We start from the raw sequence: 57,671 nt of genomic DNA on the forward strand, positions 1-57,671 counted from the left end.
ATAGCCTTCCTTTTGTGCTCTTTTGACAAAAGGGTCGTCTAAGTGTTCGCGCATCCAGTCTCGACTACTCTTGGATAACTTTTGGTTGGTAATGCGTGTCGCCATAACTCTCTAAATAATAAAAAACTGCTAATTCATGATTGTACGTGAAAAATACTGGCCTTGCAGTATTCATCTGTATCTAAATCCGATCTTTAAAGCGCTTTATCCGATATGTAAATAGATTATTTCAATAGAATATACAGCGTTTAAACCTGGCATTTGGTATACTAAGGCGTTTTTAAAATTAGGTTATTTTTATGGCGGCTTTATCCATTCAAGAACGCAAACGTTTGCGTCAAATCGGACATGCACTTAACCCAGTGGTTATGCTCGGCGGTCAAGGTTTGACTGAAAATGTCATTGAAGAAACAAACCGTGCTTTAAATGATCACGAACTCATTAAAGTTAAAATTGGCGGTGAAGATCGTGAAGCGCGTGTTGCTGCAATGAACGAAATTGCTCAAGTTACAGGTGCGGAATTGGTACAAACAATTGGTAAAATTGCGTTACTTTATAAAAAAGCAAGCAAACAGAATCCAAAATTGTCTAACCTTGTACGCTTTGCAAATATTTCTAACTAAGCTATATGGCCAGTTATGAACTAAATGCTTTTAATCGTCGTTTTCAATCTATTTCTTTGGTTGGAGCGATCGAGCAACAAGGCGCACATGGCTTACATGTCGGTTTTTGGTTGCGTGATCCAAATCAATTCATGCAGTGGCCTGAATTGGTTCATGGTAACCCACGCCAAGATTTTTTGTGGCAACACACTTGTTATGAAATTTTTATTGGCGTTCACGGTGAAGATTTTTATCGTGAGATTAATCTCTCCCCTTCACAAGCTTGGCAAGCATATCAATTTGAGGAATATCGTTATCCTGAAGATATGCCGCCGCAAGCCGCAACGGATATTGAACTTAATCAACTCAAACGTACACACTATGGTTTAAGTGTGAATTTAGATTTGAGCGAGTTTATGTTGAAGCACAAATTAAAATGGTCGGATATGTTTTTAAGTTTGAGTGCTGTGCTTAAAACCTCGCAAGGTGATCAACACTATGCGATGCAACACAGTAGCCCAGCGGCCGACTTTCACAATAAACGTGATTGGTTACATCAATTTTAAGCAGTCGTCTTATTCTTGAGTCAATAAAAAAGTGAGGTTATACCTCACTTTTTTATGTTCTAACTATTTAGTAACGAATTAGCTTTTAGCTTCGCTATCTGTATCAGATTTAGCGGCATCTTCTTTGGCTGGAACGACTTTATTCCACACTTCTAAAGTATGCTCTTTAGAACGCTTGAATGTTTCGTTCAGTTGATCTTTATGTTTAGAGGAAATTTGGCTTACGTCCTCTTTCAATTCTTTACCCAATTTCGATAAATCTTCAATCACTGTATTTAATTCAGATTTTACAAAGTCTTTGAGTTCAGTTAAATCTTTTGATGAGAAGTTGAGTTGCTTTTTAAGGCTCTCAAGACGCTGCATTAAATCTTCTTTTAAGTTTTTAACTTGCTCTTGTACATTTGCTTGCACTTCTTTGCTGTCTTCTTTTACCGTTTCAGCAGATTCTAATACTGCTGCTGTCACTTTTTGCTTGGTTTCTTTAGCAGTATCTTGCAAGTGTTCAACCTGTTGTGCAATAACTTCTTTCACAGGTGTTTTCGATTTCGCTGATTTTTGTTCTGTGGTCATGATCTTTGTTCCTATAGTTATTAGATGGGTGTGATAGCCTAATCCTATTCGGTCTAATTTAACTTTTGATTTGTCTGACAATCCTTATTTACTTACACTTTTCCTACACTCATGCAAATACAGATTTCCGGCTAAAATACAAGCTCTTTATCTTAAAACTTCATGGTAAATAAAATAGACTTCAATCTGCTTACTGCGTATAATACCGTGTTAAGTTCAAGCGAGCAGACATAGGAGGGTAGGTTTAAAACATGACCTTCCTTTTTTTTCGTCTACTCGCTTTTTTACAGCCTAAATTTCAGGAGCTTTGGTTTGAGCACTCCCGCCATTTTAGCCCTCGCAGATGGAACGATCTTTAAAGGTACGTCTATCGGTGCGTCGGGTAGTACGACTGGTGAAGTCGTTTTTAATACTGCCATGACTGGCTATCAAGAAATTTTGACTGACCCAAGTTATGCACAACAACTTGTTACCCTCACTTACCCACATATTGGTAATACCGGTTGCACTGATGAAGACACTGAGTCAGGTCGTATTCATAAAGTCTGGGCCAACGGTTTAATTATCCGCGACCTACCGTTATTGCATAGTAATTTCCGCGCCACTCAATCTTTAGGTGACTATCTCAAGCAACACAATGTGGTTGCGATTGCCGATATTGATACGCGTAAATTGACCCGAATTTTACGTGCCAAAGGCGCGCAAAATGGCTGCATTCTTGCCGGCGAAAATATTACAGAAGAACAAGCATTAGAAAAAGCACGTGCATTTGGCGGTCTAGACGGCTTAGATTTGGCAAAAGAGTGTTGTGATCCAACTGGTTTTGAATGGACAGAGGGCTCATGGGTTCTCGGTCAAGGCTTCTCTCAACCTGAACTTAAATTCCATGTGGTTGCATATGATTACGGTGTCAAAACCAACATCTTACGTATGCTCGCTGACCGCGGATGTCGACTGACTGTAGTCCCAGCTCAAACGCCTGCAGAAACAGTACTTGCCTTGAATCCAGACGGTATCTTCTTATCGAATGGTCCGGGCGATCCAGCTGCCTGTGACTATGCCATTGAAGCAATAAAAACCATTGTTGAAACTACGACTATTCCGTTATTTGGGATTTGCTTAGGTCACCAACTGCTTGCGCTTGCTTCAGGTGCCAAAACCATGAAAATGAGTCATGGTCATCATGGTGCGAATCACCCTGTACAAAACATCGAAGATGGTACAGTGATGATTACGTCGCAAAACCATGGCTTTGCGGTAGATGCAGAGACATTGCCAGCAACATTAAGAGTGACACATAAGTCATTATTTGATGGAACAAACCAAGGGATTCATCGTACAGACAAACCGGTATTCAGCTTCCAAGGTCATCCTGAAGCGAATCCAGGTCCACATGACTGTGCCCCATTGTTCGATCATTTCATCGAACTTATTGAAGCATCTAAGAAGTAATTAAGGAGCGATCATGGCTAAACGTACAGACATTAAAAGCATCTTAATTATTGGTGCAGGTCCGATTGTCATCGGTCAAGCATGTGAGTTCGATTACTCAGGTGCACAAGCATGTAAAGCCCTTCGTGAAGAAGGTTATCGCGTTATTTTGGTGAACTCAAATCCAGCCACCATTATGACCGACCCAAGCATGGCAGATGCCACGTATATCGAACCGATTACTTGGCAAACTGTTGCACAAATCATTGAAAAAGAACGTCCAGATGCGGTTTTACCGACCATGGGCGGTCAGACTGCACTGAACTGTGCGCTGGCATTAGATGAACACGGTATTTTAGCTAAATACAATGTTGAATTGATTGGTGCAAGTAAAGATGCCATTGAAATGGCTGAAGACCGTAAATTGTTTGATGATGCGATGCGTCGTATCGGTCTTGAATGCCCACGTGCGGCCGTTGCCAGCACCATGGAAGAAGCGTTTGAGATTCAAGCAACCCTTGGCTTCCCATCGATTATTCGCCCTTCATTTACCATGGGCGGTTCAGGTGGTGGTATCGCTTACAACCGCGACGAATTTATTGAAATTTGTGAACGTGGTTTTGACCTCTCTCCGACTCACCAACTGCTCATTGATGAATCATTGATTGGTTGGAAAGAATACGAGATGGAAGTGGTTCGTGACAAAAATGACAATTGTATTATTGTCTGTGCCATTGAAAACTTCGATCCAATGGGCGTTCACACAGGTGACTCCATCACGGTTGCACCTGCGCAAACCTTGACCGACAAAGAATATCAAATCATGCGTAATGCATCGATTGCCGTTCTGCGTGAAATTGGGGTAGAAACAGGTGGTTCGAACGTTCAATTCGGTATTAATCCGAAAGACGGTCGTATGGTGGTGATTGAGATGAACCCGCGTGTATCACGCTCATCTGCTTTGGCATCAAAAGCCACAGGTTTCCCGATTGCACGTATCGCAGCGAAATTGGCTGTCGGTTACACTCTTGATGAGTTGAAAAACGACATCACGGGCGGTGTAACACCGGCGTCATTTGAACCTGCAATTGACTATGTTGTGACCAAGATTCCTCGTTTTAACTTCGAGAAATTCCCACAAGCAGATGCAGTACTGACCACACAGATGAAATCTGTCGGTGAAGTGATGGCCATTGGTCGTAACTTCCAAGAGTCTTTACAAAAAGCGCTTCGTGGTCTGGAAGTTGGTGCTTGTGGCTTTGATGAACAAATTGCAGTCGGCACTGAAGGCGCGCGCGATAAGATTCTACAAGAACTGAAAGTACCCGGCCCTGAGCGTATTTGGTATATCGCAGATGCTTTTCGTCATGGCTTTAGCTTAGATGAAATCTTTACTGCAACCAACATCGACAAATGGTTCTTGATTCAAATTGAAGACATCATTAAAACCGAAGAACAAGTGAAGACGCTTGGTTTTGGTGATTTGAATGCCGATAACATCCGTTCGTTCAAACGCAAAGGTTTATCTGACCTGCGTATTGCACACTTGATGGGTATTTCACAAAAACAATTCCGTAAACATCGTTGGAACTTGGGTGTTTACCCAGTTTACAAACGCGTGGATACCTGTGCAGCTGAGTTTGAATCAGATACAGCGTACATGTATTCAACTTACGATGAAGAATGTGAAGCCAACCCATCGACCAAAGATAAAATTATGGTGATCGGTGGCGGGCCAAACCGTATTGGTCAAGGGATCGAGTTCGATTATTGCTGTGTACACGCAGCGCTTGCTATGCGTGAAGATGGTTATGAAACCATCATGGTCAACTGTAATCCTGAAACGGTTTCAACCGACTATGACACTTCAGATCGTTTGTATTTTGAGCCAATCACTTTAGAAGATGTGCTTGAAATTGTACGTATGGAAAAACCGAAAGGGATTATCGTACAGTACGGTGGCCAAACCCCATTGAAATTGGCACGCGCTTTAGAAGAAGCTGGTGCTCCAATTATTGGTACATCACCAGACGCGATTGACCGTGCAGAAGACCGCGAACGTTTTCAACAAATGATTCAACGTCTACAACTACGCCAACCGAAAAACAGCATTGTAAAATCTGCTGAAGAAGGTATGGCAGAAGCCTCTAAAGTCGGTTATCCGCTTGTGGTACGTCCATCTTATGTACTGGGTGGCCGTGCGATGGAAATTGTCTATAACGATGATGAGCTTAAACGCTATCTTCGTGATGCGGTTCAAGCGTCGAATGAAGCCCCTGTTCTGCTCGATCACTTCTTAGATGATGCCATTGAAGTTGATGTAGACTGCGTATCTGACGGTAAAGAAGTGGTGATTGGCGGCATTATGCAGCACATCGAACAAGCCGGTATTCACTCGGGTGACTCAGCCTGTTCAATCCCACCTTATTCTTTATCGAATGAGATTCAAGACGAAATGCGTCGTCAAACCGTTGCGATGGCCAAAGAGCTGGGTGTCATCGGTTTGATGAACGTACAGTTTGCGGTCAAAGGTGAAGACGTTTATATTTTAGAAGTGAATCCACGTGCATCACGTACTGTGCCATTCGTCTCTAAATGTATTGGTGAATCTTTAGCCAAAGTTGCAGCCCGCTGTATGGCCGGTCAATCTTTACAATCTCAAGGCTTTACCAAAGAGATTATTCCAAAGCACTTTGCCGTAAAAGAAGCTGTTTTTCCTTTTGCGAAATTCCCCGGTGTTGATCCTGTACTTGGGCCTGAGATGAAATCGACAGGTGAAGTCATGGGTGTGGGTACTTCATTTGGTGAAGCGTTCTATAAAGCGGTGTTAGGCTCGAATGATCGTTTACCGGGTAAACCAACCATCGGCGAAGTTAAACATGCCTTTATCTCTGTTCGTGATTCAGACAAACCACGTGTTGTAGGAATTGCCAAACAACTGGTTGATTTTGGCTTTAAAGTGATTGCGACTGGTGGTACTTTTGATGTCATCCATGAAGCAGGTATTGCCTGTGAACGGGTGAATAAAGTCACAGAAGGTCGTCCTAATATCGTCGACCGCTTGAAAAATGGCGAGATTCACCTCATTATCAATACCACTGAAGGTAAACAAGCGCAGCAGGATTCATTCTCAATCCGTCGCTCTGCACTTCAAGGTAAAGTGTATTACACCACCACCTTGAACGGTGCTGATGCGGTATGCCAAGCGTTGGCCATTAAATTACCAATGGATGTTTACCGTCTACAAGATTTAATCGCAGGTTAATAAATTTAACGATAAGTCCCGTCACTTTATCGGTGGCGGGATTTTTTTATTTATAAACCATTCATTTTTATACTGACTTAGGGGGACAACAATGCAACGTTATCCTATGACTCCCGAAGGCAAAGACGCCTTAGAGAAAGAATTATATCAATTAAAAAGTATTGATCGTCCACGTATTATCTCAGCGATTGCAGAAGCACGTGAACATGGGGATTTAAAAGAAAACGCGGAATATCATGCTGCTCGCGAGCAACAAGGTTTTTGTGAAGGCCGTATTCAAGATATTGAAGGCCGTTTGGGTGCGATGCAAGTGATCGACATTCATACACTTGAAAAAAATGGTCGTGTGGTGTTTGGCGTCACAGTTACCATTGAAAATCTTGATACTGAAGAAAAAAAGACCTATAAAATTGTAGGCGATGACGAAGCTGACTTTAAGATTAATAAAATCTCAGTTAACTCGCCAATTGCACGCGGTCTTTTGGGTAAGAGCGAAGGTGATGATGCAAAAATTACCACCCCACAAGGTGAAGTGGAATACGAAATTGTAAAAGTCGAATATCTTTAAAATGTAATCTTAAAGATGAGTGATTGATTTAAGACCCCTCTCTGGAGGGGTTTTTGATTTGCAACAAAATACTCTGAACGCTATATTGATTATAAATCACTCACCACTTAATAAAAAAATGTCTCAGAATCACTATTTATCTTTGACTGATCGCTTTATCAGTGCCCTGTATTGTGGCTTAGGCGGCATATTTTTGGGAATTACCGTCGCTATTTTTTGCTCTTATCAGGTCAGCACAAGCACTAGCTCGGTTAAAATTATCATTATCACGACACTACTTTGCGCGTTATTCGGTTTTTTAGCGCCCCATTTAGCTAAAAATAGCTTTCGTATCCTGTGGAATTTTTTCTCTGCTTAGTTGCTGCTGTATGCGCTTTAGCGATATTTAACGCTATAATTGACGCTCCTGCTCTTTTGTACGCTCAATTTATGCCCTCTCTGATTAATGCTCCAGTGAAGCACTGGTGTGAGTTCGAATTTATCTCGAAAACGGTAAAAAATCCGAATATTCATATTAAAGGTAATTATTCTTACTATTCAGCCTACTGGGATCAGGGTTTTGAGCGTTGTGTGGTGCGTTATTTACATGAAAAACCCGCAACACCAGAGAAACCGATTGATCAGCTACATATCGGAAATTTTGTCTGTTTTGGTGCAGAATGTGTGATTATGATGGGCGGCAATCAGTTGCATCGTAGCGATTGGATTTCCACTTTTCCGTTTGATACCCGAAGTTTTGTTGCTGCAGGTGATACCACTATTTCTGACGGATGTTGGATTGGTAGTCGCGCCATGATTATGCAAGGTGTAACCCTAGGTGAAGGTGCTGTGGTTGCAACAGGCGCTGTGGTCACCAAAGATGTGCCGCCTTATACTGTGGTCGGCGGTGTTCCTGCCAAAGTGATTAAATATCGCTTTTCTGAAATAGATATAGAAAAAATGCTTGCGCTAAAACTGTATGATTTAGAGGAGAAGCAGTTTTTAAAAATGCGTGAGCAGTTACAGACAGATGATGTTGAGTCCTTGGTTAAATATTTCAAAAAACAAAGTGATAAAGAATAGTTCTGCTCAATTTAATTAATATTTTTAAGCCTGCCCGCGCTATCATTTAATCTTATACTCGACAGACATATTGATTAGATAAATAGATTCTTAACTGAAGTTATTCAGCGGTTATCCAACAGATGAGAGATAAAATTTAAACCTAGTCAGCCACGCTTTTGAGCTATTTAATTAAATAAAAAAATATGCTTACAATTTCATCAGACTTTAGTTTTAAAGCCACTAATTTCAGGGCTAATTTGTGTTAAATTAAATCATCTTTTTGAGGGATTAAATAATTATCCTTATGAAATTACTAGGTTTTATTTTATTTTCAACTTTATTATAATTAACTAAAGAGTGCTTTAGTCAATAACAAATTATCATTTTCAAAATATTCATTGAAGAAGTAATTACAAGGAGAAATTTAGATGGCTTATCATAATATTTTAGTACCGGTTGATGGTTCAGAAACTGCTTATGCGGCAGTTGACAAAGCCGTTGAATTTGCAAAAGCATTTGGTAGTAAAATTACGGTGGTTCAAGTGCTATCGCTTGACCCATATATTGCCGCAGAATATATCTCTGCCAATCAGACCAATGATTTGATTGAACGTGCACGTACCGCAGTTTTGGAATCATTAAATGCGGCAAAAGCTAAATTTAATGAACACGGTATTGAAGTAGGAGCTCAATTACTTGAAGGGCAAGTGATTCATCGTGAAATTATGGAAGCAGCTGAAAAGACCCATGCTGATTTGATTATTATTGGTTCACATGGTCGTACTGGCTTTAAAAAGTTCTTTTTGGGCAGCGTAGCGCAAAGCTTACTCGGTGAATCAAGTGTACCGGTACTGGTTGTACGTCAAGCTTAATTCTGCATATTTTCCCATCTTTGACTAAAGGTGGGAAAACTTTAAGTGCATTTAAATCATCTCAAACTATGTTCCTATTCAGACAACCATTGATACTGTTTTAAGTTCACACGATCTGCATTAATCTGTACGCCTTCTGCCATCAATTTCAAACGCTGACTGTTGTCGCCTGCTTCATCAACCTGACTTCGACTCATTTTACCTTGTGCGTTAATGACTCTGTGCCAAGGAATTTCAGTCAGAGTATCTAAGTGCTTTAAAACATACCCAACCAAACGTGCATGTTTGGGCAAGCCGGCCAACTTGGCAATTTGTCCATAACTGGCCACTTTACCGTAGGGAATTAACGCCACCACCTGTAAGATTTGACAGGCCAGTTCATCGCTGGGTTTAGAAACATGCACGGCAGGCTTTTGCATTTAATTTCTCCTTAGCTTAAGTGGTTTAGTCTAAGTGGATGTACGTATTCGCTCAGGTCAATATAATCTATAAAAAACAGACGACTACCACTTACCAGACCGTATGCTACATCACCTTTAGTATTTAGCAAGATTAGAAATTGTCTGGACTTTCCAAGCGTTTCACTACATGGACTTTCTCAGGATTATGCATTACCGCAACGCCATCTTCAGATTTTTGATCAATCAAAGCCTCAGGATTATAGACCGTAATGGTTTCTTGACCGTTGACGTCCTCTCCCACAATATATTGAAAGCCTTTGCGGTTCATTTTATGACACATGCGTTGATACCAACCTTTAAAGCCTGTGGTTTGCTCATTTGGGTTGTAATAAAAAGCATTCATGACCGCAGGTAAACCCAGTCCACAGACCAAGCCGGACAGCAGCACCGAAATAAAAGTATAACCAATCAAAATACTGCTGTATTCACTCAGCTGCGGGATATTGGCCACGGCTAAAATCAATGCCAAAGAGATGCCACCGCGAACCCCGCCCCACGATAAAATCGCCAAACTACCGTTATAACTGCGATTGCGAAAATTAGGAAAAAATGCAAACGAGAGGTAATTGGCGGCAAAGCGTGATGCATGCAGAATAAGAAAAGCAAAAATACCGCCTAAAATTAAGCTGACACTTAAATCTAAAATAAACAGCTCTAGCCCAATCAAGGTAAATAGGAAAGAATTAATAATCCCTTCAACCGTGTGCCAAAAATGATTCACTTCACGAATTTCACGTTCTTGTAAAATCTCTTTCCATTTATTTCCGACCACCAAACCGCCAATCACACAGGCAATAGGTGCAGATGCATGCGCAAACAAAGCCACCAAATAAGAACCACAAGCCAATAGTGCGGTAGTCAGAATTAAGGATTCCATTTCATGCTTACCGCGCAGTAATCTTAAAATTCCCAAGCCAAAGCCCCAACCAATAATGATGGCCACCACAATTTCATACAGCAATGTTTCTAAGGTACCGATAATGGTGAAATGTTCACCTTGTAACACGTTCAGTAAAGTCATAAAGACCGCAATACACATGGCATCATTAAACAGTGATTCGCCTTCTAGCTTGACAATTAAATGATGCGGCGCACGCACTGAACTGAGTACCGATTTAATCCCGATGGGGTCAGTTGCGCCCAAGGCTGCGCCCAATAACAACAACACCAACAAATCGACATGCTTGCCAATCAGAAATTGATAACCATATAAAGTGACACCAAAAAACACCGCACATAACACCAAGGCAATACTGGCCAAGATACTAATTGGCTTCCAGTGACTTTTTAAATCAGAGACTTTAAATTTTAAAGCGGAGGACGTTAAGATAAAGCAGATTACGCCATTAATTAAAAAATCATAAAAATCAATGTGTCTTACCGCTTCTTCAATATTATGAATATTGATGGTAATAAACTGGTTGCCACTGAGTAAGCTTGCGCCCCATTGTAAAATAAAGACAAAAATGGCTGAAACAATGGGAACACCAATGGCCTGAGGAAAACCCAAAATACGCTTATTAAAAATAGTGGTGGCAATAGACAGTGCGAAGATAACGGTCAGGATCTGAAGAAAAAAGAAATTTCCCATGAATATTCCAATTTAAGCGGGTGCATAATAATCAAGCAGAGCCATCTCACTATTTTCCGCTAAAATAGCCCATTAGACAGCACTTACTCATTGCGTCAGTGTACCGATTTTTGATTCAGCCAACAAAATAGTTAAGTTTTTTTACATATTTGTGCTCAGAATTGAAAATCGATGCACGAAATCCGACTGCAAAGCCTGTGATGTATTTTAAAATACTGAAACAAGCTGATTTAGCATGTAGAACCTCTAAAACCTTTTTCGCTTCGTTATATAATTGAATATGTACTGACCCTATTGTGCGTCACACTCTCCCTTTTATTGTTAAGTTGAATTTATCCATGCATCAAACAGTTAAAACCCTCTTTCGACTTTTTTTTGCCATGCTGATTTTTCTTATTACTTTGGCGTTGTTTATAAGTCTGTATGCAAAAGGCAAAGAAATTATAAATGCTGAACAGGCGTTTCAACAGGCGAAAATCGTTTCGCTAAAATCGAATCCACAGCAACAATTGGTATTGCTATCAAATAATCAGGGTTCACAAAAGCTGATTTATATTCTACTGGCGCATAATGGCTATGTGGCCAAAGTGCGCTGCGAGCATTATTTAACCGATATTTGTACCGATGCCTATAACGACTCGCATACTCGTCAAATTCAAGACGTTGATTTATTAACAGTTAACCAGCATAGCTATATTCAAAAGGTAAACTATCAAGATAGTCTGACGCAACAGCAGCAACAATGGTCTTATGTCAAAGCACAAATTCGAGATTTTTATCAAGCGGATATTTTAACGCTGAAGTATATTGTGTTTAGCATATTGCTGTTTGCATTGGCAGCACTTTATGTGTGTATTCGAATTATTAAAAACTTTAAAACATTCTTAACACGTTAAAACGAAGATAAAAAAAGAGGATATTTCATCCTCTTTTTGGGCTTAGATGGCTTGATTAAAAGTATCGCAATCACTGATATTGCCTGATTTCAAACCGGTTTGAAACCATTGCATGCGCTGCTGACTGGTGCCATGGGTGAAACTATCCGGCACCACTTGTCCGGTGGCACGTTTTTGCAAATAATCGTCACCAATTTTTTGCGCAGCATCCATGGCTTCTTCAATATCACCTTGCTCTAAGAACTGGGTGCGTTGTTGGGTGCGATTGGCCCAAATTCCGGCAAAGCAATCGGCTTGTAATTCCTGACGTACAGACAGTTGATTGCTTTGTACTTCATTGGCTTGACTACGCGCTTTTTGCACTTGCTCAGAAATACCCAATAATGTTTGTAGATGATGTCCCACTTCATGCGCCACCACATAAGCCTGCGCAAAATCACCCGCTTGATCACGGCGTGCTAATTCTGTGGTATTTTTCTCACCTGAAATACCCATTTGCTGGTGCATCAATTTAAAGAAACTGGTATCGATATAAACTTTTTGATCCGTAGGACAATAAAAAGGCCCCATCGCAGATTGCGCTGTACCACAGCCTGAATTTACCACGCCACTAAACAGCACCAATTTAGGTGGCACATATTGACTGTTTAATTGCTGTTGAAAGACTTGTGTCCACGTATCCTCGGTATCCGCCAATACGGTCCCGACAAAATCCATCGCCTCTTGCTGTTCTGCGGTGGGATGATCTAACCCTTGAGTTTCTGCCACTTGCGATTGCGAGGTCACTTGTTTGGTGGCTTGATAAGCTTGCTGCGGATCAACACCAAAAAACTTCCATGCCACAAATGCCACCACCAAACCTAAAATACTAATACCACCTGCTTTAGCCCCACCGCCACCACGGCGATCCTCTACATTTGTACTAACACGACGTCCTTTCCAGCGCATAGGGATATTCCTCTTCTATCTTATTGATCTGTTGTTATCACTTTTTTAGACCGATTTTGATTTTGGCCAAAACTTTTTAATGATCTGAACCAATCCCAACACCAGTAAGCCCGCCACGAAACCTAAAACAAAGTTAATTAAAGTAGGAGTCAACGGTCCGATAATATTACCAATGCTGGGAATATGCTCAATATGATCCACCGATTCTGCGGTTAAATGGTGTAATAACGGTACAGCATGATTGATAATCCCGCCGCCGACCAAGAACATGGCAATGGTACCGACGATGGTTAATGTCTTCATCAATTTCGGTGCAAAAGCCAGTAAACCGCGGCCTAGGCTTTGTTTAAAATTAGAGGCTTGTTGCGTTAAATACAATCCTAAATCATCAATTTTCACAATCATCGCGACAAAACCATACACACCGACCGTCATGACCACGGCAATAATGGACAGCACCAAAACTTTACCAAGAAAAGTCGCGGTGGCCACCGTACCCAATGAAATCACCACAATTTCAGCCGATAAGATAAAGTCAGTCCGAATTGCACCTTTAATTTTATCTTTTTCAAATGCGGCCAAATCAGTTTCTATATGGGTTAATTCTGCCGCAGCTTCTTGTTCGTTGTGGGCTTTTTTATGCTGCAAACTGTGTAGTACTTTTTCCACACCTTCATAACAGAGAAATAAACCGCCCAGCATTAACAAAGGATTAATCAACCATGGAGCCACTAGACTAATCACCAAAGCCAACGGCACTAAAATTAATTTATTAATAAAAGAGCCTTTAGCCACGCTCCATACCACGGGAATTTCACGTTCAGAGCGAACGCCACTCACTTGCTGTGCGTTAAGTGCTAAATCATCCCCCAAAACACCCGCAGTTTTTTTAGCAGCAACTTTACTCATCACCGCAACGTCATCTAATACGGTGGCAATGTCATCTAATAATATTAATAAGCTACTGGCCATTGTTTTTATCTCTACGCTGTCTATAAGGCATAATAAATACAAATAGTTAAAAAAACTGTAGCAACTTCATTAAATTTTTATCGTTTTTTAAGTTTCTGTTTTTATAGCGTCTGACATTAAAAAACATTATGCCGTACAATATATTCATTCATCAGTATATCAATGTAGTGCTAACGACTTTGGAATAAAAAGACCATGAGCAATCAAGACAATCGTCCTGTTATTTTGACTGGCGACCGCCCCACCGGCCAACTCCATTTAGGTCATTTCGTAGGTTCTTTACGCTCACGTGTTGGCTTACAAGATTCTCATCACCAGCATCTTTTGCTGGCTGATGCACAGGCCTTAACCGACAACGCAGATAATTTTGAGAAAGTACGTCGCAATATTATTGAAGTGGCGACCGACTATTTAGCCGTCGGTATTGACCCAAGTAAAACCACCATTTGTGTGCAGTCCTGTTTACCTGCACTCAATGAACTGACCATGTTGTATTTAAACTTTGTTACGGTGTCTCGTTTAGAGCGCAATCCGACCATTAAAGCTGAAATTCAGCTCCGTGGTTTTGAGCGTGATATTCCAGCAGGTTTTCTATGCTATCCCGTGGCGCAAGCGGCCGACATTACTGCTTTTAAAGCCACAGTCGTACCAGTGGGTGACGATCAGATTCCGATGATTGAACAGACCAATGAAATTGTGCGTCGTTTAAATCGTCAAATTGGGCGCGAATTACTGCCTGAATGTAAAGCATTGCTATCTAATATGAGCCGTTTACCGGGTTTTGATGGCAAAGCCAAAATGTCGAAATCTTTAGGCAACACCATTGTGTTGGATGCTTCAGATAAAGACATTAAAAAAGCCGTAAATGCCATGTATACCGATCCGAATCATTTGCGTATTGAAGATCCAGGTCAGGTGGAAGGCAATATTGTCTTTACCTATTTGGATGCATTTGATCCCAATAAAGATGAACTGGCGGAACTGAAAGCGCATTATCAACGCGGTGGTTTAGGTGATGGTACCGTTAAAAAACGTCTAGAAGGTATTTTAAAAGAATTAATTAGCCCGATTCGTGAGCGTCGTCACGAACTTGCTAAAGATCCAGATTATATTATGGATATTTTAAAAACTGGTACAGATAAATGTCGCGATATTACCCAACAAACCCTAGATGAAGTAAAGTCAGGCTTAGGTGTTTTCCACTTCTAAGCACCAACCTACATTACAGTCCTTTTTTCATGAAGGACTGTAATGACACAATAGTGTGATTCAAGTCACGATAATCATGAAAAGTTAACGTTAATTAACACAAAATAACCAAAAGCATCATGAAATAGTCCGCTATTTCTCTTAATATCATCTCAGTGCTTAGATCTCAACAGAGTTCTAACATTCTCCTTAACCGAACCTGTGTAAACAGACTTCGTTGTTATACGCAATGATCACCCCAATCATTGCGTATTTTTTTGCCCTTAATTTTATCAATACGTTCTTTAAAATTAATCAAAATATAGACTTGAAAATATATTTGAAGCTATAAAAAATCCCAAGTTAATGGGATTTTTTATAGTGCTGAATTAATAGCTAAACAGCTTTTTATCAAGTGGGAATTCAATGCCCATTGAAGCGCCGCCATCATTGCCTTTGACATCAGAATCACTAAGCCACGCATTGATTTTTAAAGGAATATCCGGTCTTAAATAATGTGACCAAGTCAAGTCTATCGCTTTAATTTCATCTTTTTCTGGGAATGCTTTATTGCTTGAGCGCCCCGACTGATTTACTTTGGCCAATAATAGTCGACCATTTAAGCGATTCATCGGATCAATGCGAATATCTCCTCCAACGGAATACATTTGCCCATCACCGCCCATCGCATGACCCAGTGGAAAACCATGTTGGTAATAACCATCCGTATAAACAGAGTGGTTATAAGAAATACCACGCACTTCACCATTGGTACGCGTATCGGCCCATTCGGTATAAAGCTGATAAGGCATATTTTTAAAGCTAGATGAGTAATCTAGACCAGCAAGATACATTTTCTTCGAGGGTAGACCTCCAGCTTCATCTTCACCGACATATTGCCCATAAAGGCTAAATGGAACTGAAGTTAACGATTGTAAGTTTAGCCGCGCATCAAATCCTGCAATTTGATTGGATGGATTCTCAGTATCCCCATAGACATTATCATTTCCAATGATAGCATCCCATAAAGAGTCCCAGTTTTGTGAACGCCCCTCACCGCCCCATTGAATGGCCCGTGATGCGCCTAATTCGAAATAAGGTAATGGTTGAGCGGTAACACGTAAACCGATTAATTTCGCATCTGGTACCGCGCTATAGTGGTCTAATTGACCTGCAAAGGCTTGATATTGCCAAGCACCAATCCAAGACAACCATGGCGTTTCAAAGGCTTTTTGTTCAGCGCGTTGAGCAGTCAGTCCATATACCGGACGACTTGCATCGCCGCGGATTAAGCTACCGTCATGTCCGGGTCCCCAATAGGTTGGAATCTGCCCAGCAATCAGCCATTGGTTCCACAATTTTCCGGCAATATATGACCCCTCAACATTCACATCTTGATCATTATCAATTTGAGGATCTTTTTCGGCATTGACTCGGATTTTGGCATCCCAGTTTTCATTGCCGGCATTTAATTCTAAAGCCGCTTGAAATTTAGATTTTTGTTTATCTGCAAAAGCTTGTGGAATATTTTTTTGATCCGATTCTGCATAAAGACCCGCTTTGAGCATCGCATTATCGGCTTTAACCGCTGCTTGTACTGAATCAATCACCTGCTGTTGTGTGCTGTTTGAGACATCGGCTGCCGCAAGCGCACGTTGGATTTCATCTCCACTCATCGGCCAAGTCGAGGTACTAATTTGAATCACCCCTTGTTGATTCAACCAATTTAAATCCGTTCTTAAACTTTCATCATTTAAGACTAGGCCTTGAGCAAAAACAGTAGAAGATGCGCTGATCAGTAACGCTATAAAAAGGGGCTTTTTTAGAAACATTTTCTTTGCATTCTCAAGACTTGATTATGCCCTTACCTTATTTTCTTTGCGGTCTTTTTGCAATGATTAAACCTTAGCGATGTTGTAATTATCCAATAAAAAACCCGCTCTTAAGCGGATTTTTTGGTATAAATTTAAGTTTAGTCTTTACGGCGCATATGCGGGAATAAGATCACATCACGGATACTGGCAGCATCAGCAAATAACATCACCAAACGATCAATACCAATCCCTTGACCTGCCGTTGGCGGTAGACCGTATTCTAATGCTTCAATAAAGTCTGCGTCATAATGCATTGCTTCATCATCACCGGCATCTTTTTCTGCCACTTGTGCTTGGAAACGTTCAGCTTGGTCAATTGGATCATTTAACTCTGAGAAACCATTGGCCAATTCACGTCCACCAATAAAGAACTCAAAACGATCGGTAATGTGTGGATTACGATCATTACGACGCGCAAGTGGTGAGGTTTCAGCTGGATATTCAGTGATAAACGTCGGTTGACGTAGTTTGGTTTCTACCGTTTCTTCAAACACGATGGTTTGCAGTTTACCTAAGCCAAAAGCCGGCTTCACTTTCTGTTTTAATTCGTCTTGGGCAAACTGGGCCAAGAATTCACGATCAGCCACATTTTCTGCTGTGAGCTGTGGATTATGTTCTAAAATCGCATCTACCATGGAGATTTTCTTAAATGGCCCTTTGAAGCTAAACACTTCGCCTTGATACGGCACATCGGTTGACCCCAAAATATCTATGGCTAATTTTTCCAGCATATTTTCAGTCAAGGCCATCAAATCTTTGTAATCGGCATAAGCTTGATAGAATTCAATCATGGTGAATTCAGGATTATGACGGGTGGACACACCTTCATTACGGAAGTTACGGTTAATTTCAAATACGCGTTCAAAACCACCCACCACCAAACGTTTTAAATACAGCTCTGGTGCAACACGCAAGAATAATGGCATATCTAAAGCATTGTGATGCGTCTCAAATGGACGCGCAGATGCGCCACCCGGAATGACGTGCATCATCGGGGTTTCTACTTCCATAAAGCGTTCATTGGCTAAATAGCTACGCATACCTGAAACCACTTGCGCGCGAATTTCAAAGGTTTTACGTGTTTCATCATTGACCATTAAGTCCAGATAACGCTTGCGATACTTCATTTCGGTATCGTTTAAGCCATGGAACTTATCCGGAAGTGGACGAAGCGATTTGGTTAAAAGCTCAAAATATTCGATATGTACATAGAGGTCACCTTTGCCTGAACGGCCAATATAGCCTTCAACAGCAATAATATCGCCCAAGTCTAAACCTTTAATGCTCGCAAGCACTTCAGGGTCTAATTCTTTACGCGCAACATACAGTTGAATACGGCCAGTCATGTCTTGAATGACGATGAAGGAACCGCGGTTCAACATGACTCGGCCAGCAATTTTAACCTGCACGCGCTCGCCTGCTTCAATCTGTTCTTTAGATTGATCGGCAAATTGTTGTTGTAAGTCTTGCGCATAATGTTCGCGTTTAAAAGTATTTGGCCAAGGGCTGGTGCCCTTTTCCTTCGCATGTTCTTCTATATGCTTTAACTTGGCATGACGCTGTGCAATTAAATCGTTTTCGGAAATCGGTTGTTCAGAAGTCGATTGAGCGTTATGTTGCGTCATCTCTGCCTCAAATATAAGTAAAAAACGGAAGTGACATAGCATAGCAGATTTAGCAAAAATGTCGCATGCATTATTGCCAAACAAAAACATTGATTTGGCGCACGCTTAGGCGATAACGGCTTAAATCACGATACACTTTTCAAGCATTTTTAAACTGTTCTAAAAACCAAGCCCCTTTCTAGATACCGCCCAGCATTTTTTATTTTCAGTTTTGATAATCAGAAATAACTTAAAAAGACACTGTATCGTTGTTTTCAACCCTTGCCGTTAGACCAAAAGCTAACTTCTATCTTTGTGCGGCAAGCCTATACTGAATACAGTAAAAATACAGCAAAATACCTCTACTGAGCTTTTTTAGATCTGTGTAAACCAAGACGGCGTGGACGATATATCAATGCATACCTGCACTGCTAAAATCTTATTTTTACATGGATTAGATTCCTCGCGTGAATCAAACAATTTCCATGTGTTAGATGCCAATCATAAATATTGCATCGATATAGATTATCGCAATTTAAACTTTCAAACTGTAGCTGATTTTTATCGCGATATTATTGCCAAACTTAAACCTGAAATTTTAATTGGTCATAGCTTAGGGGCGTATTGGGCACTTAAAATGTCGGTATTACATAAAATTCCCGCCATTATTGCCAATCCGAGTTTAAATCCTAACTTCCGAACCGATTATCCACCGATTGAAGAAGATGATTTAGAGCATGAAATTGCGCAAATTGCTTATTTAGAGTTAGGCGATGAAGTTTTAGATATGTACGCGGTTCAACAACAATTAGAACTGTATATGCCTGTACAGGCTTTAGAAGGTGGCCATCATCGTTTGGCCAGCCCTGAAAATATCAATGGTTTAATTGAACATATGCAGCGGCATTTTTTAAACCAATAAAAAAGCCTGAGCAATAACCCAGACTTTTTATGCACAGCTAAATTAAGCCACTTTCGTTTCTGGCTGTGACTTATCATCCAATACGGACCACACTTCTAAACCTAAATCAGTATGTAAATCGGGTAAATCAAGGAAGATACTGGCGCCCAATACTTCATGATTACATTTACTCACCAATTGTTTAACTGCTTTTAATGTACCGCCGGTGGCCAACACATCATCCACAATAATAATTTTTTGCGGTTGAATATCTGCGGACATCTCTAAACGATCTCGGCCATATTCGAGGCTGTAGCCCACACCCACTACAGGTGGCGGTAGTTTACCGGCCTTACGAACCAACAATAAGCTCTTGCCCAAACGCTGCGCCAAAAGACTGGCCAAAACGAAGCCGCGCGCTTCCACAGCCACAAAGCTTTCAACTTGTTCTAATTTATCTGCAGGAATACTGGCCACCAACGCATCGGTTAATAGCTCAATATTGCCCATAAATAAAGGCGTTAAATCAAAAAAACAAATACCAGGTTTTGGGAAATCTTGGACACTACGAATATTAGACCACAACGTTGCAGACAAATTGCTCATGGGGAGAGAAGCACTAAAAAAAGAATGGGCGAATTTTAACGCTTTATCAAGAAAATGGCCAGTAAATGAGCACTTCTCAAACAAGGGATATGCAGATATTAACATTTAGAATATTGTTTTTTATGGTTTTAATTATTTTAAAAAAAGACTAAAAAATTCGGTACTAAGCCACAAAATAGCAGAGCTGCAACTATTTTCCTGCTCGACCTTAGTCTAAAACATGCATATGCTTGTGTTGAGCGCTTTTAGGTTCTGCTTCATAGTGCAATAAATTATATGCTACATCCTTATTTTCAAAGAATTCTAGACTTGATTCTCTACTGCTATGTGCTGTGATGGTAAATTTAGTCTTTAAACTGGGATATTTGCTTTACATTGCCCCTAGAACTGCGTAAGAATTTGATTAAATACGCCCTGTGACTGTGCGCGCCGTAGAGTCATGCGTTATATAAAATTTTACTGACTGCACTTTTTAAAAAGTTAGTGTTGTGGAGAATGAAATGAAAAAGTATCAATGCATCGTGTGTGGATGGATTTATGACGAAGCCGAAGGTTGGCCACAAGATGGGATTGTTGCTGGAACCAAATGGGAAGATATTCCAGAGGATTGGACTTGCCCAGATTGCGGCGTCTCTAAAGTAGACTTTGAAATGGTGGAGTTTTAATCATTGATACGAAAGACCATACTCTATGGTCTTTTTTTATATCTCATACAAATGCTTTGGAGAGAACTATGCATCCGATCGTTATCATTGGTTCAGGTATGGCAGGTTATGCTGCAGCGCGTGAATTTCGTAAGCTGAATCCTGAGCATGAACTGATTATGGTTTGTGCAGATGATGCGGTAAACTATGCCAAACCGACACTGTCAAATGCTTTGGTGGGTAAAAAAGCCCCCGAACAAATTGGTTTAGGCGATGCAGCCAAAATGAGTACACAACTCAATATGCGTATTGAAACGCAAACTTGGGTCAAAGAAATCCAAAGCCAACAGCATCAATTACTATTAGAAAAAGATGGACAACAAAGCATTCAAGCTTATTCTAAATTGGTTTTGGCTGTCGGTGCCAATCCAGTACGTTTAGCCATTGCCGGCGATGGCAGTGATGACATTCATGTGGTCAACAATTTAAAAGACTACACCGCATTTCGTAAAAATCTGGATCAACATCAAGATAAACGCGTGGTCATTTTAGGCGCAGGTCTGATTGGCTGTGAGTTTGCCAACGATTTACAAAATACCGAACACCAAGTCACGGTGATTGACTTAGCCGCTCAGCCCTTAGCACGTTTAATTCCCGCGCATGTCGCTTCATCTTTTCAAGAGAAGCTTGAACAGACCGGTATTGTGTTCGTATTGGGCACAACTGTTGAAAAAGTCACTCAAGTGGATACAGGTGACTATCAAATCACTTTGGCCAATGGTCAGTTTTTGGTGGCCGACGTTGTACTTTCTGCCGTTGGCTTACAACCGAATTTAGAGTTAGCTAAAGCCACCGACATTCATTGCAGTCGTGGCATTTTAACCAATGTACTGTTAGAGACCAATCAAGCTGATATTTATGCCATTGGTGACTGTGCTGAAGTGAATGGTTTATTATTGCCTTATGTGATGCCAATTATGCAACAAGCGCGCGCGCTGGCAAAAACATTAAATGGTCAAAATACGCAAGTTCACTATCCGGCGATGCCTGTTGCGGTCAAAACGCCAGCTGCGCCGCTCACCGTATTGCCTGCGCCCATCGATGTTGATGTGACGTGGGAAACTGAACAACTTGAAGATGGTATGATTGCCAAAGCCATGGATAATCAAAATAACGTGCGTGGCTTTGTGTTGTTGGGTGCAACCGCAGCCAAACAGCGTCTGAGCTTAACCAAACTGGTTCCTGACTTGATTCCGACAGCTGTTTAAGCGTTTAATAGCAAGGACATTGTTTCAACAAAATGTCCTTTTGCGGGGAAACAAATGAATAGTGCACTGAGCTTTACCAATTCTCCCTACACCTCTTTTATGCATGAAACCAAAATCCGCTTAAGCAATGGTATTGAGCTGCATGTGGAAATGGGCGGAAACCCTCAAGATCCAGCCATTATGCTGATTATGGGTTTAGGCGCACAAATGTTATTTTGGCCTGACTTTTTTTGTAAATCATTGATTGATCAAGGTTATCGCGTTATTCGTTTTGATAATCGTGATATTGGATTGTCCTCAAAAATTCGTCATTCTGGCCCACGACTCAATACCTTTAAACTCATGGGTCGCTTTGCTTTGGGCTTAGAAAACCAAGGTGCACCTTATAATCTGTATGATATGGCAGAAGATGCTGCATTACTGATTGAGCATTTGGGACTGGAAACTGTTTCGGTACTGGGGGCATCCATGGGTGGCATGATTGCACAAATTTTGGCCGCCAAATATCCGGAAAAAGTCAACACGCTGGGCTTAATCTTTACCAGTAACAATCAGCCTTTATTGCCGCCACCTTTTCCCAAGCAGCTTTTAAGCTTAATTGGTAAACCGCAATCGACCGATGAAGACGGCATTGTCAATCATAGCGTGAAAGTTTTTAATCTGATTGGCTCACCCGGCTATGTCAATCAACTTGAGGTGATGCAAACTGCGCGTAAATTATATCAACGAAGTTATTATCCAGCGGGTGTACTTCAACAGTTTTTAGCAATATTATGTACTGGTTCTTTGCTACAATTGAGTAAGCAAATTCAGCAACCTACCCTTGTGGTACATGGCTCTTGTGATCGTTTACTTCCACCGAGTCATGGCAAAGCAGTTGCAAAGGCAATTACAGAGGCTAAGTTTGAATTAATTAATGGGATGGGGCATGATATGCCTCCTCATTTTATTCCCCATCTTAGCGGATTATTTGCTGATCACTTTAAATTAAAACATTAGGACACTATGGCTGCATTACCCTCTTTAAGACAGCTGTCATATCTCGTTACACTGTCTGAAACGCTGCATTTTACTGAAGCTGCGCGCCGTTCATTTGTGACCCAATCGACTTTGTCGGGCGGAATCATGGAGTTAGAGCGCTTGTTGGGTGGGGTTCTCGTTGAACGCGACCGCCAAAATGTACGTTTAACGCCGCTTGGTGAACAGGTGGTTGCGCGAGCCCGTGTTCTATTGGCAGATGCACAAGACCTGATGCGTTTAAGTCGTGAGATGAGCGAGCCTTTAACCGGAGATCTGCACTTAGGCATTATCCCGACTATTGCCCCTTTTCTGTTGTCAAAACTTTTGCAAGAAGTGCATAAAAAATTGCCTAAAATCCAATTGCATTTGCATGAAGCACAAAGTGAAAAAATTGTCGAAAAACTCGAACACGGCAATTTAGACATGATTGTTTTGGCTTTACCTTTTGATACTCGTGGTTTAAAAGTAGCAGAAATTGCCAAAGAAGATTTGTATTTGGTTTGCCATAAAGCCGACCAAAATGCCAACAGTGCCCGCTCGCTAGACGATTTAGATCTATCGCGTTTGGTTCTACTAGAAGAAGGTCATTGTTTGCGTAACCATGCACTCAGTGCGTGTCCAGTGGGTGAGCGTAAAAATGACAATCGCTTAAAGGCCAGCTCACTGCCTACTTTAGTAGAAATGGTGTCGTCCAACTTAGGCTTTACCCTACTTCCTGAAATTGCCATTCATAGCAATATGCTAAAAAGCAATCCAGATCTAGTGGTAAAAGCTATTGATGCTGCTCCAAGTCGTACCTTGGCACTCATTACCCGTAAAAGCACTCCATTACAAAATGAATTCGATATGCTTTTGCCTATTTTGCAAAAAATCACTCAGAATCAAAACTAAACAATAAGCTTAATGAAATAAAAAAGGAGCCTTGGCTCCTTTTTTTGCGCTCCACTTAACCGCTCTACCGCTACCGATATCGAAAAACACGCTCCTGACTTATTCATACCAAGCCCAGAATACAACCGCTATTGCATTCACGCCACTTCAGCGGCAGATTATCAATATAATGCAACAGGTCTATAGGGCCTTATATCGAAATTGGCCAGCTTGTTATTTAATAAGCTCTAACAATATGCGTTGTGCGTTGTGCGGCTCTTCACCTAGCGCAGGTTGTGCGCGCAGCCAAGTGCCATCGCCTTGCAACAACCACGCCTGCTGATTGTCTTTTAAATACATCAAGAGGCCTTGTTGGTAAATACGCTTTTTCAATGCTGGATTCTCAATCGGAAAACAGGCTTCAACGCGATTAAATAAATTACGATCCATCCAATCAGCACTTGAACAGTAAATACGTGCATCGCCATTATTGGCAAAGTAATACACTCGCGTATGCTCTAAAAAACGCCCGACAATTGAACGCACACGAATATTTTCCGACAGTCCCGGCAAGCCTGGGCGCAAGCAACAAATGGAACGAATAATTAACTCTATATTCACCCCTGCTTGTGAAGCCTCATACAGCTTATTAATTAACTGTACTTCGGTCAACGCATTGACTTTAACAATAATTTCGGCTGGCTTACCTGCTTTGGCATTGGCAATTTCTTCATCAATAAAATGAATCAGCTGCGCATGCAAGGTAAAAGGCGCATGCAGCAATTTTTTCAATTTGGCCATTTTTCCCATACCGGTCAGTTCTTGGAAAATCCGGTGTACATCTTCACAAAGTTCTTTATCGGTGGTGAGTAAGCCATAGTCAGTGTAAATCCGTGCATTGCCGGCGTGATAATTCCCTGTGCCCAAATGCACATAGCGTACCAGTTTATTGTTTTCACGGCGTACCACCAAAATCATTTTAGCATGGGTTTTATAACCAACAATACCGTACACCACCACGGCACCTGCTTCTTGCAACACATTGGCCACTTCAATATTGGATTCTTCATCAAAGCGCGCACGCAGCTCAATAACGGCTGTTACCTCTTTGCCATTACGCGCCGCTTCTGCCAAAACTTGCACAATTTCAGAATCAGGCCCACTGCGATATAAGGTCTGCTTAATCGCCAACACTTGTGGATCACGCGCTGCTTCTCGCAACAAATTAATTACTGGCCCAAAGGATTCAAACGGATGGTGCAATAAAATATCTTGCTTTTGCATGGCAGAGAAAATATTTTCAGACTTTTTCAGAACTTTGGGAATAATCGGAGTATGCGAGTCATAGCGTAAATGAGGACGTTTAAAATCCGATAGCAAGCGTGCCAAATTCACCGGTCCATCGACTTTATATAACTGCTCTTTATGTAGATCGAATTCATTCAGTAAATAATCATAGATATGTTCAGGACAATTTTGCGTGACCTCTAAACGTACCGCACGACCAAAACGACGCGAGTTTAGCTCGCCTTTTAAGGCTTTGGCCAAATCTTCTACATCTTCATTTAATGCCAAATCGGCATTGCGCGTGACTCGAAATTGATAGCAACCGGTGGCACTCATACCGGGAAATAAATCGGAAACATGCTCATGAATAATGGCGGACAGCATGACATGATGTTCCTTGCCATCTGTTAATTCATCCGGTAAACGTACCACGCGCGGCAAAGAGCGCGGTGCGGGAACGACCGCCAAATCAATTTGCCGCCCAAAGGCATCTTTACCTTCTAAGGTCACAATAAAATTCAGACTTTTATTGACCAAACGCGGAAAAGGATGTGCAGGGTCTAAGCTAATCGGAGTCAGCACGGGCGCAACTTGTTCTTGAAAATACTTTTTCACCCATGCCGATTGTGCAGGCGTTAACTCCCCACGGCGTAAAAAACAAATATCCTCGTCGCGCAGTTTAGGCAAAATCGTTTCATTTAAAATTCGGTATTGCCGCTCGATCGCGGTATGTGCGGTTTTGGAAATCCGCTCTAAGACTTGCTTGGGGGTTAAACCATCTGGAGTACGGCTTTCATTGCCCAAATCTAGTTGTTCCATCAATCCGGCAAAACGAATTTCGAAAAACTCATCCAAATTACGCGAGAAAATCAACAAGAAGTTCATACGTTCAAGTAAAGGATGTAGCGGATCGACCGCTTGCTCTAAGACCCGCAGATGAAAATCTAAAATAGACAGTTCACGATTAATGTAACGATCATTATATGTATAGTCGGGCTGTGTAGGAGATGGACCTATTGCAGTATTCATACCGAACCTATCATGATTTAAAAGTAAGTTTTATACGCTTCAGTATGCTTCAAAATGATGACAACTTCATAGAAAAAAGCCTAGAAATATAGGCTTTTTTCTCAACAGATCTAAAAATGGCGGTAGGCAATTGAAAATAATACGCTCAAGGAATATCGCTATAGCGCATATATTTTTGAATCATACGTTTGCGATAATTTAATTTTCGGTCATCCTGATGCGTTTCATAGTATTTAGGATTGGGTAAAATTGCAGCCAAAAACGCCGCTTGCTCACGCGATAAACTTTTTGAGCTTTGCCCAAAATAATGCTGTGTGGCTGCTTCTACACCATAAATATGCTCACCAAACTCCACTGAGTTTAAATAGACTTCTAAGATACGTTGTTTGGACCACATGCGCTCCATCATCCACACCGCAATTGCTTCTTCGCCTTTACGTACAAAAGAGCGCTTATTGAATAAGAAGAGATTTTTTGCCAATTGCTGCGAAATGGTAGAACCACCGGCCACGACTCTACCTTTGTCTTTATTGCGCTCTAAAGCCGATTGCATGCCTTCCCAGTCAAAGCCATGATGTTGCAGAAATTTTGCATCTTCTGCCGCCACCACGGCCTTTTTTAAATAATCACTGATCTGATCATAATCGCGCCATGCATGCTGAATCGGTTTTGAGGGCTGCGACCAATAATCTAAACGCATCATCATGGTGGTGTCGACGCTATGCGTGCGCCACCAGACTAAACTACTAAAAATCCAAATTTGTATTAAAAGCACCAGACTGACAAGTATTAACAAACTACGAACAATAAAGGCTTTCATGTCAGTGAGTTACTCCAGAATATTTATTTTTTCGTGTTAAGCTTAACGCTCAATATAGCAAAGATTATCAAAGAATAGCATGGCTGAACTTTCACCTCCCCTTATTCAAAAAAAAATTGAAGTTCAGTTGTGGTGGCTGACTGCAGTTTTTATTGCCATTAATGTCGGATTATTTCTGTGGCAAGCCCTCACAGGCGTCAATATTAGCAGCCCCAGTTTGGTCGATGCCATTCATTGGGGTGCAGATTATGCCCCTTTAACTTTTTTAGAGGAACCTGCGCGGCTGTTTACCAGCATGTTTTTTCATTTTGGCATGATCCATTTGGTCTTGAATATGTGGGCATTGTATATTTTTGGCAGTGTCGCTGAACAGTTATTTGGCCGTCTCTATTATTTGGGTCTATATATTTTAGCCGGCCTGATGGGCAGTTTACTCAGCGGCTTTATTGATATTCAAAATACCTTTGAGCTGTTACAACATCCCGATGCGGCACTTTTCCCTCGCGTCAGTGCTGGCGCATCTGGTGCAGTCATGGGCATTGGCGGAGCATTAACGCTGCTGTCTTTGTTGCCCGTGTTAGCCAAACAGGCCTTTATCTTAGATAAAAAGACCTTGGTCATGGTCATGGCCATCAACTTAATGATTGGCTTTACCATGTCCGGCATTAATAATGCAGCACATCTGGGCGGTCTGTTGATGGGTGCAGTGTTGGCCGGCATTTGGTATATCGGACAACGTCTGCAACGCCCGAATTTAGCGCTGATTCTTGGTTTAGCACTCGGAACGATAGGCTGTTACCTGTTTTATGCTTACTGTATGCAACAGGTGGTTATTTTAGAGCCGGTGTGGCGTGAAATTCTTGCAGCCATGCGCGCACAGCTGCATTTTTAATGCTCAGTATTGAAAAAATAATGCGCCCAATGATTAATTCAGCTCTCGCAGACTTTGCAGCGGTGGAATATCACATAAATAACTGAGGCGATAACGCCCGATGAGACCACACAATACGGCCATTAAAACGGGTAAAATGAGCCAGATTTCCCAATGCGCTTGCATCATTAAATTCATTTTATAGCTGGCAATGGCACTGATGATTTCTGCCAGCAGACAAGCCACCATACCGGCTAAAAATCCCATAAAGCCAATCTCGATGCTCATCATCTGTTTTAATTTATGTTTAGAACTCCCAAATGAGCGCAATAAAGCCACTTCACGCTTACGCTCTTCCATCAATAAATTTAAACAGGCAATCAGCACCAATACGCCGGAAATACTCACCAGTAGTGCCAGCACAGTAATGATTTGCACCAATACCTCTAGCAAGCGTTTAACTTCATCTAAAACCAAACTGACATCAATGAACACGGTATTGGAAAATTGCTGAATCAGCGTGACCAATTGTTTTTTATCCTGCTCGGGCACATAAAAACTGCCTAAATAACTGCCAGCATTTTCATCCATGGTCTTGGGTGCAAAGATAAAGAAAAAGTTGGGACTAAAGCTTTCCCATTCCACGCTGCGTAAATTAATCACCTTGGCTTGAATCTCGCCTTCTGGCAAACTAAAACTGAGACGATCGCCAATTTGAATACCCAACTCCTGTGCCAATTTTACTTCGACCGAAACGTCACCCGCCTGTTTTAAGTCGGCTGTGCCCTGCACAATTTTGTTGTCTACAGGATACTGCGCCGTTTGCGTCAGATTTAATTCACGGCGTAAAGAATTATTATTTTTCAATAATTCAGCATTAAAAGGTTGATCATTTTTGGCCAGCAAGCGGCCACGAATATTGGGATACAGTGGCGTACTTCGCCAGCCCTGTTGTGCCAGTTCGGCTTTAAACAGGGGCATATCAAATGGCGGCAAACCATACACAAATTGATTGGGCGTGCCTTGTGGCAATTGTTGCTGCCAACGCTCCATTAAGTCTGTGCGCAGTACAATCAGTACCGTCATTAAACTTAATCCCAATGCCAACGCAGTGATTTGAAAAGCCGTTTGATAGGGTGCACGGATATAGGCTGAAATCGACCATTTCATGCGCTTCAGTAGTTTTAAGCCCGCCCAAATAAACAGATAAAGTAAACCACACAGCAAGACAATCGCGCCCATCACCCATGCAGTCAGGACAATGTTTTCGGTCAACACCAAACTAAACACGATTAAGCTGCTGAGTCCGATCAGCAACATCCACAGCATTGAGCGCACTGATTTTTCTTGCTGACGAATGACCCGAATAGGTGCGGTATGTAGCAGCTGCCAAAGACTGGGCATAATAAAACCCAATAACACCACAGCACTGGTCAGCATCGCCACAGGCAATGGCCCCAGTAACATCTGCACGGCTGAAAACTGAATTTGTAGATTTGGAATCAGTTGTAACATCAATTGCAATAAGCCATATCCAATGGCCAGACCCGCCAAACTCCCAATCACGATGGCAAGCAGCAACACCACACTGAGCAGTGCCAAATAGGCACTTAAAATTTGTTTTTTACTCGCCCCCATACAGCGCATTAACGCAATATAATCCTGATTTTGTTGTACATAACGCTGACTGGTTAAGGCAATGGCAATGCCACAGAGTAAAATAGTTAAAATATTACTCAGCTGCAAGAAGGTATCTAAATTGGCGATCGGGCCCATTAAGCGCGCATTGCCTTCACGTGCAGTCCGCAGCTTCAAGGTATCTTGCTCATTGGTCTGTATAGCCGCGGATGTTTGACTTGTAGCCTGCTGCGCTTGTTTAAAATAAGTTTCAAATTCTGTCGTTTGCTGTGTGTTTCCAGCCATCAATAAACGATATTCCACCCGACTGCCCACTTGAATGGCATGCGTGCGCGCAATATCGGAGGCGGAAATCATCACCGTCGGTGAAAAACCACTAAATCCCAATTCTTGATTCGAATCATGGATAATTTTTGCACTCACCTTAAATGAAGCATCGGCGATATTCACGCTATCACCAATGTTGAGGTGGAGTAAATCCAAAGCACGATCACTTAACCACACTTCACCAGCTTGAATCTTTTTAACTGGTGGCGTTAGCTCAAGCTTGCCACGCAGCGGAAAATGATCATCAATGGCTTTTACATTGACCATGACAAATTGATCATTGGTATGTGCCATTGAACTAAAAGTGGTGATCTCAGATTGCTTCAAAGACAACTGGTCTGCTTGCTGTTGCCATTTTTTATCCAGCGGCTGCGTATCGCTTAAGACCAAATCCGCGGCCAACATTTCTGCAGCTTGTAAAGCCACAGCATTTTGAATCTGTTGATTGCTAAATTTCAGTGCTGTGGTGGCGCTAATGGCCAACGTCAGCGCAATAATCAGTAAGTAGATGCCGCTACTTTTAAAGCTTTGGCTCAATAAAGGGCGAAATAACGGATTCATGTTTAGCCTGCCCCATGTTGATGTTCAATCAAACATCCATCTAACAGCTCAAAATGGCGTTGGCATTGTTGTGCCAATTTTGGATCATGCGTGACCAACACCAAGGTGGTGCCAAATTCACGGTTCAACTGAAACAGCAGTTGCTCAATCTCATGTGCGGTTTGTGTGTCTAAGTTTCCAGTGGGCTCATCTGCAAAGATAATTTTTGGCTGACTAATCAAAGCGCGCGCAATCGCTACACGTTGCTGCTCACCGCCCGACAAGACCTGCGGCGTTTGTTGTGCTTGCTGTGCTAAACCGACTTTGTTAAGCAAGGCCAAAGCTTTGTCTTCGGCTGCGGCAAAATTAAAGTTTGCCTGTAAACGTAGCGGTAACATCACATTTTCAAGTGCGGTTAAATGCGGCAATAATTGAAAGGACTGAAACACGAAACCAATATATTTTAAGCGTACCGCAGCACGTTGTTCTTCATTTAATTCGGCAATCGCTTCTCCACACACCGATAACTGACCAGCACTGGCTTGATCCAAGGTGGCTAAAATACCCAATAAAGTCGACTTACCTGAACCCGAACGTCCCGTAATGGCCACTTGCTCGCCAGCGAAAATCTCTAAATTAAAATTTTCAAAAATAGTGAGTTCTTTTTGTGCAAGTTTTATCTTTTGTGTCAGTTGCTGTGCAGAAATTATTGCTTGTGGCATGATGGAATGATTGCTGTTCACGTGGGTCATAAAGTTTCTCTATGCAAAATCGCAATTTAAAAACAAGTATAGCGGCCTGCTTGCTGGGGATCGGTTTAAGTCTGAGCCCGATGATGCTGTCTGCCAAAACCATTTTAGTGCTGGGCGACAGTATTAGCGCAGCCTATGGCATGCAGTTACAGCAAGGCTGGGTGCAATTATTGCAAAAACGTCTGGAGCAACAGTATCCGAAAAAACATAAAGTGGTCAATGCCAGTGTCAGCGGGGAAACCACCAGTGGTGCAGTGGCGCGCTTAGACAAGCTATTACACAACTATAAGCCAGATATTGTATTGATTGAATTGGGTGGCAATGATGGTTTACGAGGTCAACCACCGCAGTTAATCCAAAAAAACTTGGCCACTTTGCTACAACAAAGTCAAAAAGCCAAAGCCACGGTGATTGTATTGGGGATGAAAATTCCGCCTAATTATGGTACGGCGTATAGTCAGGCATTTGAGAAGAATTATGCGGTGGTGTGTAAGCAGTACAAAGTGGCTTGTATGCCGTTCTTTTTAGAAGGCATTGCCGGCAATAAAAAGCTAATGCAAGCTGATTTAGTGCATCCCAATGCCAAAGCACAAAGCATCTTACTGAACAATGCGTATCCCTATATAAAAGGCGCTTTATAAAGCGCCTTTTATACCAAACTGTCTACAGATCTTAAAAATCGAAAAACAACACTTCACCCGTTTCAAGGGAGTATTCCGCACCGACAATTTTCAACTGACCTTTGGCAATTAGGCACTCTAACACAGCCGAACCATGACGTAATTGATTCACCGAAGCAAAGACATTAGAGCGTACTGCATGCTTAGACAATTTAGACAGATCATCTTTAAGTTCAGTCTGCATTAATGTTTCAACCGATGGGCGTACGCGGTTCACAATCGACATCAAGTTTAATGAAGGCGGATGTTCAGGATTCATTAAGGTATCAATGGTGGCTTGAATGGCGCCGCAATGACTGTGCCCTAAAACCACAACCACAGCACAATCGTAACGTTCTGCAGCAAATTCCACACTACCCACTTGCGACGGTGCAACCACATTACCGGCCACACGAATGACAAATAAGTCGCCTAAACCTTGATCGAAAACCATCTCTGCTGGAACACGTGAATCTGAACACCCCAAGACGATAGCAAAAGGATTTTGCTTACCGGCCAATTCTGCGCGTTGTTGATGGGACAATTGCCCAGTCTCATTGGTCTCACCAGATACGAAACGCTGGTTGCCCTGTTTTAAACGATCTAAAGCTTCTACAGCTGTGAGCATGATGGTTTTCCAATGTTTTAGTTGCAATATTTTAAAGCGAAGGTTTATTAAAGTCACTTGCAAAAAGAATAGCACTTACAATTATAATTAAGTTACAAAATATTTTATTGTTTGAAAAAAATTGATTAAAGTCACACTTTTGAATCTTTTCAATACTTTGCAGTAAAATAATTCAGTGACATTTCTACAATAATACTTACAATAAACTACATAGGCTAAAAAAATAAAATACCGCTGTAGCCGCTCGTTTTCGATACCACATCTTGATCAAGATTTGAGTATTCCGCATAGATTAGGATAATGATCAATGATCCCATCACGCTCAACGTTATCCCGCGTTTTACACACTTTGGGCTTGGCGCTGGCTTTAACCGTGCCACATGTATCGCATGCACTGAATTATAAAAAAGTCGAAGCACCGCTTTCGCTGCAAAATTATTTAATCACAGAACGCAATGCTGCAGGTTTACGCAGCAAAAGCATTAAAATTGATGATGTGAATTGGAGCTATAGTGAAGGTGGCTCAAGCGATAAACCTGCGGTGCTGTTGATTCATGGTTTGGCTGGTAGTCGTGACAATTGGAATGGCGTGGCGCATTTTTTAACCCCTTTTTATCACGTCATTATTCCTGACCTTCCCAACACCGGCGATACTCAAGTCGCAGATGATTTTGATTTATCTATTCCCAATGTCACCGAACGTCTGCGCCGTTTTGTCGAAGCCTTAGATGTAGAAGATAAACTTAATATTGCCGGTCACTCACTGGGCGGTTCAATTGCAACTGTGTATGCATCACAATATCCCTTTGATACGCAAAGCTTATTTTTGCTCAATAGCGCCGGAATTTATAAACAAGCACATACCGCCTACACCAAAGATCCTTATTTTTTAAAAAACTTGGTGGTCTCTAAACCCGGTGACTTAGAAGAAGTACTGACTCAGGTAATGCAAAATCCCCCCCAGCTGCCGTTATACTTTAAAAAAGCACAAGAAAAAATGCTGATTGCGCAATCTTCACAGACGCGCAAGATGATTGATCAATTAATTACTTTAAATCACATTTATACGCCAGAGTCGTTTGCACGGCTGACCCGAACCATCGAAGCGCCCACTCTTATTTTATGGGGCAAACAAGATAAAATTATTAATGTCGAAGCAGCCAGTGAATTGCAGTCTTTACTCAAGCGTGCCGAGCCACCGATCATCTTAAACAATGTCGGTCATGTGCCTATTTTAGAGGCAGAGCAACAAGTGGCACTGCATTATTTACCTTTTTTAGCCAAAACCCAAAAGTTAAAAAACCCCGTTGCTGATAAACTCATTCCTTTAAATTAGTGTGCAGAGACAGTATGCAAAAACATCCGCTGATTGAGCAGTTAATTGAAGCGCATCTTGATTTTTTGGAACAAGAGTTTTCCCATACTGCCACTCTTCAAAATGAGTTTTTAAATTTTTATCAGTGGTTTAGAAAGCAAAACTTACAGGCGTTGTGGTCATTTGAGCAGCTCAATGCGCTGCTACAAAAGCAAATTTTGGCTACGCCTGCCAGTCATTCACTGATTGAACAAATCACTGAACATTTACGCTTTGCTTTAATTCATCCGATCAATGAGAGTACCGCAATTGCCGAAGTGATTCCCGTGAGCACGGTAGATAAAATCGCGCAATATGTGGCTGGTAAAAGTGATCATCGTCAACGGTTAATTAAAACCGTGGTCAATAGTCCGGCCTTCTCCGCCATGATCAGCCAATTAATTCAACATGCCATTCAAGATTACTTGAACAATTCGGTCATGGCAAAGCGCGTACCCGGTGTTTCACAATTTATGAAAATGGGGAAATCGGTTTTAGAAAGTGTCACTGACTCTAATTTAGAGCAAACCATTGGTCATTATTTACAAAAAAATATCTTAAAACTCAGCCAAATGAGCGAGCATGTTTTAAACCAGCATTTTGACAATGATAAGCTCTACCACTTTCAAGCCAACCTTTGGCATAAAATTAAAGACTTACCTTTAAGTCGATTAAAAAATTATATTGAAGTCGCTGATTTAAGTGATACCGTTGGTTTAGGCCATGAAATCTGGGATCATATGCGCCAAACTGAGTATTTAAAACAACAATTACATGATGGCATTTATACTTGGTACACCCGTCATCAAGCCCATAGTTTTGATGTTTTACTGCGTGATTTAAATATTGATGAAGCGCTCATCCAAGATGAATTACAGCAGCTATTAACGCCTATTATTCAAAAAATGGTGTCATCTGAATATCTGCGCACACGCGCCAGAGTCTATTTAGAAAAATTCTATTATGCTGAAAGCACTCAGCAAATACTCAAGACTCACGCATAAAAAAAGCCGCGTTAAGCGGCTTTTTTGCATCTTGTGTTATTTAAAATAAGCACCTTCCGCTTGGGTATGGTCAGTTTGGTCAACCACACGCGACAATTCAGGAATGTGCTGTTTCAAGGTGGTTTCTACGCCTTGTTTTAAAGTCACATCAATCGCTGAACAGCCTTGGCAACCGCCACCAAATTTTAAGACTGCAGTTAAGCCGTGCTCTTCATCTTCAATAATTTCTACCAAAGCACAGTTACCGCCATGTCCTGCTAAACCCGGATTAATTTCGGCTTGCAACACATAGGTAATACGCTCTTCCATCGAGGCATTTTCACCCACGCGTGGCACTTTAGAGTTTGGCGCACGGAAGGTCAATTGCCCACCAAAACGGTCTTTATTGTAATCAATCACAGCATCTAATAAATACGGAATAGAAGGTGCATCGACATACGCAGCAAAATCGGGATACTCTTGTTTATAGTCTGTCGGAATAATTTCTTCAGGTGCACTATATGCCATACAACATTCAGCACGCGGCGTACCTGCATGTTCCACGAAAATACGTACAGCAATACCTGGCGTATTTTGTTTTGCAAGCAAATCAAACAAATACTCTTGTGCTGTAGGTGTAATCAATAAATTTGGAATTTCTTCTGCAGCTGCAGTGCTGACGTTCTCAGTCGACATAATCATATTTCCTCAAGCTGAAGTGCTCATTTTAACTGAAGATGCGGGGTAATAAAAAAAAATCAACTAAAATTGTCGGAATTATTATAAAAGTTCATTTTTAACCCTGATTTGATGGCATGATTAGGCATAAATATTTAAAAGTTGAACTTTGATTTTATGCTTGATTTACCTTTTAACCACACCTTTATGTTGGTGCTGATTACCGCGGCCGTGTCGTTGGTTGCGCTTTCCAATCAAAAAGTCATGAGTCGTCTGATTTTTTGGCCACCTGCACTGCAACGCGGACAATACGATCGTTTTATCACCCATGGTTTTGTTCATGCCGATGGCACGCATTTAATTTTTAATATGATTACGCTGTTCTTTTTTGGGAGCGTGATTGAAAGTTTTTATCGACAGTATTTTTTTGATTTAGGCTTTGTCCTGTTTTATCTGGGTGGATTAATTGTTGCCATCATTCCCAGTTACTTAAAACACAAAGATGATCCGCAGTGGGCCAGTTTAGGGGCCTCTGGTGCTGTTTCAGCGGTGTTGTTTGCGTATATTTTATTTGAGCCGTGGAAGCTGATTTTTGTGTTCTTTATTCCAGTACCGGCAATTATTTTTGCAGTGTTGTATGTCGGTTATAGTATTTGGTCGGGTAAGCGAGGCAACTCCAATATAAACCATAGCGCACATTTATGGGGCGCAGCTTACGGCGTGGTGATGACCATTATCATTGAACCCAAGATGATTCCGCATTTCTTCAATAAGCTGATGCAACTGCCCTTTTAATGACTGGCAAGAAATAAACATCCAAGTGACTTACCAAAAACTGAAGTCGCGTCAAACTAAAAAGCTTTCGCTGCCTCTTTTGAAGATTTTACAAGCAGCAGTTAAGTCGTTTAACTGCTTTTTTAAACTACAGGCTGAAAACAGATTCACACAATTTTGGCATTAAATGCCAACTATTAAATCATTTGCCCAGAGATAATGTAGACATCTGTATATTAATGATCAAAAAAAAGAGATCTTTTGCATGTCTACTTCCTTCGATGGTCTTCAGTTTCCGGTTAATCCGACCACCCATAAAATTAGCACCTCTCAAACAGGTAAAGCCATTATTGCTGAAGCGCTTTCTATTGTTGACAATAAAGCCTCGATGGAAGCACTTGCAGATAAAAACTGGCGTAAACATTATCCCATTTACTTTAAAGCTTTGGTTGAGCACGGCATCCGCAGTATCAAAAATCCAATTACCATTGCCACGCAAGGTCTGCACAAAGCGCATCATAGTTTTGAATTTTATCGCCAAGGCCAGCGTTATTTGCTTAAAGATATCATGAACGATATTGAGCGAATTAATTTACATACCGTGCAATTTAAAGGTCAAAGTCAGCAAGCACCAGAGTGGTATGTGCCCTATCAAGGGCAGAAATTACAAGGTCAGGCTTTACTTGATCAAATTGAAACATGGCAACAACACGGCATTATTGAACCGAGTCATGCCGATGCTTTACGTGCAGCAGCGGCGCATCCAGAATGGTTTGATCTGTCCGATCGCACATTGGTGCTGTTTGGTGCAGCATCCGAAGCTGGTCCACTGACGTGGCTGGCAAAATGGAAAGCCAATATTGTTGCGGTGGATTTACCCAATGGCCGCGTGTGGGAAAAAATTCTCAATACAATTCAGCAAGGCAATGCCACGCTGTATGCGCCTTGCACGGAAGCACTGACCGCAGATACAGCCATTACCGTGCTTAAAGACAAACTCGGTGCTGATTTACTCACCCAAACCCCAGAAATTGCCCATTGGCTCAGCGAGCACCAAGGTCAGCTTGATTTGGCTGCCATTGCTTATTTAGACGGCGAAAAACATGTGCGCGTGGCGATGGCCATGGACAGCATTATGCAATACGTCAGTGAGCAAAAAGCTGATACCAGTTTAATGTTTATGTGTACTCCCACCGATGTCTATGCCGTGCCGAAAGAAGTCATCGCGGCCTCCGAGCAAAAATTTATCCAGCGCTCCAAAGCACAGCAGATCATCAGTAAAAGCATTTCCAGCCTTACTGCACAGCATTTCTTTAAGCAAAATTTGCATCATTTAATTGCTTGTGACAATGGTCAAGAATATGGTATTGCCGATTGCTTGGTGGTCGAACAAGGCCCGAACTACGCTTTGGCGAAACGTATTCAGCAGTGGCGCGCCACGCTTGCCCGTCACAACGGCCAACGCGTCAGTATTAATATTGCACCCTCCACCACTACGCATTCCGTGATCAAAAACCCCTTATTAAAAGCGGCCTTTAATGGCGCCAGTTTATTTGATGTGGAATCTTTTACCCCAGACACCACCAATGCGCTGATGGCTGCTTTATGGGTCTATGACTTACGTCATCCTCAATCGGTGGCCAATCCTGAAACGCCGTTAGAGCATCCTTTAGAATTGATGATGAAAGGTGCCAATCATGGCGGTTTATGGCGTGTGGCGTATCTGGCACGTACGGCTTTACCTTTTGCTGCACTGTATGGCTTTGCTGATGAAAAGTTAGCCTTAAAGAAATGGACCAAGCGATTTAAAAAATCTACTTAAATTTTAAGTGGCTCAAAACCAGCTTAAGTAAGCTGAAGACATTATGCATAGCTGAGCTTGATACGGCTTAAATAATCTGAGGTTGAGTCTTTTCCTCCGCGCTAGAGCATGAATTAAAGCAATAAAAAAAAACGCTACCATGGCAGCGTTTTTTTATGATTTGTAATGACAGTGCAGTTAAACCACTTGTAAGAACAACCAATACAAACCACCCGATAAACAAATGGTCGCCGGTAAAGTAAAGATCCATGCCGACAGAATCGTTTTGACTGTGGCAAAGTTAAGACCAGACTTATTGGCCACCATGGTGCCTGCTACGGCGCTGTTTAACACATGCGTGGTCGATACCGGCATACCAAAGCCATCTGCTGCGGCAATGGTCGACATTGCCACCAATTCAGCGGACATGCCTTGACCATAGGTCATATGATTTTTACCAATACGCTCACCCACGGTCACCACAATACGTTTCCAACCGACCATGGTTCCCAGTCCAAGCGCCAAGGCAACTGCCACTTTGACCCACGTCGGAATATATTGTAAGAAAGAATCTAAATGATCACGATAGGCTTTCACGGTCTTGCCTTGCTCTAAGGAGAGTGCCGGCAATTGTTTGGCTTTGTCTAAGCGTTTAAACGCTGTGCTGCTTAAATACATATCATTGCGGATAATCGACACTTCAAGTTCCGGAATGTCTTTTAAGTCTTGATATTGCGCCACACGAGCGCCCAAATGATCGGTTAAGCTGGCCAACGCTGGCACCACATCTGCCGACATTTCTTTGGTTTGAATATAGTGGGTTAAGACTTGACGCGCTTGACCATCTGGAATTTCTGCATAATTTGCATAAATCGTGCTGGCTGTTTGTCTAGAGAGTTGATCAAAGGCTTGAATATGCTGCTGATCTAAATTTTTATTTAAAGAATACGCCAAAGGTACGACGCCAATCAAAATCAGCATAATTAAGCCCATGCCCTTTTGACCATCATTTGACCCATGCGCGAAACTCACGCCAGTACAGGTAAAAATTAAAATGGCACGAATGATAGGCGGCGGCGGCTTATTGCCTTCTGGTGGTTGAAAAAGCTCCATTTGTTTATGGAACACTTTTTTCACCAATAAAAATAATACTGCGGCAAAAGCAAAACCAATCAGTGGGGAAAACAATAACGCTTTCCCGACTTTAATCACTTGATCCATATCCACGCCGCTGGCGCCACTGCCAGCGTGCAACATATAGTTCATAATGCCCACACCCAAAATCGAACCGATGAGAGTATGTGAACTTGAAGCCGGAATACCTAAGAACCATGTGCCTAGGTTCCATAGGATAGCCGCAATGAGCATGGCAAAAACCATGGCAAAACCAGCGCCAGAGCTGACATTCATAATCAGCTCAACCGGTAATAAGGCAATAATCCCATAGGCGACTGCGCCACTGGCGACCATAACCCCTAAAAAATTACAAAAGCCGGCCCACATCACCGCAACCGGTGCAGACAATGCATTGGTATAAATGACGGTAGCCACCGCATTGGCGGTGTCATGAAAACCATTCACAAACTCAAAACCCAAAGCAATAAACAATGCTGTGGCCAAGAGAATGACGGAATATAAACTTAAAGTGGGAACATGGGCCAAATCGCTCGAAAGCTGAAAGCCTATGTAAACCAAAGTAGAAATAATGACCGTAATGAACACCGGTATAAAAAATTTCGGTGTCGGAACATGCACATTCGTCGATTTGCTCGATGCAGATTGCACCTGATCTTGGACGGGAGGAATATTAGAATTCATGCAGACGGTTCAAGGAGATAATAAAATCCCCTTATTGTTCAATTTAATTGTGACAATTATATGACAAAGCACAGCCATATAAAGCCAAATGTGAATAATTGACTTAATTTAGCGCACTCTTAGGTCTGTTTATCATCCTGCATTCAGCCCAATGGCCAATTTTAAAAGACGCTAACCCTAGTGCGGTTTTTGCTTTTATAGTATAAAGCCTGAAAAATTAAGCATAAAAATAATACGGAGTCATAACATCCTTGCTGTGTGACTTGAATAAGAAGCATAGTTCAGCAATATTGCAATTTTATGAAATATCACTGTTAAATCGACTCATTTTAAAATCGTGACAACGAAGTCGGCTGAATATTCTTCAACAGTGCGCTAATTCTGCTAAAATCATGCCCATTTTGTATTCCACTGGATTGGGGTTATTTATGTCCACGCTTGCCATCCTCAAAGAGCTTCTTGCCAAACGTATTTTAATTATTGATGGTGCGATGGGCACCATGATTCAACGCCATCAATTAGAAGAAGCCGATTATCGGGGTGAGCGTTTTGCTGACTGGGCCTCGGATCTTAAAGGCAACAATGACTTATTGGTGCTGAGCCAACCGAAAATCATTCAAGATATTCATGAAGCCTATCTCGATGCCGGCGCGGATATTATTGAAACCAACAGCTTTAACGGCACCCGTGTCTCCATGTCAGATTATCACATGGAAGATTTGGTGCCTGAGATTAACCGTGAAGCAGCGCGCATTGCCAAAGCGGCCTGTGAGAAATACTCCACGCCTGATAAGCCACGTTTTGTGGCCGGTGTACTGGGGCCAACTTCACGAACCTGTTCAATCTCACCAAATGTGAATGATCCGGCTTTTCGTAACATCACTTTTGATGCACTGAAAGAAAATTATATTGAAGCTGCGCTGGCCTTAATTGAAGGCGGTGCCGATATTCTGCTGATTGAAACTGTCTTCGATACCTTAAACTGTAAAGCCGCTATTTTTGCGGTGAAAGAAGTGTTTCATCAAATTGGTTATGAATTGCCGCTGATGATTTCCGGCACCATTACCGATGCTTCAGGGCGTACCTTAACCGGTCAAACCGCAGAAGCATTTTGGAACTCGGTGCGTCATGGCGATTTACTCTCGATTGGTTTTAACTGTGCCTTGGGTGCAGATGCCATGCGTCCGCATGTTAAAACTGTCGGTGATGTGGCCAATACCTTTATCTCGGCGCATCCCAATGCCGGTCTGCCGAATGCATTTGGTGGCTACGATGAAACCCCAGAAGAAACTGCAGCCTTCTTAAAAGAATTTGCCGAAAGCGGTCTGATTAATATTACCGGTGGCTGCTGTGGCACCACGCCCGATCATATTCGTGCCATTTATAATGCAGTCAAAGACATTCAGCCACGCCAAATTCCAGACATTGCACCGGCTTGTCGCCTATCGGGTTTAGAACCGTTTAACATTACTAAAGACTCGTTGTTTGTGAACGTCGGTGAACGTACCAACGTCACCGGTTCGAAAAAGTTTGCCCGTCTGATTCGTGAAGAAAGCTACGCCGAAGCCTTAGAAGTGGCATTAGACCAAGTGCAAGGCGGCGCGCAGATTATCGACATCAATATGGATGAAGGGATGCTCGATTCGCAAGGCGCGATGGTGACCTTCCTCAATCTGATTGCTTCTGAACCGGACATCTCGCGCGTTCCGATCATGATTGACTCCTCTAAATGGGAAATTATTGAAGCCGGCTTAAAGTGTGTGCAAGGTAAACCGGTGGTCAACTCGATTTCCTTAAAAGAAGGTTATGACGAGTTTGTGCATAAAGCGCGCCTGTGCCGTCAGTACGGTGCTGCGGTTATTGTAATGGCTTTTGATGAAGATGGTCAGGCCGATACTGCCGCACGTAAGCGCGAAATTTGTAAGCGCTCGTATGATGTATTGGTCAATGAAGTCGGCTTTCCAGCAGAAGATATTATTTTTGACCCGAACGTGTTTGCCATTGCCACCGGTATTGAAGAACACAACAACTATGCAGTGGACTTTATTGAAGCCACCGGTTGGATTAAACAAAACTTACCGCATGCCATGATTTCCGGCGGTGTCTCCAACGTGTCGTTCTCGTTCCGCGGCAATGAGCCAGTACGTGAAGCGATTCATGCGGTGTTTTTATATCATGCCATTCAGCAAGGCATGACCATGGGTATTGTCAACGCCGGTCAATTGGCCATTTATGATGATATCCAAAAAGATTTAAAAGAAGCGGTTGAAAATGTGGTACTCAACCAAAATCAAGGTGAAAGCGGTCAAGATGCCACCGAAAAGCTGTTAGAGATTGCTGAGCAATACCGCGGTAAAGACGGTGCGCAACGTGAAGCTGAAAACCTCGAATGGCGTGATCAGTCAGTCGAAAAACGCCTTGAATATGCATTGGTCAAAGGCATCACAGCCTATATTGATGTGGATACTGAAGAAGCACGCTTAAAATCAGTGCGTCCTTTAGATGTGATTGAAGGCCCTCTCATGTCTGGCATGAACGTGGTCGGTGATTTATTCGGTGCCGGTAAAATGTTTTTGCCGCAAGTGGTGAAGTCCGCACGTGTGATGAAACAAGCCGTGGCATGGCTAAACCCGTACATCGAAGCGGGTAAAACTGCCGGTCAAACCAAAGGGAAAATCCTGATGGCGACGGTAAAAGGCGACGTACACGACATTGGTAAAAATATTGTCGGCGTGGTGTTGGGCTGTAATGGTTATGACATTGTCGATTTGGGCGTGATGGTCTCGGCAGAGAAAATTCTACAAACGGCCATTGATGAAAAAGTTGATATTATTGGTTTATCGGGCTTAATTACGCCATCACTTGATGAGATGGTATTTGTCGCCAAAGAAATGCAGCGCAAAGGCTTTAGCGTACCGCTGATGATTGGCGGTGCCACCACCTCTAAAGCGCATACGGCGGTTAAAATTGATCCACAATATTCTAATGACGCGGTGATTTATGTGTCCGATGCTTCACGTGCAGTGGGCGTTGCCACGTCGCTGTTGTCTCCAGAGATGAAACCTGAGTTCATTAAAGGCTACCGTGAAGAATATGCCAAAGTACGCGAGCGTATTGCCAACAAACAGCCGAAAGCGGCTAAACTGTCTTATCAGGACTCTATTGCCAATGGCATGAAAGTCGATTGGGCAAATTACGTGCCACCAAAGCCAAATTTCTTGGGACAAAAAATCCTTAAGAATTATCCACTGGATGTGTTGGTGCCATATTTTGACTGGACACCGTTCTTTATTTCGTGGGGTTTGGCCGGTAAATTCCCTGCTATTTTAACCGATGAAGTGGTGGGTGAAGCCGCAACCGATTTGTACCAACAAGCGCAAATCATGTTAAAAGAGATTGTTAGCAAGCAGCTGTTTGATGCACGTGCGGTATTTAGTTTAGCACCAGCCAAACGGACTGCGGCGGATACAGTAGCCATTTATGATGAGCAGCAACATGCCACCCATAAGTTTGAACATACCCGCCAACAATCAGATAAAGTCTCGGGTAAACCGAACTTCTCACTGGCAGATTTCATTGCGCCTGCAGACACTAATCTTGAGGATTATTTAGGCGGCTTTACCGTGTCTATTTTTGGTGCTGAAGAAATGGCGCATGAATACAAAGCCAAAGGCGATGATTATTCTGCTATTTTGGCGCAATCATTAGGTGACCGTTTTGCCGAAGCCTTTGCCGAGCATTTACATGAGAGGATTCGTAAAGAGTTTTGGGGTTATCAAGCCGCTGAACAATTAACCAATGCAGAATTAATTAAAGAAAAATATATCGGGATTCGGCCTGCACCGGGTTATCCGGCCTGCCCTGAACATTCTGAAAAAGCCACTTTGTTTAACTGGTTAGATTCAACCAAGGCCATCGGCACAGAATTAACCAGCAGCTTTGCGATGTGGCCACCTTCAAGTGTCAGCGGTTTTTATTATTCAAACCCACAATCTGAATACTTTAATGTGGGTAAAATCGCGCAAGATCAACTGGATAGTTATGCAGAACGTAAAGGCTGGTCATTGGATGAAGCCAAACGTTGGTTAATGCCAAACTTAGATGATTCGATTCAGCTTTAACGCAATGAAGATATAAAAAAGCCCCTCAATTGAGGGGTTTTTTTATATCGCTAAATTTAAAAAGAATGAGCACATTCAATTCCATCCGTTAACTTCTAATCAGTAATTGATACCGGACAGGGTGGCAGGGATGCCACCGGTTGAACAGAGGTTTCAGGGATGAACCTTCTGTTTAACATCGGCATTTGCTTACTTTGTGCCAGCAAAGTAACAAATCACCTACTCGAAAATATTTAAACCTTAGTATTTATTTGAGGACGTATGAGTATTTTCTCTATTGTAAATTTTATTGAGTTTATCGTGTGTTACTTATTTTCATAACCTGCTATAGAAAAATAATTTTATAGACTCTTAATCCAACCGCTCCACAAACAACACGCCATCTAAATGATCGATTTCATGTTGTACAATCCTTGCCGGAAATCCATGAAATACAGTCTCGATCTGTTCACCCTCTAAAGTGAAGTAACGAACTTTAACCATTTCAGCACGCGCAACCATCCCGCGCTCATCCGGCACACTTAAACAGCCTTCTTCACCCAGAATAGTATTGTCTGATTTTTCTAAAATTTCTGGATTCACCATCACCACCGCCGGCATATCGGGTGCATCGGGATAACGTAGGTTTGCACGTGATGCAACAATAATTACTCGTTTTGATACATATACCTGTGGCGCGGCAATCCCAACGCCATTACGCGCAAGCATTGTGGCCTGCATGGCACTGGCTAACGCAGTTAACCAATCACTGTTAAATTCAGAATTTGCCACTGTTGCCGCTTTCAGGGTTAAAATACTCTCGCCACGCTGTGCTACTGCTAGAACTACGCTCATTCATCTAACCCTCATGCCATTCAAACACGCTAAAATTACTGAATCAAACAACTGCAAAACTGCCTCTCAAAAGCATATCTGTTATAGCTATCATCCTATGCTATAACATTCAAAAAGCCATGCACATTCAGGCTTATTTTACTTATTGATAAGAATTCTAATATGATTGATTGGTCTGCACTGCTACAACACTATGGCTATTTTGCTATTTTAGTCGGCACTTTTTTTGAAGGCGAGAGCGTACTTTTACTGGCCGCCTATGCAGTGCATCAACATCTTTTGAATTTTTGGTGGGTGATTGCTGCAGCCATGTTGGGCGGTTTTTTCGGTGATCAGCTGTATTATCAGATTGGTGCCAGATATGGGGATCATTTTATTCAACAACGCCCCAAGCTGAGTCAGAAATTTCAAAAAGCCAGCCAGCTGATTCAGCGCTATCCCACCCTGACTATTTTATTGATGCGTTTTGCGTGGGGACTTAGGACTGTAATTCCTCTCAGTTTTGGTATACAACGTTATTCACTGTGGCGCTATATGCTCATCAATATTGTTGCCTGTCTTATCTGGGCGGTACTGGTGGTCAGTGTTGGCTTAAAAGTCAGTCATACCTTACATCAGTTTTGGAAATTTCTGATGCCACATCAAGAGGATATCAGGATTGTTGTTGCAGTGATCGGTTGTATACTCATCAGCAGTTTGCTCTATCATTTGCTGCAATTTAAACATAAAAAATAATAGGGTTTTATGAACGCTGCCGTGCAGTAATTAAACAGTGCACTTTAAAGCTGTTACTTGAAAGATCGACTATAATTATTTTTTTCATCTGCTGCACATAAAATATGAACACAGCTCAATTGCTTCTTGGGGTGCTTTTTAGCTCGATCGGTTTCGGCTACTTTTTATATGGTAAAAAACAAAAAGTCATCATCCCTTTGGTCTGTGGTTTAGTGCTGATGATTTTTCCTTATTTTATTGATCAAACGCTGCTGTTGATTGGTATCGGCACAGCGTTATCCATTCTGCCGTATTTTATTCGCCTTTAAAGCGCTAAAAATTTAATCATCACCCGTTAAATAAATCCTTAAAATAAAAAAACCCCTGAGTCACTCAGGGGCAGATTATTTTAATGTTTTTAAATGGCTATTTATGCGTTAAACAGCCAGATTTTTCTTTAATTCATCTTCTACAATTTGAATTTCTAAATGACTAAATTTGCGAATTTCACCTTCGGCATGTTTCTCTAACATTCCCGCCACCAAAGGTACTTTAACCTTTACTTGCCAGTTTAAACTAATGTGGATTTTATCCGCATCACCGGTAATAGAGCGGTTGCAATTGGCCTCAAGCGGCAAATTTGCACCCAAGGCAATGGTAGAGGTTAAAGCATGTAGATTGACAATGTCGGTACGTTTTAATCGAAAGGCGTCTTTTAATAATTTTTTTGCAATATCCGGCATATTGACCTGTAAATTATAGGCACGGCGCAAAGTATAAATATTATCTTGAATTTGAGATTCAATAATTTCTAAATTATCCCCCGGAATACGTCTGCATACCGCTTCATGCAAAGCGGTATCTGCGGCCAGTCGTTTAAATTCATCAATTGAAACACCTTCGATGGTCGAATCTATAGTAAAGCTATGCGTCATTGTTGTGTCCTTAATTTTTTTATTGGTGGTTTTTGTCTATCTAAGATCTGCGCCAAAGACCAATCTAAGCAATTTTATCCTGCTTGATTTAAGTCAATTTTAATCCAACTGTCATTGACCTAATCTCCTAAACTATTCAGCGCGGATGCCACAGCATATTTCAACCTGCTGCAAACAAGAAATACTCAGGTAATGATTTCGATATTCAATGATGGCATAGAAATGCGCTGCGCCATCATCTAAACCGCTTGCCGCCCATGTCGTCCCCGTAGGAAAATCGTTTAACCATTCGGCCTTATAAAAGTCCGAGACAGAATCAAATTGAATGTACGCCGCAGGCTGTGCTTGAATGCGCGCGGCCAGTTCAGCAAATTGCTGACATTGATGCTGCACAAAATCAATCAACATCTCGACATTCCCAATCAACTATTTCCTAAATCTATATCCCGTTAAAGGCACTACGCTGCTGTTTCTTTTTCACTTGCTGCCACTGCCACCAGCCAAAAGCGGCCAAGCCGACAAAAGCGGCATATAAAGCTGCTGTTAAAAATAATTCTTTATAAATAAACATGCCGACATAGACGATATCGACAAAAACCCACAGCACCCACGTGGCAATATGTTTACGACTGGTCCAATACGTGGCCAGCAAACTAAAGGCGGCCAATTGTGAATCTAACATTGGCACAGCGGCATCGGTTAAGTATTTTAAGCCTAGACCAAAAATTAGGCCGCCCAAAGCCGCTATGAACATTTGTAAAATGACGATTTTTTTCGCCAACGGCTCAATACGAATTTCATGATCCTGTTGTTTGCCCTTTAACCAGTGATAAAAACCATAAAAGTTCACCACCATAAAAAAGAACTGCAAAATTGTTTCGCCATACAGCTTAAATTCGTAAAATAAATAAGCGTACAACACAAAAGCAATAAAATTAAAGCCCCAACACCACATATTACGCTTAATGGTTAACGTCACCCCAATCAAACTAATAATAACGGCAATAATTTCTAAAGGTGACATAGCGCAACATAGGTAATTTAAAGTACTGCTATTATGAAAAAAATTACGCTGAACACAAGATAAATTATCTTGATTTAATCTAATCAGCCGATGATTTATAGAAATACCGCCCTTTATAAGCAGTATTCCCCACATAAAACTCAGCCACTCAGTTTGACAGGCTTTAAGCGATGGTTTAAGACTATAAACTGTGCTTAATTCGGAACAGTCAACATGTCACTCAATGTAGGTAAGGTCAGCCGAGAAATTCGTGGTCATCTGTTGCTCATTGGGCTGGATCGCGCGACCAAAAGAAACGCCTTTGATAGTCATCTGATCCACGATTTATCACAGGCCTTAACAGAATATGAAGACAATCCGAATCTACGTTGTGCGGTCATTTTCGCCCATGGCGAGCATTTTACTGCCGGTCTAGATTTGGTCGAGTTACAACCCAAACTTCAAAGTGGTGTTTTTGATTTTAGTCCAGAGCAAATTAACCCGTGGGGCACCAGTGCAAGACTGCGCCAAAAACCGGTCGTGGTGGCCGTACAAGGTTTTTGCTATACCGCAGGAATTGAGCTGATGTTAAATGCCGATCTGGTGATTGCACAGGACAATACTCAGTTTGCCCAAATGGAGGTACAACGCGGTATTTTACCATTTGGCGGTGCCACAGTGCGCTTTGTCCAAGCTGCGGGTTGGGCCAAGGCCATGCGCTATTTACTCACCGGCGATAGCTTTGATGCGCAAACTGCTTTACAGCTTAATCTGATTAATGAAATTACCACAGCCGCGCCGCTGTCCCGTGCCATTGAATTGGCAGAGCGAATTAGCCAAGCTGCACCTTTGGCGGTACAAGCGACCTTAGCTTCTGCCAAAGAAGCCACTGAACAAGGTGCAGAGGTCGCCTTTTCCCATTTACACGCTCATCTGGCGCCGTTATTAATCACGCAAGATATCCAAGAAGGCGTCATGGCCATGCTCGAAAAACGCGCACCGAATTTTAAAGGTCAATGATCAAGCAGTTCAGCCGTTAAAACCCATGGTTTAAAGATTACAGACTGGGTAAATGTTAAAGCAATATTTAAGATTGTTGCGCTTGGCAGCAATCTCGACCTGCGTGTTTCGCTGCATATAACTGTACATCCGCCGCTTTCATCAATTCATGAATATTGGCATGTCGATAATCATGGTCTATCCACGCCACGCCCATACTTAAAGTCACGTATGGCTTGTGATCGGGTCGATTTAAATGCTCGATCTGCGCAGCTCTGACCGCCTCTAACACCTGTTGCAATACATCTAGCACCACCACTCCTGGCACATTGTGCAAGATAATGGCAAACTCTTCACCGCCATAACGTGCCACATACGCCTTCGGCGGTAAGGCTTGGCTAATAATTTGCACTAAATCTTGTAAAACAGTATCGCCCTTTAAATGCCCATAAAAATCATTATAATTTTTAAAAAAATCTACATCTAACATGGCAAAAGCCAAAGTATTGATTTGATGGTTTTCAATCAGCGTAAACAGGCGGTTAATCTCGGCATTCAGCGCATGTCGATTAAAAGCACCGGTTAAAGTATCAATTTGAACTTGACGCTCCAGCCTTTTATTTAAGGAATTTAATTGCTGAGTACGTTGTTGTACTTTGTGGTCTAAAGAACTGTTCAGCTCTAATAAGTTATTGTTTAATTCCTCAATATAATGCGCATGCTGTGCATAGTTCCTCGACTGCTGAAACATAATCAGCAACGCATATAAACTGGTGGAGATAAAAGACAGATTAAAAGAATCAATAAAATTAACGTTTAATAAAACATCATGTAAAAAAGTAACTGACAGTAAAATTACTGCCCATACATTAATTTTGGAATAATTCTTTTTATATTTAAGGGTTAAATAAAAGCCATAGGCAAAATTTAAAATCACCACAATCCCAAACAGTGAACTATAAGCGGCCACCACTTGAAACATATCGGGCATCGTTAATACGGTTACTGCGGTATTGAACACGATTAACAACATCGAAATTGCATAAATGGGCGGTCGTAAATAGCGCCAATTCAGCAAAAACATATAGGTCAAAAAGAAGGCAATGGTAAAATAACTGAATAAATTTTCTAAGCGTGCGCCCCAAATCCAGCTGATATTGGTAAAAGCGGTATAGGCATAAGGCGGAGAAAATAAATTGTGAAAAGCTAAAAAGACAATAAACAGACCAAAAACAAAGGCGCGGATACGATTACGTCCACCGTTTGCTCTTTGGAGCACTGCAAACATCAGGGTAAAAATCCCTAAGCCAAAGACCGCACCGCAGACTAAACCAATGCTCACCATGAACAGTAAAAATTGCCGACTGATGGTTTTGGCCAAGCCAATACGCATCGGATTTTCTAGCCCACCATATAGGTTATTAAAATTAGAGGCTTGAATAGTGACCGTAAACTCTGGTTTTTTAACCACAAAAAAAGCCACTCGCGGTGCTTTTTCGGTTTGATGAGTTTGCGCGGTTTTGCCGACTTCGCCCAAACGCAGATTAAAATCATCATTGATATAGACGCGATAAGCACCATATTGATTGGGAATAAAAATCGCTAAACTACGCCCTACATAGGCCTCAGGTATCTTAAACTTGGCCATAAACGTGCCGTAGCTTTGATTGCTACCACTGATTTTTTTAAAGGAGGCCGGTAAAGTGACGCGTTGTACTTTTAAGCTAGATTTAGGATGAACCACAAACTGTTCAGGATAATACAGCCATTCTGCTTTTAACGGCGTGGTGCTATCCTCTTTAAAATAAAGTTCATTGACAGGCAATTGCGCTTGATGTTTGGAATCGGCTGCGCTGGCGGATTGTGCCGCAACACAACTTAAAGCCATGATGAGAGATAGACATGCGCCCAGAAAAAACTTAATAAACCAGCTTAAATACCGAAATTTATACAAAAAGCGAATCATCCTTAAATCACGCTCAGCTACAGCTCTAATCGATTGAGAAAAAGTAAGACTTAACCCATTTGTTTAAGTGGGCTGCAAGACGCATCCTTGTTTCTTGCCACATATTTGACTCAATGTTTCAGTGCTATTGGCATTTTAAAGGGAGTCTGGATATCAGTGATAACCGCGGCAAAACTAAAAGTTCACTCAGTCAGCATGACTCATGTGAAATTCGTCATCACATGCTTGAACAAGTAACGACTATAAAAATGGTGACTATAAAACATACTAACCAAGCACCCAAAGCTACAGATTCACTTGCCCTGTATCTTTAAAATGCGCGCATGTTTAAAGTCTGCAACTGAGTTTGCTCTAAAATGATTAGACTCTTGCACTTTTAACATGATATAGCTACATATTGTAGCGTATATTTTGCTCACTAGATTCTAGCTTAATCAATAACCTATTTCTAAAATGTCACAGTTCCTACACATCTTAATCACGTGTTTTTACATCAAACAATTCAATCTCGAAAACAAGATTTGAATTGGCAGGAATAATTTTTCCCATTTTACGTTCGCCATAGGCCAAATGTGCGGGTACGTTCAGTTTACGTTTACCGCCGACTTTCATGCCGATAATGCCCTGATCCCAACCTTTAATCACTCGGCCGGTCCCGATCACTGTTTCAAAGTAATTGCCGCGATCTACAGACGAATCAAATTTTGTGCCATCTTCAAGCCAACCGGTATAATGCGTGGTGATCAATGCACCTTTGACCGCTTCTTTACCTTCACCTACTTTTAAGTCAATTATTTCTAATTCATTACTCATGGTTAGTTACCTATTTTTAAACAATCAATTTTCACGTATATTATAAACTTAAATTATTCAAGTTTTTGTGAATTTAAAACCTCAGATTTAAAAATTCAACTCCTGAATATTTGAATCATTGAGTAAATACGCGGTGAGTTTTTTATGGTTTTTAGCCGATCCAATTAAAATCCAGCGCCCACTGATACGGTCTTTATTTTTATGTTGTGCACTTCGCACCACTTTCATCTCATAGGTTTTAAAGAGTTCTTCATAGTGATCTAAGGTTTTTTGTTGAAACTGGCAGACAATACGGTAGGTGCGAGCCTGATTTAAGCGCTCTATCCCCTCTTGAATGTAGACCAAAAAAATTAACACAATCAGCACCACCAAAGTGGCGAATAAGCTCAGCAACTCATAACCGGCACCCACCGCCATACCCAGTGCAGCCGTCATCCAAATGGTGGTGGCAGTGGTAATGCCAGAAATGCGGTTTTCATCTTTAAAGATGACCCCCGCACCCAAAAAACCCAGTCCGGTTAAGATATTGGCTGCGAGGCGATCTGGATTTTCCACCCCAATTTTTAACGATAAAATCGTAAATAAGCACGAGCTGAGACTGACCATAATCATGGTTCTAAGCCCTGCAGATTTACTGCGGTATTCTCGTTCTGCACCAATAATTGCCCCAATTCCTAGGGCAATCAGTAAGTGATATAAATCAGGATGCATAGGCGGCCCTATTGAATGATGCTCATCAAGTTATATCCAGTTTCAGCCACACAATACAAGCAACATTTAAAGTGATCTTTACTACTGTAACTGCTCCCACTCCACCAGCACTTGTGCATGCTCACCAATCAATGTCCATTCACCATCCATCACATTTAATTGTAATTGCATGGTACGGGCACATAATTCAGGCAAAGCCTCTGTGGTTGCCGCAGACAACTTCCAGACTTGCACATTGCTTAAGGTTTTTAATTTACTGTTACGTTTATACCATTCATCTACAGCCGAACCATAAGTCACCACAGCCACTTTTTTACACCGTGCGCTGGCTTTTTTAACTTTATCTTCATCTGGACTACCGACTTCAATCCATTGGGTCAGCTGACCGGTTAGGTCCTTTTCCCACAAGGCAGGCTCATCTGTTTCAAATAGATCTTTGGTAAATTCTAAAGCTTCACCGGCAAAACGGGCATAGGCCAAAATACGCACCATCAAACGTTCGATGGTTTCTGAAGGATGCAATGCCATGGTTAATTGATAATCAAGGTATTGATGATCATCCATATTGGCAATATTTAAATCAGCCTTATAAATCGTTGCTTTAAGTGCCATAAAAGAGTCCTCAAATTTGGCGCTTAGCATATAAGATTTGGACTAAATTTGCTGAGTTGTTTTAACTGCAATGATCTGCCAACTGACATTTTAATAACTGTTCTTCAAATAACGGCCAGTCATGTGCATTTTGCACAATAATTTCAATGCGATTATCAATACTCGGCTCTGTCGACTGATAGTTAAATTGCTGAGGATTAAAATTAAAGGTTTTCCAGCCCTGATTGGTATTGAAAATACCCTTAATTCGTAGCCATTGCTGTTGCTCGCACAACAGATCTAACAATGAATCAAAGTCGAATAACCACCGTTTTGGTAACTTCCAACCCGCAACCATATAGCCTTGTGTCTGTTCCACATAATGATACGGCAGTTGTTTAATTTCCGGCACATTCTGTCCTGCGGCAACGCTCTTTTGAATGTGCAACAAGGCTTGAATCTTTCGTGCTGTACCCAGATAAGGCTGATCAATCTCGTGTAACAGCATGGTACTGTTGGATGCACTCCTGAACCATGTTTGTTGATAAGCTTGATATTCTATTTGTAATCTAGCCAAGGCCTGCTCATCTGCAGCACTCATGCTGTCTACATGCGACACCACAATAATTTGTGCGGCTTTTAGCTGATCGGCATATAAATTTTGCTGAGTCCAAGCGCTATCATGCAAGCGCGAGCCATCCACCACGCTCACTAAGGCACGCATGTTAATACTTTGTTGCCAATGCGGTTCGGTCAGTTGTTCTAATAATTGTGCCGGATGCCCCAAACCAGTCGGCTCTATAAACAAACGGTCTGGCTTTGTGTCTGATAAAAGTCGTGACAATGCAATTTGCATCGGCAATTGACTGCTACAACATAAACAGCCGCCTAACAGCTCTTGTACTTGATAGCCTTCGATTTGTGGCAACAGCTGTTGGTCAACCCCAATTTGTCCGAACTCATTCATCAACACTGCCCAAACCTCATGATCCGGTTTTTGACGCAGCAAATGCTGAAGTAAAGTGGTCTTTCCTGCACCTAAAAATCCAGAAATAATATGCGTTGGTACGGCTTGAACTGCAGAAATTAATTTCACAACTGACTCGCTGTTTAAAGAAGGTAAAAATAAGCAAGATCAATATAACATCACCCGACCGTCTATCTATATAGACGCTTATTGGGCTGTAAGTAGAATAGATAGAGAAGTCTTTTTAGAAAATACGGCGTCAATTCGACTCTGCCTGAATGAACATCCGTTCAAAATCATACTTTCATTATTCTGCTGACTTTTACTCACTCTTTGGTTTATTTGATGAATTCCTCACAGCTCTTGAAATATTTTCTTACTTTTAATTCTCAACACCATATTTTAAAATTCACTTTATTTTAGCCACTTGTTTCTTTGTGTAAGCATGGTGCAGTTAAAACAAGCAGTTAGAAATATGCTTATACATTTTTTCTTCAGATTTCAAAGTAATATTTACATGAAAAATACACTAATTAGCCACATGTGTATTTTGTGTTAACAGCCTTGTTTCGCTTTGTTTTTTTAATTGCACCGACTCCACATGCACCCTAGCATAAGCCCTGTTCATATTTATGTGATGATGAATATGCACACTCTACTTTTTTAAAAAATAAAGGATGCCCAAAATGAAATTAACTCAAATCTTACTTGCTGCCACTTTCACTGCTGCAAGTGTAACTACTTTCGCTGCAACTGCGCATGATGACCAAACTGCTGCTGAACAAAAAGTTGTGGTTTCAACTCAAGAACAACCAGAAGTGCTGGGTTCTGAACAAGCTGCTGCGCAACCGAATGCGGATCAACCAGGTTCAGAAGTTGCAGCTGAAGAAGATGTTGCTGCACAACCTGCACAGTAATCTTGACTCTAGATTCAGATCATTATTTTTCAGCCAGTAAGCTGTTGATTGAATCTAGCCAAAAGCTGAATGATGAAAATCATTCAGCTTTTTTATCAACAATCACTTAATTTTCCGTATCTCTGTAGGATTTTTTATATAAAAAAAGACCACTTTAAAAGTAGTCTTCTTTGTTCAATGCTGCAATGTTATGAGGTCTTTTTATAAATACTGCACGATGGATGATGACTGTCTTGTAAGCGCGCTACTTTACGATGTTCAGCCGCCTCAAATCGACAACGCTTCCAATCATTGTCTAAATTTAATGCTGGAATCTGTTTTGGCTTACCATTTTCATCAACCGCGACCATAGTGAAGTAACAACTGTTGGTATGACGCATGGTACGTTTTTGAATATTCTGTGCTTCCACCCGAATACCAATTTCCATCGAAGTACGCCCCACATGGTTTACGCTGGCAAGAAAAGTCACCAACTCACCAACATGAATCGGTTCTTTAAAGTTAACTTTATCGACCGACAACGTCACAACATAGCTACCCGAATAACGGCTGGCACATGCATAGGCAACCTGATCTAACAATTTCAAAATTGTTCCACCATGCACGTTACCGGAGAAATTCGCCATATCTGGAGTCATTAAAACGGACATGGTTAACTCAGACTGGTCATCTAATGCTATAGCAATTTGATCTAGTGGGGACATGCGCTCTCTAAACTCTTTAACAGACAATATATATTTAATGCTGATTATATCGTTTTTCAAGCCAATAAAGTGTGCTTGGCCCGAAGAAAAATCGGTATGAATCAATATTATAATTTAGCTCTGCATTCAAAAAACACTTACTTATTTTAACCCTCTGTATGTTATATGTTTTTAATTTATTAGGATTTTTTTAGAATAAATGCTCAAAAAAATTAATTACAAAAAAATTAAAAATCGTTGATTTAAAGTCTTCTCTACAACTCAAATTTTACTGCTTTTTTAGCAATCAAATGCAGCTTAAGCGCAATCTATAATGATTGAAGCTAAAAGTGGAAAATATCGAAGCATTCAAATACAGTGCTATCTCAGTAGCAACATTAAATACAGTGCTATCTCAGTAGCAACATTAAATACTGGCTTGAGCCTAATCTCAGTTTAACTGGCATGTTATGGCTTAAAACGTTACTGAACCCAATCTACTGCGCAACGCGATAAGCAGTCTCAGTTTTTTATCAATAGAACAGCGCTAAGGCTAAAAGGTAACCTCCTTAATCTTGTGCAGTGAGTTGTAAAAATTTCTGCTGATGGAGGCGCTGTTTTTGTTGGAATACGCTAAGAATGCTATGTAGTTGGTTTTCTGCGGCATCTATACCGGCTTGAATCGTGCTTTCACGGCCTTTAAGATCAAAAATATGCGCCTTTTCTCTTAAGTCCGGTTGAATCACAATATCGGCATGTTGAAGTTCTTGCTGCGCCAAATGGTTTTGCATAATATTGATATTCTGATTAAACAAGCCCCAGACATTGCTGGTTTCAGTGTGTATCGGTTGCGCTAAAATATCCACGGCAATGATAATATCAGCCCCTAAATCTCGTGCCACATCTACCGGTACAGGACTGACCAATCCGCCATCAACATACTCTGTCTCACCAATTTTTGTCGGTACAAACATACTGGGAATCGACACCGAGGCACGTACAGCTTGGCCGGTATTGCCATAATTAAACACCACTTTGTTGCCTTGGCCTAGTTCTGTTGCCACCACATACATCGGAATTTTAAGCTGTTGCAGCGGAATATTATTCACCAACTGATTAATATAGTTTTCAACTTTCTTACCATCTAAAATGCCTTTCATATCCAGTTTGATGTCACGCACATCATTCACTTTCATGTTCAGTGCAATATCGCGTAACTCATTTGCCGTTTTACCACTGGCATAAATAGAACCGACAATACTGCCCGCACTGGTACCCACAATAAAATCAGGATGGATACCTTGCTGCTCCAACACTTGAATCACGCCAATATGCGCATAACCGCGCGCGCCCCCACTGCCCAGCACCAAAGCCACAATCGGTCGATTGTGCTGCTGTGATAATTTTCTAAAATCAATATTATTTTTACGCACTTGAGCCACGACATTTAACGGTTCGGATAAACCCGCTGATCCTACGGTGACATTAGGTTGCGCCATGCTTTGACAACCCAACATATTAAAAAGCGTCAGACTCAGAACCAACCATTTCATTTTAATCATGTATCACCTAAAAATAAATCACGTGTACTGTAAGAGGTGGCTCTAGTGTAGAAACGATCAATTTTTAACACTGTAGTATTTGGTTAAGCGCGATAAATAAAATATAAGACAATTTTCAACCCATCAAACCTATTTATAGCAGTGTCTGACAGGCATGTAGGCACTATTTCAAACATAGTCGCCGGTATTGATTGATCCATTGTTGTCGACCAACCCACTTAGCTCGTTATCCACAGATGAACAGCTCATCTCTATACTCAAATACTGTCAAGCGTTTAAGACTATACAGCCAAACACAATATATATGACTGATTTTCAGCATAAGAGCGATAAAAAAAGCCCCAGTAAACTGAGACTTTTTTATCGCAACCACAAGCGCATTATCAATGCTTTAGCAGAAATGCCGAACTCATTTACTTTAGATCAATCAAAATAAATCAGTTTTCTAATTTTCTCTATAAATTCAGTGCTATACAAAGAATTTTAGAATCATCTGAATAACTGTGGCGTTAATTAAATCGACAAAGAAAGCACCACATAATGGCACAATCAAGAACGCTTTATGCGATGGACCATACATATTGGTAATGGCTTGCATATTGGCAACCGCAGTTGGTGTTGCGCCCATCCCAAAACCACAGTGTCCTGCTGCAAGTACTGCAGCATCATAATCTTTACCCATCACACGGAAGGTCACAAATGCGGCATACAATGCCATGGTCAGGGTTTGTGCACCTAAAATAATCACCAATGGGCCAGCCAAATCGGTCAACAACCAGAGCTTTAAGGACAATAATGCCATCGCCAAATAAAGTGACAATGATGCATTACCAAACACGTCAATTGCACGGTCAAAGATTTCTACTTTAAAAATCCCTTCGAGGAAATTACGTAGAATTACGCCGCCTGCCAATGTCCAGACAAAGGTTGGCAGTTCAAACCATGTGCCTTTACTAAAGCCTGTCATAAATTCTGCAAATGCCAGACAAGCCGCAAACATCCCTAAAGTAGTAATGGCATTGTCAGCGGTAATTAAACGCACCTGATGCGGATATTCAAATTGAGTAAACTCAGTTGAATCAGTATCGGCATTGAGCGTGGAATCACGATCAGCAATTTGCTTATCGGTACGTGC

52 protein-coding genes and 1 pseudogene (1 of these 53 running past the window's edge) are annotated in these 57,671 nt (G+C 41.5%); 25 read left to right on the forward strand and 28 right to left on the reverse strand.

From position 1 onward, the window contains the following. Positions 1-105 (reverse strand): annotated as a pseudogene (locus SE27_RS14520) (23S rRNA methyltransferase); the annotation flags it as partial. Between the two features lie 194 nt (positions 106-299). Between SE27_RS14520 and yhbY the strand changes: the two are divergent. Both yhbY and SE27_RS10615 read left to right on the forward strand, forming a co-directional pair. Further along, positions 300-623: a ribosome assembly RNA-binding protein YhbY gene (gene yhbY, locus SE27_RS10610; protein WP_039623227.1), complete on the forward strand. Its 324-nt coding sequence runs from the start codon at positions 300-302 to the stop codon at positions 621-623. Positions 624-628: 5 nt separating this feature from the next. After that, entirely contained in the window at positions 629-1,168 is a 540-nt protein-coding gene (locus SE27_RS10615; protein ID WP_039623229.1) for a DOMON-like domain-containing protein, read from the forward strand. Between the two features lie 78 nt (positions 1,169-1,246). On the opposite strand, the gene SE27_RS10620 is transcribed toward SE27_RS10615, so the two are convergent. Then, complete coding sequence (locus SE27_RS10620; RefSeq protein WP_039623231.1) at positions 1,247-1,738, reverse strand: V-type ATP synthase subunit I domain-containing protein; 492 nt, start codon at positions 1,736-1,738, stop codon at positions 1,247-1,249. Positions 1,739-2,050: 312 nt separating this feature from the next. On the opposite strand from SE27_RS10620, the gene carA reads away from it, so the two are divergent. From carA to SE27_RS10645, 5 genes are all read left to right on the forward strand, one after another. Continuing rightward, the gene (carA, locus tag SE27_RS10625) at positions 2,051-3,190 is read left to right on the forward strand and encodes a glutamine-hydrolyzing carbamoyl-phosphate synthase small subunit (RefSeq protein WP_039623233.1); all 1,140 of its coding nucleotides are present in this window, start codon (positions 2,051-2,053) and stop codon (positions 3,188-3,190) included. A 13-nt stretch (positions 3,191-3,203) separates the two neighbouring features. Next, positions 3,204-6,434: a carbamoyl-phosphate synthase large subunit gene (carB, locus tag SE27_RS10630; protein WP_039623236.1), complete on the forward strand. Its 3,231-nt coding sequence runs from the start codon at positions 3,204-3,206 to the stop codon at positions 6,432-6,434. A gap of 91 nt (positions 6,435-6,525) precedes the next feature. Then, on the forward strand, positions 6,526-7,002 hold the full coding sequence (greA, locus tag SE27_RS10635; protein ID WP_039623237.1) for a transcription elongation factor GreA: 477 nt from the start codon (positions 6,526-6,528) through the stop codon (positions 7,000-7,002). Between the two features lie 429 nt (positions 7,003-7,431). Then, complete coding sequence (locus SE27_RS10640; RefSeq protein WP_039623239.1) at positions 7,432-8,064, forward strand: CatB-related O-acetyltransferase; 633 nt, start codon at positions 7,432-7,434, stop codon at positions 8,062-8,064. 410 nt (positions 8,065-8,474) lie between these two features. Next, positions 8,475-8,918 (forward strand): universal stress protein, encoded by a 444-nt coding sequence (locus tag SE27_RS10645; protein ID WP_039623241.1) that lies wholly within the window; start codon positions 8,475-8,477, stop codon positions 8,916-8,918. A gap of 74 nt (positions 8,919-8,992) precedes the next feature. On the opposite strand, the gene SE27_RS10650 is transcribed toward SE27_RS10645, so the two are convergent. Together SE27_RS10650 and SE27_RS10655 are read right to left on the reverse strand one after the other, a co-directional pair. Further along, entirely contained in the window at positions 8,993-9,337 is a 345-nt protein-coding gene (locus SE27_RS10650) for an MGMT family protein (RefSeq protein ID WP_039623243.1), read from the reverse strand. 133 nt (positions 9,338-9,470) lie between these two features. Continuing rightward, the gene (locus SE27_RS10655; protein ID WP_039623245.1) at positions 9,471-10,970 is read right to left on the reverse strand and encodes a cation:proton antiporter; all 1,500 of its coding nucleotides are present in this window, start codon (positions 10,968-10,970) and stop codon (positions 9,471-9,473) included. 338 nt (positions 10,971-11,308) lie between these two features. On the opposite strand from SE27_RS10655, the gene SE27_RS10660 reads away from it, so the two are divergent. Beyond that, entirely contained in the window at positions 11,309-11,866 is a 558-nt protein-coding gene (locus tag SE27_RS10660; protein ID WP_039623246.1) for a hypothetical protein, read from the forward strand. A 42-nt stretch (positions 11,867-11,908) separates the two neighbouring features. Here SE27_RS10660 and ypfJ read toward each other — a convergent pair whose 3' ends face one another. Continuing rightward, positions 11,909-12,814 carry a KPN_02809 family neutral zinc metallopeptidase gene (ypfJ, locus tag SE27_RS10665; protein WP_039623249.1) on the reverse strand — a complete coding sequence of 302 codons (906 nt, stop codon included), beginning with the start codon at positions 12,812-12,814 and terminating at the stop codon, positions 11,909-11,911. A 45-nt stretch (positions 12,815-12,859) separates the two neighbouring features. Then, entirely contained in the window at positions 12,860-13,786 is a 927-nt protein-coding gene (locus SE27_RS10670) for a DUF808 domain-containing protein (protein WP_039623251.1), read from the reverse strand. 195 nt (positions 13,787-13,981) lie between these two features. Here SE27_RS10670 and trpS point away from each other — a divergent pair, with 195 nt between their 5' ends. Then, positions 13,982-14,995, forward strand: a complete 1,014-nt coding sequence (gene trpS, locus SE27_RS10675; protein WP_039623253.1) for a tryptophan--tRNA ligase — start codon at positions 13,982-13,984, stop codon at positions 14,993-14,995. A 368-nt stretch (positions 14,996-15,363) separates the two neighbouring features. On the opposite strand, the gene SE27_RS10680 is transcribed toward trpS, so the two are convergent. Both SE27_RS10680 and lysS read right to left on the reverse strand, forming a co-directional pair. Next, entirely contained in the window at positions 15,364-16,806 is a 1,443-nt protein-coding gene (locus tag SE27_RS10680; protein ID WP_039623254.1) for a capsule assembly Wzi family protein, read from the reverse strand. Between the two features lie 140 nt (positions 16,807-16,946). After that, entirely contained in the window at positions 16,947-18,473 is a 1,527-nt protein-coding gene (lysS, locus tag SE27_RS10685; protein ID WP_039623256.1) for a lysine--tRNA ligase, read from the reverse strand. Positions 18,474-18,867: 394 nt separating this feature from the next. Between lysS and SE27_RS10690 the strand changes: the two genes are divergently transcribed. Continuing rightward, positions 18,868-19,374, forward strand: a complete 507-nt coding sequence (locus SE27_RS10690; RefSeq protein ID WP_039623258.1) for a YqiA/YcfP family alpha/beta fold hydrolase — start codon at positions 18,868-18,870, stop codon at positions 19,372-19,374. 42 nt (positions 19,375-19,416) lie between these two features. Here the strand turns inward: SE27_RS10690 and SE27_RS10695 are convergent, their stop codons facing one another. Next, the gene (locus SE27_RS10695) at positions 19,417-19,959 is read right to left on the reverse strand and encodes an adenine phosphoribosyltransferase (RefSeq protein WP_039623260.1); all 543 of its coding nucleotides are present in this window, start codon (positions 19,957-19,959) and stop codon (positions 19,417-19,419) included. Positions 19,960-20,459: 500 nt separating this feature from the next. Here SE27_RS10695 and rubA point away from each other — a divergent pair, with 500 nt between their 5' ends. The 4 genes from rubA to oxyR all read left to right on the forward strand — a co-directional run bounded on the left by rubA (position 20,460) and on the right by oxyR (position 23,782). Next, a complete protein-coding gene (gene rubA, locus SE27_RS10700; protein WP_039623263.1) occupies positions 20,460-20,624 on the forward strand; it encodes a rubredoxin RubA in 165 nt (54 codons plus the stop codon). A 68-nt stretch (positions 20,625-20,692) separates the two neighbouring features. Continuing rightward, a complete protein-coding gene (locus tag SE27_RS10705; protein WP_039623264.1) occupies positions 20,693-21,871 on the forward strand; it encodes an NAD(P)/FAD-dependent oxidoreductase in 1,179 nt (392 codons plus the stop codon). Between the two features lie 54 nt (positions 21,872-21,925). Then, entirely contained in the window at positions 21,926-22,870 is a 945-nt protein-coding gene (estB, locus tag SE27_RS10710; protein WP_039623266.1) for an esterase EstB, read from the forward strand. 6 nt (positions 22,871-22,876) lie between these two features. Further along, positions 22,877-23,782, forward strand: coding sequence for a LysR family transcriptional regulator OxyR (gene oxyR / locus SE27_RS10715; protein ID WP_039623269.1), 906 nt, complete (start codon positions 22,877-22,879; stop codon positions 23,780-23,782). A gap of 213 nt (positions 23,783-23,995) precedes the next feature. On the opposite strand, the gene ppk1 is transcribed toward oxyR, so the two are convergent. After that, positions 23,996-26,077 (reverse strand): polyphosphate kinase 1, encoded by a 2,082-nt coding sequence (ppk1, locus tag SE27_RS10720; protein WP_039623271.1) that lies wholly within the window; start codon positions 26,075-26,077, stop codon positions 23,996-23,998. A gap of 145 nt (positions 26,078-26,222) precedes the next feature. Beyond that, positions 26,223-26,897 carry a monofunctional biosynthetic peptidoglycan transglycosylase gene (gene mtgA, locus SE27_RS10725; RefSeq protein ID WP_039623272.1) on the reverse strand — a complete coding sequence of 225 codons (675 nt, stop codon included), beginning with the start codon at positions 26,895-26,897 and terminating at the stop codon, positions 26,223-26,225. 79 nt (positions 26,898-26,976) lie between these two features. Here mtgA and SE27_RS10730 point away from each other — a divergent pair, with 79 nt between their 5' ends. Continuing rightward, positions 26,977-27,789 (forward strand): rhomboid family intramembrane serine protease, encoded by an 813-nt coding sequence (locus tag SE27_RS10730; protein WP_039623274.1) that lies wholly within the window; start codon positions 26,977-26,979, stop codon positions 27,787-27,789. Between the two features lie 33 nt (positions 27,790-27,822). On the opposite strand, the gene SE27_RS10735 is transcribed toward SE27_RS10730, so the two are convergent. Beyond that, positions 27,823-30,294, reverse strand: a complete 2,472-nt coding sequence (locus SE27_RS10735) for an ABC transporter permease (RefSeq protein WP_039623275.1) — start codon at positions 30,292-30,294, stop codon at positions 27,823-27,825. 2 nt (positions 30,295-30,296) lie between these two features. Beyond that, positions 30,297-31,025 (reverse strand): ABC transporter ATP-binding protein, encoded by a 729-nt coding sequence (locus tag SE27_RS10740; RefSeq protein ID WP_039623278.1) that lies wholly within the window; start codon positions 31,023-31,025, stop codon positions 30,297-30,299. Positions 31,026-31,036: 11 nt separating this feature from the next. Here SE27_RS10740 and SE27_RS10745 point away from each other — a divergent pair, with 11 nt between their 5' ends. After that, positions 31,037-31,666: an arylesterase gene (locus SE27_RS10745; protein WP_039623280.1), complete on the forward strand. Its 630-nt coding sequence runs from the start codon at positions 31,037-31,039 to the stop codon at positions 31,664-31,666. Between the two features lie 31 nt (positions 31,667-31,697). Here the strand turns inward: SE27_RS10745 and SE27_RS10750 are convergent, their stop codons facing one another. Next, complete coding sequence (locus tag SE27_RS10750) at positions 31,698-32,312, reverse strand: carbonic anhydrase (protein WP_039623282.1); 615 nt, start codon at positions 32,310-32,312, stop codon at positions 31,698-31,700. 307 nt (positions 32,313-32,619) lie between these two features. On the opposite strand from SE27_RS10750, the gene SE27_RS10755 reads away from it, so the two are divergent. Then, on the forward strand, positions 32,620-33,648 hold the full coding sequence (locus SE27_RS10755) for an alpha/beta fold hydrolase (protein WP_039623284.1): 1,029 nt from the start codon (positions 32,620-32,622) through the stop codon (positions 33,646-33,648). Positions 33,649-33,662: 14 nt separating this feature from the next. Then, complete coding sequence (locus SE27_RS10760; RefSeq protein WP_039623286.1) at positions 33,663-34,670, forward strand: hypothetical protein; 1,008 nt, start codon at positions 33,663-33,665, stop codon at positions 34,668-34,670. A 36-nt stretch (positions 34,671-34,706) separates the two neighbouring features. On the opposite strand, the gene nfuA is transcribed toward SE27_RS10760, so the two are convergent. Further along, on the reverse strand, positions 34,707-35,345 hold the full coding sequence (gene nfuA / locus SE27_RS10765) for a Fe-S biogenesis protein NfuA (protein WP_039623288.1): 639 nt from the start codon (positions 35,343-35,345) through the stop codon (positions 34,707-34,709). 159 nt (positions 35,346-35,504) lie between these two features. On the opposite strand from nfuA, the gene SE27_RS10770 reads away from it, so the two are divergent. Together SE27_RS10770 and SE27_RS10775 are read left to right on the forward strand one after the other, a co-directional pair. Next, complete coding sequence (locus SE27_RS10770) at positions 35,505-36,122, forward strand: rhomboid family intramembrane serine protease (protein ID WP_039623289.1); 618 nt, start codon at positions 35,505-35,507, stop codon at positions 36,120-36,122. 244 nt (positions 36,123-36,366) lie between these two features. Further along, complete coding sequence (locus SE27_RS10775; RefSeq protein ID WP_039623291.1) at positions 36,367-37,923, forward strand: hypothetical protein; 1,557 nt, start codon at positions 36,367-36,369, stop codon at positions 37,921-37,923. Between the two features lie 177 nt (positions 37,924-38,100). Here the strand turns inward: SE27_RS10775 and SE27_RS10780 are convergent, their stop codons facing one another. Further along, on the reverse strand, positions 38,101-39,720 hold the full coding sequence (locus SE27_RS10780) for an inorganic phosphate transporter (RefSeq protein WP_039623293.1): 1,620 nt from the start codon (positions 39,718-39,720) through the stop codon (positions 38,101-38,103). A 428-nt stretch (positions 39,721-40,148) separates the two neighbouring features. Between SE27_RS10780 and metH the strand changes: the two genes are divergently transcribed. Continuing rightward, positions 40,149-43,841 (forward strand): methionine synthase, encoded by a 3,693-nt coding sequence (gene metH, locus SE27_RS10785; protein ID WP_039623295.1) that lies wholly within the window; start codon positions 40,149-40,151, stop codon positions 43,839-43,841. A gap of 351 nt (positions 43,842-44,192) precedes the next feature. Here the strand turns inward: metH and def are convergent, their stop codons facing one another. Next, positions 44,193-44,675 (reverse strand): peptide deformylase, encoded by a 483-nt coding sequence (def, locus tag SE27_RS10790; RefSeq protein ID WP_039623297.1) that lies wholly within the window; start codon positions 44,673-44,675, stop codon positions 44,193-44,195. 162 nt (positions 44,676-44,837) lie between these two features. Here def and SE27_RS10795 point away from each other — a divergent pair, with 162 nt between their 5' ends. Next, positions 44,838-45,410 carry a DedA family protein gene (locus tag SE27_RS10795; RefSeq protein WP_039623300.1) on the forward strand — a complete coding sequence of 191 codons (573 nt, stop codon included), beginning with the start codon at positions 44,838-44,840 and terminating at the stop codon, positions 45,408-45,410. Between the two features lie 104 nt (positions 45,411-45,514). Then, entirely contained in the window at positions 45,515-45,718 is a 204-nt protein-coding gene (locus tag SE27_RS10800) for a hypothetical protein (protein WP_039623302.1), read from the forward strand. A gap of 108 nt (positions 45,719-45,826) precedes the next feature. On the opposite strand, the gene SE27_RS10805 is transcribed toward SE27_RS10800, so the two are convergent. From SE27_RS10805 to pnuC, 3 genes are all read right to left on the reverse strand, one after another. Further along, on the reverse strand, positions 45,827-46,324 hold the full coding sequence (locus SE27_RS10805; protein WP_039623304.1) for a DUF2505 family protein: 498 nt from the start codon (positions 46,322-46,324) through the stop codon (positions 45,827-45,829). Positions 46,325-46,456: 132 nt separating this feature from the next. Continuing rightward, entirely contained in the window at positions 46,457-46,732 is a 276-nt protein-coding gene (locus SE27_RS10810; RefSeq protein WP_039623307.1) for a hypothetical protein, read from the reverse strand. A 31-nt stretch (positions 46,733-46,763) separates the two neighbouring features. Continuing rightward, positions 46,764-47,348 carry a nicotinamide riboside transporter PnuC gene (gene pnuC / locus SE27_RS10815; RefSeq protein ID WP_039623309.1) on the reverse strand — a complete coding sequence of 195 codons (585 nt, stop codon included), beginning with the start codon at positions 47,346-47,348 and terminating at the stop codon, positions 46,764-46,766. Between the two features lie 213 nt (positions 47,349-47,561). On the opposite strand from pnuC, the gene SE27_RS10820 reads away from it, so the two are divergent. Next, positions 47,562-48,347, forward strand: coding sequence for a crotonase/enoyl-CoA hydratase family protein (locus tag SE27_RS10820; protein WP_039623312.1), 786 nt, complete (start codon positions 47,562-47,564; stop codon positions 48,345-48,347). Positions 48,348-48,414: 67 nt separating this feature from the next. Here SE27_RS10820 and SE27_RS10825 read toward each other — a convergent pair whose 3' ends face one another. From SE27_RS10825 to SE27_RS10845, 5 genes are all read right to left on the reverse strand, one after another. Then, positions 48,415-50,214, reverse strand: coding sequence for a sensor domain-containing diguanylate cyclase (locus tag SE27_RS10825; RefSeq protein ID WP_052251757.1), 1,800 nt, complete (start codon positions 50,212-50,214; stop codon positions 48,415-48,417). A 552-nt stretch (positions 50,215-50,766) separates the two neighbouring features. Then, positions 50,767-51,105, reverse strand: coding sequence for an FKBP-type peptidyl-prolyl cis-trans isomerase (locus SE27_RS10830; RefSeq protein WP_039623316.1), 339 nt, complete (start codon positions 51,103-51,105; stop codon positions 50,767-50,769). Positions 51,106-51,192: 87 nt separating this feature from the next. Beyond that, positions 51,193-51,816, reverse strand: a complete 624-nt coding sequence (locus tag SE27_RS10835) for an MgtC/SapB family protein (RefSeq protein ID WP_039623319.1) — start codon at positions 51,814-51,816, stop codon at positions 51,193-51,195. A gap of 81 nt (positions 51,817-51,897) precedes the next feature. Next, complete coding sequence (locus SE27_RS10840) at positions 51,898-52,428, reverse strand: YaeQ family protein (RefSeq protein WP_039623321.1); 531 nt, start codon at positions 52,426-52,428, stop codon at positions 51,898-51,900. Positions 52,429-52,489: 61 nt separating this feature from the next. Beyond that, complete coding sequence (locus SE27_RS10845; RefSeq protein WP_039623322.1) at positions 52,490-53,503, reverse strand: CobW family GTP-binding protein; 1,014 nt, start codon at positions 53,501-53,503, stop codon at positions 52,490-52,492. A gap of 557 nt (positions 53,504-54,060) precedes the next feature. Here SE27_RS10845 and SE27_RS10850 point away from each other — a divergent pair. Next, the gene (locus tag SE27_RS10850; protein WP_039623324.1) at positions 54,061-54,291 is read left to right on the forward strand and encodes a hypothetical protein; all 231 of its coding nucleotides are present in this window, start codon (positions 54,061-54,063) and stop codon (positions 54,289-54,291) included. Between the two features lie 188 nt (positions 54,292-54,479). Here the strand turns inward: SE27_RS10850 and SE27_RS10855 are convergent, their stop codons facing one another. From SE27_RS10855 to gltS, 3 genes are all read right to left on the reverse strand, one after another. After that, the gene (locus SE27_RS10855; protein WP_039623326.1) at positions 54,480-54,995 is read right to left on the reverse strand and encodes an acyl-CoA thioesterase; all 516 of its coding nucleotides are present in this window, start codon (positions 54,993-54,995) and stop codon (positions 54,480-54,482) included. 548 nt (positions 54,996-55,543) lie between these two features. Next, positions 55,544-56,536, reverse strand: a complete 993-nt coding sequence (locus SE27_RS10860; protein WP_039623328.1) for a patatin-like phospholipase family protein — start codon at positions 56,534-56,536, stop codon at positions 55,544-55,546. 469 nt (positions 56,537-57,005) lie between these two features. Next, a protein-coding gene (gene gltS / locus SE27_RS10865; protein ID WP_039623330.1) for a sodium/glutamate symporter crosses the window boundary here: on the reverse strand, positions 57,006-57,671 show its 3' portion. Its footprint extends 576 nt past the window's final position; 666 of the gene's 1,242 nt are visible here — the last part of the coding sequence; its start codon lies beyond the right edge, outside the window; the stop codon is at positions 57,006-57,008.

This window comes from Acinetobacter harbinensis (assembly GCF_000816495.1).
GTDB classification, from domain to species: Bacteria; Pseudomonadota; Gammaproteobacteria; order Pseudomonadales; family Moraxellaceae; genus Acinetobacter; species Acinetobacter harbinensis.

Excerpts from the sequence above, each read along its gene's own strand:
- SE27_RS10640 (WP_039623239.1), top strand. The coding sequence starts at position 7,432 with ATGCCCTCTCTGATTAATGCTCCAGTGAAGCACTGGTGTGAGTTCGAA.
- SE27_RS10670 (WP_039623251.1), bottom strand. The coding sequence starts at position 13,786 with ATGGCCAGTAGCTTATTAATATTATTAGATGACATTGCCACCGTATTA.
- SE27_RS10805 (WP_039623304.1), bottom strand. The coding sequence starts at position 46,324 with ATGACGCATAGCTTTACTATAGATTCGACCATCGAAGGTGTTTCAATT.
- SE27_RS10680 (WP_039623254.1), bottom strand. The coding sequence starts at position 16,806 with ATGTTTCTAAAAAAGCCCCTTTTTATAGCGTTACTGATCAGCGCATCT.
- metH (WP_039623295.1), top strand. The coding sequence starts at position 40,149 with ATGTCCACGCTTGCCATCCTCAAAGAGCTTCTTGCCAAACGTATTTTA.
- SE27_RS10850 (WP_039623324.1), top strand. The coding sequence starts at position 54,061 with ATGAAATTAACTCAAATCTTACTTGCTGCCACTTTCACTGCTGCAAGT.
- SE27_RS10860 (WP_039623328.1), bottom strand. The coding sequence starts at position 56,536 with ATGATTAAAATGAAATGGTTGGTTCTGAGTCTGACGCTTTTTAATATG.
- SE27_RS10830 (WP_039623316.1), bottom strand. The coding sequence starts at position 51,105 with ATGAGTAATGAATTAGAAATAATTGACTTAAAAGTAGGTGAAGGTAAA.
- mtgA (WP_039623272.1), bottom strand. The coding sequence starts at position 26,897 with ATGAAAGCCTTTATTGTTCGTAGTTTGTTAATACTTGTCAGTCTGGTG.
- greA (WP_039623237.1), top strand. The coding sequence starts at position 6,526 with ATGCAACGTTATCCTATGACTCCCGAAGGCAAAGACGCCTTAGAGAAA.
- SE27_RS10620 (WP_039623231.1), bottom strand. The coding sequence starts at position 1,738 with ATGACCACAGAACAAAAATCAGCGAAATCGAAAACACCTGTGAAAGAA.
- SE27_RS10780 (WP_039623293.1), bottom strand. The coding sequence starts at position 39,720 with ATGAATTCTAATATTCCTCCCGTCCAAGATCAGGTGCAATCTGCATCG.
- SE27_RS10730 (WP_039623274.1), top strand. The coding sequence starts at position 26,977 with ATGGCTGAACTTTCACCTCCCCTTATTCAAAAAAAAATTGAAGTTCAG.
- trpS (WP_039623253.1), top strand. The coding sequence starts at position 13,982 with ATGAGCAATCAAGACAATCGTCCTGTTATTTTGACTGGCGACCGCCCC.
- rubA (WP_039623263.1), top strand. The coding sequence starts at position 20,460 with ATGAAAAAGTATCAATGCATCGTGTGTGGATGGATTTATGACGAAGCC.
- SE27_RS10775 (WP_039623291.1), top strand. The coding sequence starts at position 36,367 with ATGTCTACTTCCTTCGATGGTCTTCAGTTTCCGGTTAATCCGACCACC.
- yhbY (WP_039623227.1), top strand. The coding sequence starts at position 300 with ATGGCGGCTTTATCCATTCAAGAACGCAAACGTTTGCGTCAAATCGGA.
- SE27_RS10740 (WP_039623278.1), bottom strand. The coding sequence starts at position 31,025 with ATGACCCACGTGAACAGCAATCATTCCATCATGCCACAAGCAATAATT.
- lysS (WP_039623256.1), bottom strand. The coding sequence starts at position 18,473 with ATGACGCAACATAACGCTCAATCGACTTCTGAACAACCGATTTCCGAA.
- carB (WP_039623236.1), top strand. The coding sequence starts at position 3,204 with ATGGCTAAACGTACAGACATTAAAAGCATCTTAATTATTGGTGCAGGT.
- SE27_RS10855 (WP_039623326.1), bottom strand. The coding sequence starts at position 54,995 with ATGTCCCCACTAGATCAAATTGCTATAGCATTAGATGACCAGTCTGAG.
- oxyR (WP_039623269.1), top strand. The coding sequence starts at position 22,877 with ATGGCTGCATTACCCTCTTTAAGACAGCTGTCATATCTCGTTACACTG.
- SE27_RS10695 (WP_039623260.1), bottom strand. The coding sequence starts at position 19,959 with ATGAGCAATTTGTCTGCAACGTTGTGGTCTAATATTCGTAGTGTCCAA.
- SE27_RS10820 (WP_039623312.1), top strand. The coding sequence starts at position 47,562 with ATGTCACTCAATGTAGGTAAGGTCAGCCGAGAAATTCGTGGTCATCTG.
- SE27_RS10750 (WP_039623282.1), bottom strand. The coding sequence starts at position 32,312 with ATGCTCACAGCTGTAGAAGCTTTAGATCGTTTAAAACAGGGCAACCAG.
- estB (WP_039623266.1), top strand. The coding sequence starts at position 21,926 with ATGAATAGTGCACTGAGCTTTACCAATTCTCCCTACACCTCTTTTATG.
- SE27_RS10840 (WP_039623321.1), bottom strand. The coding sequence starts at position 52,428 with ATGGCACTTAAAGCAACGATTTATAAGGCTGATTTAAATATTGCCAAT.
- SE27_RS10770 (WP_039623289.1), top strand. The coding sequence starts at position 35,505 with ATGCTTGATTTACCTTTTAACCACACCTTTATGTTGGTGCTGATTACC.
- SE27_RS10735 (WP_039623275.1), bottom strand. The coding sequence starts at position 30,294 with ATGAATCCGTTATTTCGCCCTTTATTGAGCCAAAGCTTTAAAAGTAGC.
- SE27_RS10755 (WP_039623284.1), top strand. The coding sequence starts at position 32,620 with ATGATCCCATCACGCTCAACGTTATCCCGCGTTTTACACACTTTGGGC.
- SE27_RS10800 (WP_039623302.1), top strand. The coding sequence starts at position 45,515 with ATGAACACAGCTCAATTGCTTCTTGGGGTGCTTTTTAGCTCGATCGGT.
- SE27_RS10745 (WP_039623280.1), top strand. The coding sequence starts at position 31,037 with ATGCAAAATCGCAATTTAAAAACAAGTATAGCGGCCTGCTTGCTGGGG.
- SE27_RS10825 (WP_052251757.1), bottom strand. The coding sequence starts at position 50,214 with ATGGCTTTAAGTTGTGTTGCGGCACAATCCGCCAGCGCAGCCGATTCC.
- SE27_RS10835 (WP_039623319.1), bottom strand. The coding sequence starts at position 51,816 with ATGCATCCTGATTTATATCACTTACTGATTGCCCTAGGAATTGGGGCA.
- nfuA (WP_039623288.1), bottom strand. The coding sequence starts at position 35,345 with ATGTCGACTGAGAACGTCAGCACTGCAGCTGCAGAAGAAATTCCAAAT.
- SE27_RS10645 (WP_039623241.1), top strand. The coding sequence starts at position 8,475 with ATGGCTTATCATAATATTTTAGTACCGGTTGATGGTTCAGAAACTGCT.
- SE27_RS10795 (WP_039623300.1), top strand. The coding sequence starts at position 44,838 with ATGATTGATTGGTCTGCACTGCTACAACACTATGGCTATTTTGCTATT.
- SE27_RS10690 (WP_039623258.1), top strand. The coding sequence starts at position 18,868 with ATGCATACCTGCACTGCTAAAATCTTATTTTTACATGGATTAGATTCC.
- ypfJ (WP_039623249.1), bottom strand. The coding sequence starts at position 12,814 with ATGCGCTGGAAAGGACGTCGTGTTAGTACAAATGTAGAGGATCGCCGT.
- def (WP_039623297.1), bottom strand. The coding sequence starts at position 44,675 with ATGAGCGTAGTTCTAGCAGTAGCACAGCGTGGCGAGAGTATTTTAACC.
- SE27_RS10810 (WP_039623307.1), bottom strand. The coding sequence starts at position 46,732 with ATGTTGATTGATTTTGTGCAGCATCAATGTCAGCAATTTGCTGAACTG.
- SE27_RS10660 (WP_039623246.1), top strand. The coding sequence starts at position 11,309 with ATGCATCAAACAGTTAAAACCCTCTTTCGACTTTTTTTTGCCATGCTG.
- SE27_RS10760 (WP_039623286.1), top strand. The coding sequence starts at position 33,663 with ATGCAAAAACATCCGCTGATTGAGCAGTTAATTGAAGCGCATCTTGAT.
- pnuC (WP_039623309.1), bottom strand. The coding sequence starts at position 47,348 with ATGTCACCTTTAGAAATTATTGCCGTTATTATTAGTTTGATTGGGGTG.
- ppk1 (WP_039623271.1), bottom strand. The coding sequence starts at position 26,077 with ATGAATACTGCAATAGGTCCATCTCCTACACAGCCCGACTATACATAT.
- SE27_RS10705 (WP_039623264.1), top strand. The coding sequence starts at position 20,693 with ATGCATCCGATCGTTATCATTGGTTCAGGTATGGCAGGTTATGCTGCA.
- SE27_RS10655 (WP_039623245.1), bottom strand. The coding sequence starts at position 10,970 with ATGGGAAATTTCTTTTTTCTTCAGATCCTGACCGTTATCTTCGCACTG.
- SE27_RS10650 (WP_039623243.1), bottom strand. The coding sequence starts at position 9,337 with ATGCAAAAGCCTGCCGTGCATGTTTCTAAACCCAGCGATGAACTGGCC.
- SE27_RS10615 (WP_039623229.1), top strand. The coding sequence starts at position 629 with ATGGCCAGTTATGAACTAAATGCTTTTAATCGTCGTTTTCAATCTATT.